Source organism: Mesorhizobium sp. BR1-1-4 (assembly GCF_020165375.1).
GTDB classification, from domain to species: domain Bacteria; phylum Pseudomonadota; class Alphaproteobacteria; order Rhizobiales; family Rhizobiaceae; genus Mesorhizobium; species Mesorhizobium australicum.
Genome location: NZ_JAIUIB010000004.1, coordinates 56,574 through 110,386, shown reverse-complemented (window position 1 = coordinate 110,386; position 53,813 = coordinate 56,574). Strand labels below are relative to the sequence as shown.

Genomic DNA, 53,813 nt, shown 5'->3' with positions numbered 1-53,813 from the left:
CGGCACGCGCGGCACACCGACGACGGACGCTCTTGCGCATGCCATTGACGCGCTGGAAGGCTCAGCCGGCACGATCGCGGTGCCGTCGGGCCTGGCGGCGGTGACCGTGCCGCTGCTCGCCTTCGTATCGGCGGGCGACCATCTGCTGATCGTCGATTCCGTCTATCATCCCACGAGAAACTTCGCCGACACGATGCTGAAGCGGCTCGGCGTCGAGGTCCAATATTATGCTCCCAATATCGGCGCCGGCATCGCGGCGTTGATCAAGCCGAACACCAGAGTGGTGTTCACCGAATCGCCGGCCTCCAACACGTTCGAGGTGCAGGACATCCCGGCGATCGCCAAGGCGGCGCACGCGGCCGGCGTCATCGTGATGATGGACAACACATGGGCGACGCCGCTCTATTTCCGGCCGCTCGACCATGGCGTCGACATCTCGATCCATGCGGCGACGAAATATCCGGCGGGCCATTCCGACGTGCTGCTCGGCACGGTCTCGGCCAATGAGGCCTGCTGGACGCAACTCTACGAGAGCTTTTGCACGCTTGGCTGCTGTGCTGGACCCGACGACGTCTACCAGGTGCTGCGCGGCCTGCGCACGATGGGTGTGCGGCTGGACCGTCACCAGCGCAGCGCACTCGCCATCGCCTCGTGGCTCGAAGGCGAAAAGGGCGTGGCGCGCGTGCTCCACCCTGCCCTTCCCAGCCATCCCGACCACGATCTCTGGAAGCGCGACTTCCGCGGTTCGAGCGGCATCTTTTCCATCGTGCTGGCCGGTGGTGGCCAGCAGGAGCAGCACGCTTTCCTCGACGCACTGCGGATCTTCGGTCTCGGCTACTCCTGGGGAGGCTATGAGAGCCTCGCGGTGCCGGTCTGGCTTGGCGACCGCGTCGTTGCGAAAGGCCCTTACGAAGGTCCGCTGATACGACTGCAGATCGGCCTCGAGGATATCGACGACTTGAAAGCCGACATCCGGCGCGGGCTTGCGGCAGCGGCGCGCGCGGGCTGACCTCAAACAGAGTCAGCAAAGGGCCGCAAGCCCTTGACGCTGATGACAAAGCGCGAGGCGCTGCCAGCACTCCGGCGAAGATCGGCGCGCAATATTATTCTCCTACGTCATGACTTTACGGATTTGTTTGACTTTCAAATCGGCGAATTCGGCTGCATTGCGTGCCGCACGCATCCTCGACAGATCCAGTCCTCGCAAAGTTTTCCAATGGCCTTTCGTCTTTTTGTCCCCATCCTCGCCGGCGCCACGCTGCGCGAACGCATCCTGGCGTGTATCGGCGCCACGATCGGCATCGCGCTGACGGGCGTGATCAGCGGGTTGGCGATGGGCGGCGGCCCGCATGTGGCCCTGCTGGTCGCGCCGATGGGCGCATCCGCCGTGCTTCTGTTCGCCGTACCGGCCAGCCCGTTGGCGCAACCCTGGTCGATCATCGGCGGAAATTCCATATCGGCGCTGGTCGGCGTGACCGTGGCGCATTTCATCCATGATCCGGTGATGGCCTCAGGGCTCGCGGTGGCGCTCGCCATCGCCGCGATGTCGTTCACGCGCTGTCTTCATCCGCCAGGCGGCGCCGCCGCGCTGACGGCGGTGCTCGGCGGCCCGGCCGTCATCAGCGCGGGCTTCCTGTTCCCGTTCGTGCCGGTGGCCTTGAATTCGACCATACTGGTGGCGCTTGGCTTCCTTTTCCACAAGCTGGCGCGGCGCAATTACCCGCATGTCGCGGCACCAGCCGCCAACAGCCACGGCACCGCCGATCCGCCGGCTCAGCAGCGCGTCGGTTTCCGGCCCGAGGATATCGACGCGGCGCTGACCACACTTGACGAGACCTTCGACATCGACCGCGACGACCTCGAACGGTTGCTGAGACAAGTCGAACTGCAGGCCATGGTGCGCTCGCACCGCACGCTGCTGTGCGAGGACATCATGTCGCGCGACGTGGTTTCGGTGTCCGAGCAAGCCACCGCCGACGAGGCGCGCCAGCAACTGATCGATCACAATATCCGTACCTTGCCGGTGGTCGACGCGGATGCCCGGCTGGTTGGCGCCGTTGGCCTGCGCGAGCTGACGAAAGCTACCGACACGGTGAAGAGCGTCATGGCAAAAGCCGGCACCGCCTCGCCCGAGACACCGGCGATGAGCCTGCTCCCAGTGCTGACCGACGGCCGCAGCCATGCCGTGGTCATCGTCGACGGCGAGCGGCATATTCTCGGCCTGATCACGCAGACCGACCTCTTGGCGGTGGCCGCACGCATGCAGCGGGCAGACAAGGGATTGGCGGCAGCCTAGAATAGGGAACCCGGATCCCTCTGGCCCGGGAACCTTTTGCCGGCAGGCGCATCCAATGTGCAGCATTTGCACGAGGAGATCCGGTCGCGATGAGCAAGCAGCCAATGCCCGCCACGGTGCCCGCGGTTGCCGAAAGCCTTTCCGGCGACATGCAGCTCGTCCACCGCGCGCTGACCCGTGACCCGGATGCATTTCGCGCCATCATGAAGGTATACAACCAGCGGCTCTACCGCATCGCGCGCGGCATTCTGCGCAACGACGCCGAAGCCGAGGACGTCGTCCAGGAGGCCTATGTCAGCGCCTTCGCCAGCCTGGCGGCGTTTCGCGGCCAATCCACGCTCGCCACCTGGCTGTCGCGCATCGTCATCAACGAAGCGCTCGGCCGCCTGCGCAAGAGACGTCGCACGGTGGAGATGCCTGCCGATCCGGAAGCGCGGATAATCAGGTTTCCCCTCAAATCCAACGACGATCCGGAGCGGACGATGGCGCAGCGGCAGATTCTCGCACTTGTCGAACGGGCGACCGACAGCCTGCCCGACATCTACCGCATGGTCTTCGTCGCCCGCGTCATCGAGGGCCTGAGCATGGAGGAAACCGCCGATTTGCTTGGCGTGCGGCCAGAGACCGTCAAGACGAGGCTGCACCGGGCGCGCGCCCTGTTGCGCAAGGCGCTGGACGATGAAATCGGCCCTGTGCTGCTCGATGCCTTCCCCTTCGCCGGTCGGCGCTGCGAGCGACTGACCCAGGCGGTGATGGGACGGCTGGGTTTCGAATGATGCCGTCCTGATTTTCCGGGAACGTTTCTCCCCGCCCCGCATCCAATGAGCGTCAACTGCAAATTCGAGCCCGGCGCCTCCGCGCGGCCGGGCCAAGGAGGATGCCATGTTCACCCGATATACCGTCGCCCTTGCCGCCCTGCTTCTCGTCGGCGCTGCCCCGGTCTCGCAAGCCGCCGACAAGCCGACCGACCCGCAGATCGCCCATATCGCCTATACAGCAGGCGTCCTCGACATCGAGGCGGCCAAGCAGGCGATCAAGAAGTCAAAGAGCAAGGAGGTCGTCGATTTCGCCAAGGACATGGAGCGCGACCACGAAGCGGTGAACAAGCAGGCGCTCGATCTCGTCAAGAAGCTCAAGGTGAAGCCCGAGGACAACGCTACCAGCCAGGCGCTGACGAAGGCGGCGAAGGAGGAACGTGCCAAGCTCGCCAAGCTGAAAGGGGCGGCCTTCGACAAGGCTTATATCGAAAACGAGGTCGCCTATCACAAGCAGGTCAATGGCGCGCTCGAAACCCTGCTCATACCGTCGGCCAGCAATGCCGAGTTGAAGAGCCTGCTCGAGACCGGCCTCAAGATCTTCCAGGGCCATGAGCAGCATGCCGAACACGTCGCCGGCATGCTGAAATGAAAACGGGCGCCTTGGATCATCTGGCGCTGCTGGTCGTGCTGGCGTTGGTATTCACAGCGCCGGCAGCGGCGGCAACCATCCAGGTCACCGTCGACAAGCTCGCCTTTTCGCCGGCCAGCGTCGATGCCAAGGTCGGCGACACGATCGAGTGGGTGAACAAGGATGTGATCGCCCACACGGCCACCGTGAAGGGCGGCTGGGAGGTGATAATCCCGCCGAAGAAGTCGGCAAGCATGACGCTGAAGACGGCGCAAACGGTCGACTATTTCTGCCGCTTCCACCCCAACATGAAAGGACGCTTGCTGGTGGCGCCGTGATCCAGGGCCGAGGAGGCTCGCCTTGCCTCCTCGGGCCGCGCGACATGCGTCCAGGACCCGTCGTGTCCAGGCCTGTGCCTGCTGATCCAGGCATCTAGCGCCTCGTGCAAATCGGCTGTCGGGGCCATACGGGCGAACTGCTCGGCCTCGACCAGCAAGCCTTCGGCGATGCTCAGATTGAGCCCTCGCGTTACCGCCGTGAGGATGCCCGCGGCTGCCAGTCCGGAGTGCCGAAGGATACGCCTGGCCAGATTGAACGCAGCCGGCATCAGATCGTCATGCGGGACCACCTGATTGACGAGGCCAAGGTCAAGAGCCCGCTGTGGCGGAAACCAGTCGCCGGTCAAAAGCAGTTCGAGCGCGCGCTTGCGCCCGGCGAGCCTGGGCAGGCGCTGCGTTCCGCCGAAAGTCGGCGGCATTGCCAGAGTGATCTCCGGCTTGGCGAACAGCGCGCGGTCGCTGGCAATTGCAAGCGGCACGGCTTCCGTGATTTCGCAGCCGCCGCCGAAGGCGAGGCCGTTGACGGCTGCGATGACAGGCTTGCGAAAGGCTTCCAGCCTTGCCGTCAGCCGCTGTCCCCGCATGACGAAGTCTCGCAGCGCCGTCTCGGCGCCCAGCGCCACGCTGGCCGAGAACTCCTCTATGTCGGCGCCCGCCGAGAAGGCCCGCTCGCCGGCGCCCGTCAGAATGACCGCGCGGATGCGGTCGTCGACTTCAATGTCATCGAGTGTCGCGAGCAGGCGATCGATCAGCGCATAGTTCAACGCGTTCAGCTTTTCCGGGCGGTTGAGGGAAAGGACGGCAACGCCTTCCCTGTTTTCGTTCAGGACAAGATCGGTCATCTGGCTTCCTCCAGCATGGTGATGAGATGGAAGGTTACGCCATTCGCGCCTTGTGTATATTCACTAGTCGGTATACTTAAACCCATGCCCGAAGCACAAAGTCCTACCCGCAAGCGCATTGTCGACGCAGCAACCAGGTTGTTTTACGCGGAGGGGATCGGCCGTGTCAGCGTCGATGCCGTCGCCGAGGAAGCGGGTCTCACGAAGCGGACGCTCTACTACCACTTCAAGAGCAAGGACGACCTCATCGCAGCCTATCTCGACGGCCGCGATCAGCCCAATCTGAAACGGATGGCCGGCTGGTTCGAGGCTGAACAAGGTGGTGTGGACAGCAAGGTCCAAGCCATCTTCGCCAACCTGGCCCGGGCCACGCGCCATCCGAAATGGAAGGGATGCGGCTTCCTGCGCACCGCCGCGGAGCTTGCCTCCATGCCAGGGCACCCGGCGGTCAAGGTCGGGGCGCGGCACAAAAGCAATTTCGAGACATGGCTGGCGGCAGAACTGTCCGGCCACCATATCGAGGGGCCGCGGGCGCTGGCGCGCGAGATCGTGCTGCTGATCGACGGCTGCTTTTCGATCATGCTCATCCATCGCAACCCCGACTACGTCGAAGCAGCCGGACGAGCCGCGGCCACGCTTGTCAGGGCGCGAATGTCGGGCAGCCAGGCCTAGGGCTACCCCCCGAACGCCAGCCATCCCGTACCGGCCAAGAGCGTAATCAACGTCAGCGGCAGGCCGACCTTGAAGAAGGCGCCGAAAGACAACGGCGTGCCTGCGGCCTTGGACTGCTCGGCGACGATCAGATTGGCGACCGAGCCGAGCAACGTGAAGTTACCGGCGAGCGTCGAGCTCATGGCCACGACCAGCCAGGCGCGCTCGGGGTTTTCCAGGCCGGGTATGAAAGGCCTGAGCGCCAGCACGGCCGGAACATTGCTCATGACGTTGGACAACACCGCGGTGAAACCCGAAAGCCTCCAGACATCGTCGAGCCCGATGTTCTTGGCCGAGGCGATCATCTCAGGTGTCAGCAGCGTCTTTTCCGCGCCGGCAACCACCACGAACAGTCCCGCGAACATGAACAGCAGCGGTCCGTCGATCTCGCGGTAGATGCGCGATGGCTTGATGGCGCGGGTCAGCAGCAGAATGGCGCCGCCAATGAGCGCCGCCTTGGCTACGGGAACACCAGCGAAGAAGGCGATCGCCAGTCCGATGCAGACGACCACCGCCTTCAGCACCTGGCCGCGATGCATGCGGCCGCGCGAGATGTGTGGCGTCAGTTCGCCGTTGCGGGTAAATTCGGCACGGTAGACGATGCGCACGATGACGATGACCGCGACAAGGCCGAACAAGGCGACCGGCGCGAGTGCCGCCGAAAAGGCCGGATAGGAAATGCCCGACAGCGCGCCGATGACCATGTTCTGCGGATTGCCCGTGATGGTGGCGACGCTGCCGCAGTTCGAAGCGGTGGCGGTGGCGATCAGATAGGGGATCGGATTGCGGTTGATAACGCGGGTAACATGGACGACGATTGGCGCCATGACCAGGCAGATGGCATCGTTGACCAGGAAGGCCGACAGCACGCCGGTGAGGAGCGTCACCATCACCAGCAGCATGAATGGTGCATGCGCGTGCTCGATGGCGATGGCGCCAAGACCGCGAAAGGCACCCGACACCTTCAGATGAGCCACGACGATCATCATGCCGAGCAGAAGCGTGATGGTGTCGAAATTTATGGCCCGGTAGGCATCCTCCATGCTGAGCGCGCCGATGGCGATCATGGCCGCGCCGCCAAGCAGCGCGATGCCTGCCCGGTCGAGCCGCAAGCCAGGTATCCGGCCGATTGCGACGCCGGCATAGGTCAAGATCAGGATCAGCAGTGCCGCGGCGCCCGTCAATGTCATCGGTAGAAGCCCTGCTCGATCTGTCTGCGCGCCGATGCCGGCCGCCCCGCGATTCACGTGATGCCAGCTTTAGCGCGATGTCGGGATCGATGCCAAACGGGGTACGTGGATTGCTGGCCGAGGGTGTCTGGAAAGCCGGACGGCGTGGCGCCGCTAACGCCGATAGAAGTCCAACCGCTGTTGCACCGCCCGCGGCGAAAACAGCTGCTCGACGGTTCGCCGCGCCTTCTGACCCACAGCCAACCGCAGTGCCGGGTCGGCTTTAAGCTCGGCCAGGATCCGTGCTGCCTGTTGCGTCGTTTCGAACAGGAAACCGTTTTCGCCATGCCTGATATGATCGGCGTAGCCGCCATGCGAATGGCAAACGACCGGCAGGCCGCAGGCCATCGCCTCGAACACCACACGGCCGAACGTCTCCACATGTGAGCCGGTGCGATAATAGAAGACGTCGAGCGTCGGCAGAAACTGTTCGGCGGCAAATTCACCCTGCGGCAGGAGCTCGAGTTGCGAATGCGGCGCAAGCCTGTCTTTGAGCGGCATGCCGCCCTGAATCCGCACCGCGTCGCCGTCGGCCAGCAATGCCTCATAGAGCGCCACATCGTCAGCATGATGCTTGTCCGCCGTATCGCGGCTCAGTCGCCCCACCGTGAACGGACCGTTTGGCCTTACCTGCCGTGGCGAGAAGCGCTCGATGTCGATGGGTGACGGATGCACGACGCCCTCGACCCGCAGCATGCGCTTCTGAAAGTCGGAGATCAGCACCAGTTCGGCACCGGGCCAACCCAGCAGGCGCGGCCTGTGGGTCGTCAGGGCGATGATCTTGGGATGAAAGGTGTTGAAGACATAGATCAGCCGGCGCGGTCGCGGGATCAGATAAGGCCACATCTTGTTGCGCCAATGCGCACCGAGAAAGACATAGGTGCCGCCAGCCGGCACATTGCGTGTTGCCGGCGAGACGCGGCGTATCGGAAATTCCTGCATCAGGTCTTCGGATACGCGCGACGAGGTCGCCCAGAGGCGCACCTGCGGTTCGGCGCTCAACAGCCGATACAACTCCAGGGTTTCGCGCTCACTGCCGCCAAACGGGTTCTGAAAGCCGTTGAATAAGTGGATCATGATCGCGGTGCTTACCGGCCCGGGGCGTTTGGCCATTCAATTCCCTGCATCCGCGGGCCGTGCCGTGCCCGCGAACCGCACGATCGAGGGACTCAAGAAGCAGGAGTGTTTCTGGCGATGCTCCATACATCACTTGCGCGGAGGAAGCACACAGACAGGTATGCGTCAAGGAAGCGGTCGTGCCAGCCGGCTGCGAGGCTGCCCTCAGTGGACGGTGGCGGCGCTGAGCGGAGACACTAGAGCGGCTTCCGCCGGATCGAAGCTGACCTGATCGCGTCCATTCGACTTGGCGGCATAAAGCCGTCTGTCGGCGGCGGAGAATATTGCCTCGTAGGTGGTCGGCCCGCTGAAGCTGGTGCCGCCGATGCTGACGGAAAGCGGACAGGACCGGCCATCCGGCGAAAAGTCCATTTCGCGTATCCGTCGGCGGATGCCTTCGGCAACCAGCCAGGATTGCGAGGGGTCGACGCCGGGAAGGAATACACCGAACTCCTCACCGCCGATCCGGCCGACGATATCGGTGCCACGCAGCTGGCCTTTGATCGCCTGCGCGATCAGTTTGAGCGCCTGGTCGCCGCAATCATGGCCGAGGCGGTCGTTGATCGACTTGAAGTGGTCGGCATCGATGATCAGCAGCGCGCCGGTACGGGTCTCTTCCTGCTTGCGGGTCTGTTCGAGATAGGCCTCGACCAGCATCGAGAAGGCGCCGCGGTTCAGCACCGCCGTCAGGCTGTCCGTCGCGGCAATGACGCTGAGGTCGCGCTGGGCTATCGCCAGTTGGCGGATCTTCCACATCAGGAAAAACAGAAACGAGCCGCCGAGCACCAAGGGCAGCAGAAGGTCGGTCAGCTTAGCGCGCCAGACAGACTCGGGCGAAAGATACGGGAAATTGAACGAATCGACGAAAAACGCCACGGCGATGAAGAATGCCGTGCCGGCGGCGGTGACGGCCATCACCCTGCCCCAGCTGGTGGGCGACAGGTCCAGCTTCATCCCTTTTCACTCCGTTAGCCGTCCCTACTATGACGTGCCAACGCAAACAAAATGATAAGACTTTCCTTTCAATTCGAGATCAGGTGACGACGAGACGAGATCAGGGGCCGGGCGCTGGAGCACGATCGCCCAACAGGCGGCCGTGCCCCAATGGAGGACGCGATTTGCTCACCGGATTTCGGACAAGGGAAATTCCGAAGTCAGCGGCTGGGCGCCGGCCCAACCGCTTCGGCGACGAAGGATGCCGCGATCAGGTCGTCGGCATCCAGTTGCAAGGAACCGTCGCCAGATCCCATGATGGCGGCCACCTTGTGAAAGGTTTTCATTTCATGGCCGGAAATTTCGGCGTCTTGCATTCGGGCCCTGAGATCGGCGATACGCCGCCCCAAGGCAGGGGACGTTCCAATTTCACGTTTCGACATAGCCTTGTTTCTCCTCCCCCAACCCGCGCTTGTTTTGCCCACCCGTTCGCTTGCCCGCATAGTGCCTTTTATGAGGCTCCACGAATACAAGGCCCCGAACGCGTAGTCTTGGCCAAGGTTCCAACAGGGCCGGATCACGAAATAATTCCAGAGCCCTGTGCGGGCCGAACTCTGTTCCGGCTTCCGGTAAGCGGCGTGGCAGCACTGGCAGGCAGGGGCAGGATCGCGCGACCGCGTGAGGTCATGTAACATAAGCCATCGAAATTATTGGCGATCCCGACAGGATTCGAACCTGTGACCATCGGCTTAGAAGGCCGGTGCTCTATCCAGCTGAGCTACGGGACCGTCGGCCGGCCAACGGCCGGCTGGATGCTTGGGCCTGCCGCCTTTCAGTGCGTCCAGGGCGTCCTGCGGTCATAGCGGAAATTCTCCGCATAGGAAATCTGGCGGCGCTTGGTCTCTTTCGGTTCCTCGACACGGAAGGCAAGCCCTTCCTTTTCCGCGTAGGCCACCGCTTCTTCGCGCGTGTCGAAGGTGAGCCGGATCTGGCTTCTCATGTCACCCGACGTGGTGTAGCCCATCAAGGGATCGATCTTCTTGCGCATCTCGGGGTCGAATTCCAGCACCCAATGGCCGGTCTTGGCCTTGCCGGACTGCATCGCGGTTTTGGCTGGGCTGAAAATGCGCGCGGACATGGCCACCTCTTTGTTGGCAAGGCGGCATCGCCGCCTCTTCGCCCGTCATTACTGCGCATTGGCAGCGGCGGCAAGGTTTTTGCACTTGCCATGTACCACCGAAATGAATAGGCAACAGACCGTTCGGAGTGTAGCGCAGGCTGGTAGCGCATCTGGTTTGGGACCAGAGGGTCGGGAGTTCGAATCTCTCCACTCCGACCATTTCTCATTTAAAATGCGACACCGATGACACCGAAGGGGTTTTGGCCCTTATCCGCGTGTCATTATTTCAGGCTCGCTTCCATCGCCATTGCCGGCTTAAGCTGGGGCAAACGGGGGGTGGCGGTGCTTGGGATAGATGCTTGGGTGTCGCTGTTCGGGCCGGCCTATTTCGCCTATGCGGGCGTGACGGTTCCGTTCATGGTGGCATGGGCGATCGCCTGTGCCGCCTTGGCGACGTGGAACAATCGCGAGAGCCGCAGGCACGGCAGGCTCGCACCTGGCATCGTCGCCTCCCGTTCGTGGGCAGCCAGCATCGGGATTTTTGTGCTGGTCGCGGCCTGCTATATTGCCGCGCACTCGGCCGTCTATCTGTTGGTCCGGCATTTCGTCAGAATGTGGCTGTGATTGGCCGCAAGCTCACCGGCCGGCAGTGCTACGTTGAGAGCACACCCTCTATATCGGTTTTCGAAAAATCGGCTCCGACATACAACAGCCGGCAAGCGTGCTCCTTCGCCACCTCGTAGGAGAAACAATCGCCGAAATTGAGCGCGGCCGGATGGCTGCCCTTGCCCCATCGCGCATAGGCTTCGGCGATACGCCGGGCCGAGGCCGGCGTTACCACCACCACCTCGAAACCAAGCCCGTCAATCGAGTTGGTCTATTTCAAGAGTTTCGACAATGCGGGGGTGGTCCGTGTCGTTGGGATGGATGTCCGCTGCGGCGGCACCCGCTCGACGCATTTTGAACGCAAGCTCGCCGGGCGAGAACCCCAAGCGCCTCATTCCCGGCGAGCCTACAACCTGATTTGGAACGCAATCAGGACCGGGGTCAGCCGGCAAGCTCACGCAGCAAGATGGATGCCAGTCTTGTTTCCCAAAATGGGACTCAGGTCGAGACGGAGGACCGCCGGAACCCTGAAGTCATCAAATCTCGAACTCGCCCTGCCCTTCGTCCATGGCATTGACGGTTTCGGCGGCCAATGCCCTGGTGATCGGCATCTTGCGCTCCAGGGCGGTACGATCCAGGCGCTCCACCACACGCATCGCGGTTGCCAGAGAACGCTCGATGCGCCGCACCAAATACTGCACGACATGCGGCTCGACCTCGACCTGGCGGTCGGCGAACAGCTTGGTGATGACACCGGCGAGCAGGAGATCATCGGGCTCATGGATCTCGACGGTCGCCGCAGCCTTGAGCCGCGATGCAAGATCGGGCAGCGATACACCCCAGGCCGAGGGAAAGCGGCGTGCGGTCAAAAGCAGCGTCGAGCCGGCGCCACGCACCGCATTGATGAGATGGAACAGGCCCAGTTCGTCGACCGCGCGTGCGTCGACATCATCGATCAGGGCCGGGCGGGCACCAAGATTTGCGATGCTGTCGCCAATGCGCCTGGCGTCGACAGTCACCGCCTTGGCGCGCGCACCCCAGATCGAGGCCAGATGCGTCTTGCCGGAGCCGGCTGGGCCCGCCAGCACGACCACCGGTGCTGGCCAATCCGGCCAGCGGTCGACCAGTGCGGCCGCCTGGTTGTTGGTACCGGAGACGACCAGCTCATCACGCGAGTAACCGGTGCCATGGCCGAGATCGAGCGGCAACTGGCGTGGCGGGTCGGTTCGCTGCGCGGTCACTTCAGCGACGCGGTTGCGAGCGGTGGCCGCCGCCGCGATCGGCTGGCAATGCCGGCGCGGGTTCTGTCGCATGGCCTTTGTAGAGCGGCGATTCGAGATAACGGGCGATGGCAAATCGCACCAGCACCGCAACCGCCGCCGAAGCCGGCACGGCAATCAAAAGGCCGACGAAGCCGAACAGAGCGCCGAAGGCGAACAGCGCGAACATCAGCCATACAGGATGCAGGCCGACGCTTTTGCCGACCAGCCTGGGCTGCAGGATGTTGCCTTCGATGAACTGGCCGATGAAGAAGACCACCGCAACCGCGACGATCATCGTCCAGTCAGGCCAGAACTGAACGAAGGCGACGCCGACGGCCAGCACCAGCCCGGTCAATGAGCCGACATAGGGGATGAAGGAGATCAGCCCGGCGAACAGGCCGATGAGGATGGCGAAGTTCAGCCCGGTCAGCGTAAGGCCGGTGGCGTACATGGCGCCCAGCACCAGGCAGAGCGTACCCTGGCCGCGCACGAAGCCAGCGGTGGCGGTGTTGACGTCGCGCGCGATGGCGCGGACCGTGGCGACGTTGTCGCGCGGCACCCAGCTGTCGATGACCGCTACCATGCGGTCCCAGTCGAGCAGCATGTAGAAGGTCACTACCGGCGTCACCACGAACAGGCTGACCACCGAGACCAGCGCCACGCCCGAACTCCAGATCGAAGTGAAAACCGTCGTGAGCAGGCCGAAACCGGAGGTCAGCAGTGAGTTCAACCCATCGCGTAAGCCATTGGCGTTGACGCCGAATTTCTGTTCCAGCCACTTCGGATCAAAGGAGGTGATCAGGCTCTGCAGCCGGGTCAGGTACTCCGGCAGCTTGCCGGCGAAATCGGCCATCTGTGTCGCCAGCACCGGAATGAGGATGACCAAGGCCAGCACCAGCACGATCAGGAATGTGATGAGGATGACCACCGTCGCCATGAAGCGGCTGAGGCCGAGCCGCTGCAGACGGTCGGCGACCGGATCGAGGAAATAGGCAAGCACCATGCCGGCGACGAAGGGCAGCAGGATGTCGCTGAAGACATAAAGGAAGAGCGCCAGGATCGCGGCACCCGCCAGCCAGAAGAATATCTGGCGCCGGAACGTGGCCGACGCCTCGGCCTCTGCCGCCGTCTCGCCTTCCGGCACGACGACACCCAGCTGGCCGTCGTCGGTCTTGCCCAGCGCCGCCGCCTTGCGGGCGGCCGGCTTGCGGGCAGGCTTGCCGTCGATGGGCTTGTCAGCCTGATTTACCGCCTTCGCCATAGCCGCTCATATGCCTCAGCCAAGCCACGAGATAGGCCGCGGCCGAAGCCACGGTCAAGACCCCGGACAGCAATATGAGGCCTGGCCGCAGAGGGTCGAGGTGCACGGCAAAGGCGAGTTCGCCCAGCACAACCGCCGCCAGCACGATCTGGACGGCGGTATTCGCCTTGGAGACCAGGAACGGTCTGATCTCGACCGGATGGGCCATCGCCGTGGACAACAGGACCGCGCAGACGATCAAGGCGTCACGCGACACCATGGTGACGACCAGCCACAGCGGCAACTGCCCGATGATGCCCATGACGACGAACACCGAAACCAGCAGCAGCTTGTCGGCGATCGGATCGAGATAGGCGCCGAACCTGGACTGCTGGTTGAAGCGGCGGGCGATGAAGCCGTCGACGCCGTCGGAAATGCCGGCAACGACGAAGCCGGCAAAGGCCCAGTCCCAACGCGCCTGCAGCATGGCCAACACCACGGCAGGCACCAGGACAACGCGCAGCATGGTGATCAGGTTGGGGATGGTCAACGCATTGTCCCGCCGTATTATGCGTTGAGATAGATGAGGGAGATGGAGGGCCGAGGCAAGGGAGAGCCGGCTGGCCAGCCGCAAGCACTGAGTGCGATGCCCCCGGCTATCCACGCTTTTGTCGGCCAAACGAAGCCCGGTTCGGCCGTTATCCTTGCGGACCGAAACCGTTCATGCGAAGAGCCCGCAAACGAGCAGGAACATTGCGATGAGCAAGCGCGAAACCGGCCAGCATAAAACGGGCCAGAACAAAACGGCCAAGCGCGGAAACGGGCTCACCTATGCGCAGGCGGGCGTCGATATCGATGCCGGCAACCTCATGGTCGAGAAGATCAAGCCGCTGGTGCGCGCGACGCGCAGGCCGGGCGCGGATGGCGAGATCGGCGGCTTCGGCGGCCTGTTCGATCTGAAAGCGGCCGGTTTCACCGATCCGGTGCTGGTAGCAGCCAATGACGGCGTCGGCACCAAGCTCAAGATCGCCATCGAGGCGGGAAAACACGACACGATCGGCATCGACCTTGTCGCCATGTGCGTCAACGACATCGTCGTGCAGGGCGCCGAACCGCTGTTCTTCCTCGACTATTTCGCCACCGGCAAACTCGATCCCGATCAGGGTGCCGCGATTGTCGGCGGCATCGCACAGGGCTGCCGTCAGGCCGGCTGCGCGCTGATCGGCGGCGAGACGGCGGAAATGCCGGGCATGTATCACGGCAAGGATTATGACCTTGCTGGCTTTGCCGTGGGTGCGGCCGAACGCGGCCAGCTCCTGCCCACCGACGACATCGTCGAGGGCGACGTGCTGCTCGGGCTGGCCTCTTCTGGCCTGCATTCGAATGGTTTCTCGCTGGTGCGCCGCATCGTCGCCGCCAGCGGTCTGGCGTGGAACGATCCAGCACCGTTCAACGACGAGGCGACGCTTGCCGAGGCACTGCTCGAACCCACCCGCATCTACGTCAAGTCGATCCTCAAGGCGATCCGCAACACGCATGGCATCAAGGCGCTGGCGCACATCACCGGCGGCGGTTTTCCGGAAAACATTCCGCGCGTGCTGCCCAAGGACTTTTCCGCCGAACTTGACCTCAATGCCATCGACGTGCCGCCGGTGTTTTCCTGGCTGGCCAAGACAGGCGGCGTGGCGCCGGAGGAGATGATGCGCACCTTCAATTGCGGCATCGGCATGATTTTGGCTGTCGCTTCCGGTCAGGCGGCGCAGGTCGCTGCCGTGCTGCAGGAAGCCGGCGAGACGGTGACGCCGATCGGCCGCATCGTGCCGCGCCGCGACGCCGGCGTCATCTATCGGGGCTCGATCGGCCTATGAGCACGCAGAGAAAACGCACCGTTGTCCTGATTTCGGGGCGCGGCTCCAACATGACCGCGCTGATCGCGGCGGCCAGCGATCCGGCCTTCCCGGCCGAGATTGCCGGCGTCATTTCCGACAAGGCGGACGCCGCCGGCCTCGGCATCGCCAGGGCACGCGGCATCGCCACCCAGGTCATTTCCCGCGCCGACCATGGCAGCAAGCAGGCGCATGACGCGGCGATCGACGCGGCACTTGCGGCCTTCAACGCCGACATCGTGGCGCTGGCCGGCTATATGCGCATCCTGACCCCCGGCTTTGTCCAGAAATGGCAGGGCCGCATGATCAACATCCACCCTGCCCTGCTGCCGGCCTTCAAGGGGCTCGACACCCATGCGCGCGCGTTGGCCGCCGGCATCCGCATCCATGGCTGCACGGTGCATTTCGTCACGTCCGAGATGGATGATGGCCCGATCATCGCGCAAGCGGCCGTGCCGGTGATGGTCGGCGACAATGCCGATACGCTGGCCGCGCGCGTGCTCAAGGCAGAGCACCAGCTCTACCCGCTGGCGCTTGGACTGGTCGCCGAAGGCAAGGCACGCATGGAGGCCGGGCATACGGTTCTTGCCCACTTCGCCGACGATGCCGACAACGGCACCTCGGTGGTGATGGCGCCCGATCCGCTGCGCGAGGAAGCCGACCTCGAGCACCTGGCGCGGATCACGCCCTGAGCGAGAGCGCAGCGATGAAACAGCTGCTCCTGCTGCGTCACTCCAAATCGAGTTGGGACGACCCTGACCTCGACGATTTCGACCGACCGCTGGCGGAACGTGGGTTGAAGGCGGCCCGGCTGATCGGCCGCGAGCTTGGAGCGCGCAACTGGCTGCCGGATCAGGCGCTGGTGTCGCCGGCGCTGCGCACCCGCGATACCTGGCGGCTGGTGGCGGCGGAACTGCCAGTGCATCCCCGGGTCGCGTTTGCCGAGGCGCTCTACGATGCCGCAGCGGCGGATATTCTGGGTCAGCTACGCAAAGCGGACCCTTCGACCAGCTGCCTGCTGGTTCTCGGCCACAATCCGGGCCTTGAGGAGCTGGCAAAACAGCTTGCCGGACCGGGATCGGAGGCGAAGGCGCGCAAGAGGCTCGAGGAAAAGTTTCCGACAGCAGCCCTCGCGCGCTTCGTCCTTGAAGACGATTGGTCCGGGGTGTCGGCCGCCAGGCTGACACATTGCCTGCGGCCGAAGGATCTGAGCTAGAAGTCTAATGTCCGCGGGTGCGGCAGATCAGACCCGCCGCAGCCGCGACATCAGTTACCCCAGATGCCCTGGCCAGGCTCGGGCCAGTCGGTGGCTGGCTTCATCTTGGTGTCGGCGGTCTTGTGTTTGATCATATCCGTGTCGTTGACGGCGCCCGTGGCGGCGTGATCCACGCCGGCGACCGGGGCGACCGGCTGGTTGGCATTGTCGGAGCCATAGTGGTCGCTGCCGGCGAATGCACCCCCGGCTGCGACAAGGATAGCGGCGGTAGCGAGAGCAAGTCTGTTCATTTCAATCTCCTGTTCATCCGTTGGGCGGCGTCTTGGGAGGACGGTTCCGCTGAGGAGAAGACCACAAGCAGCCTGGTTTTATTCCTGGACGTGAGATGTTTTGCCTACTGAGAAGATCGGCGGCCTTCGGTCTGACCTCATTCAAAACAAGAGCGGCGGGCCAGACCCACCGCTCTTTGTCGTCAAGCCAGGCGAGGCCGGCGTGGATCAGTTGCCCCAGTTGCCCTGGCCGGGATCAGGCTGATTGGAATCGGGCGTCAGCTTGAAACCGCGGTGTTCGACCGGTTTGCGGATCGAAGCCGTATAGCTGTGGTCGATTTTACCCGCGGGCGCGGTGACCGCCGGCTGATTGACATTGTCAGAGCCATAATTGTCGCTGCCGGCGAAGGCGCCGCCCGTGGCAACGAGAATGGCGGCGGCGGTAAGTGCGATCCTGTTCATTTCTTTACTCCGATAGGTCTGGTCTGTCCGTCAAGTGGCGTGCCTTTGGGAGGAATTTCGCGTCGCTCGGACCAGCTGAAAGTGGGTTTTTCGTTCGTCGGCTTCCAATCACGAAGATGTTCCTTCACGGCCCGATTTCGCACCTCAAGGCTGGATCCCGGATTTCGGCAGAAGTGTTTTCATCAACATTATCAGCCGCTTGTTGCGCAACTCACGGAGCATTACGCTTTGTTTCGCCGAGGCGGCGTTCGCCGGGCGCTCACGGCGCGTCAACATTAATTGAACCAATTGGTTCGATCCGTGACCGGCGCGCTGGCCGGCACTTGTTCGACGGCTATCCGGCACGACTGAACCCGACTGGCTCGCCTGATTCCATTTGTCACAAAAAACAAGAGCGGCGGGCCAGGCCCACCGCTCTTTGTAGTCACGCGATGCAAGAAGGGATTAGCGGCCCCAGATGCCCTGGCCCGACTGGGCCGGAACGTTGGCATTGGCATCGGCCTGCGCCTTGTCCGCCTTCAGGATCGAACCGGTGTGGAAGGTGTCGACGTTGGAGGTCGACTGGCTGGCAACCGGCTGGTTGGCGTTGTCGGAACCGTAGTTGTCGCTGCCGGCAAAAGCGGTGCCAGTGGCAACGAGGATGGCAGCGGCGGTGAGTCCGATCTTGGTCATTTCAAGTACTCCTGAATTCAAAGTTGGATGGATTGGCAGTCGCGATTAGCGGCCGAAGAGGTTGCGGTCAGCGCCCTGCGGAGCCTGGACCGACGCGGCCGTCGACTTCGAGGTCGAAGCAGTGACCGAATGGTCGACAGCGGCGGCAGGCTGGTTGGCGTTGGCCGAGCCATAATTGTCGCTGCCGGCAAAAGCAGTGCCCGTGGCAACGAGGATGGCGGCGGCGGTAAGAGCGATCTTGGTCATTTTATTTACTCCAGAATTTCTTTGTTCTGTCCGTCTAGTGGCGTGCCCTTGGGAGGATTTCGCGTCGCTCGGACCACCTCCAGATGGGGAAGGCCCTTTGGAATTACCAGTCGCGTCGGCTTTGCAGTATTTCATCATATTATGGACAATGCATATTGCATTGCAGCATTTTTAGCCTGAATTCTCAAACGTTTTCAGTAGATTAGCGTTTCTACCGCAGACGCAAACCCCGACCGATTCGTGCCTACTGTTCACTGTTTGCGATACGATCCGTCAACTAGAACCGAACCGTTCGGTTCGATTTTACATCTCAAACGAGGCATCTTGCCCCCGAAAAACCATCGCCGGCCGCAGCCAAGCCGCATTTGCCTTGCGTTGCGATCGATACTATCGATCATCCGGGTTCCGATTGCCGAATGGGATCGTCGATCGAGCCTTGGTGGCCGTTGAGACCGAAGTGGATGCTGGAACGGCAATAGACATGCGATTGCTGCTTGTGGAGGACAATCGCGAACTGGCGGACTGGCTAGGCAAGACCTTGCGCCAGGCGAATTATGTCGTCGACATCGTCCATGACGGCGAGGATGTCGAGCACGCGCTTGCCGCCGGCGACCACGCGCTTGTCATTCTCGACCTTGCGTTGCCCCGCATGGGCGGACTGGAAGTGCTGCGCATGCTGCGAGCCCGCGGCAACCGGGTGCCGGTGATCGTACTGACCGCCAATGCCAGCCTCGATGGCCGGGTCAAAGGCCTCAACGAAGGCGCCGACGATTATCTGGCGAAGCCCTTCCAGGTAGAGGAACTCGAAGCGCGCATCCGCGTCCAACTGCGCCGCGCCAATGACCGGACGGCACCGGTCGTTGCCTGCGGCGACCTCATCTTCGACACCAACACCAGGCTGTTTTCGCTCGGCGGTGAAACACTGGCCCTGACACCACGCGAACATGCCGTGCTTGAACAATTGATGATCAAGGCGGGACGTACGGTAAGCAAGGCCGCCCTGTCGGCGGCGATCTACGATTTCGAGACCGACGCCGATCCAAGCGCCATCGAGATCTATGTGCACCGTGTGCGCAAGAAGCTCGAGGGGTCGCGGGTCCAGATCACCACTTTGCGTGGCCTCGGCTATCTCTTGCGCCATGAGGACCTGGCGCCATGATGATTTGGCGCTATGAAGACTAACAGCCTGCGCCTGCAATTGCTGGCCTGGGTCGTGCTCCCCCTGGCCGGGCTTGCGACCATCAATCTGTGGACCAGCCAGCGCAACGCTCTGGCGACCGCCGATCTGGTCACCGACCGCATGCTGGTCGGCTCGGCCCGCGCCATCGCCGAGCAGGTCGCCATGGCCGATGGCGTACTCGATGCTACCATCCCGCCGGCGGCGATCGAGATGTTCGATACCGGCGATCGCGACAGCGTCTACTATCGCGTCGAGACCGCCGGAGGACGGTTGCTGACCGGTTACCCCGATTTGCCGCAAGCGCCGCGGCATGCGAGCGTCGAGGCGAGCTATCGCGATCATATGTTGCGGCTCTTGACGCTCAGCCACGCGGTGATCGGCGCCGGCGGCGATTCCCCCATAACGGTCACCGTGGGCATAACGCTCTCCGGGCATGATGCGATGGTGAAGCGGCTGTGGTTCAGCGCCTTCGTCCAGCAACTGGCGCTGGTGGCGATCGCCGGCGTGTTCGTGCTGCTTGGCCTGCGCCGTGGCCTGGCGCCATTGATGAGCCTGCGCGACGCGGTGCGTTCGCCAAGCCGAAGCGACCTCGATCCGGTTGACGTGCCGGGCGCGCAGAGCGAAATCCGGCCTCTGATAGAGGCGCTCAACGCCTACATGGAACGGGTGCGCGCGCAGATGGGAGCGCAGCGCCGTTTCATCGCCAATGCCGCACATCAATTGCGCACGCCGCTGGCGCTGCTATCGACGCAGGCAAGCTATGCGCTACGCGAAACCGCCACCGATGCGCGCCAGGAAGCGCTGGTGGCGCTGCAGGCCAGCTCCGGCAAGCTGGCGCGGCTGGCCGAACAATTGCTCACCCTGTCGCGTGCCGAGCCTGGCAGCCGGCGGCCACGCGCCGATCGCATCGACCTGACAGAAGCCGCCCGCCATGTACTGGAAACGCAGGCGCCCGCGGCGATCGCCCGCAAGATCGATCTCGGGCTGGAGGAAACAGGGCCGGTTGCAGTCATTGGCGACGGCACCATGCTCCGCGAGATGATCGTCAATCTTGTCGACAACGCGCTGCGTTACTCGACGGCAAGCGCCAGCGTGACGGTGAAGCTGGCCGCCATCGACAGCGAAGCCGTGTTGACGGTAGCCGATGACGGACCCGGCATCCCGGCCGAAGAGCGGGATCACGTGTTCGAGCGCTTTTATCGCATCGCCGGTTCGACCGAGGAAGGCAGCGGCCTGGGCCTCGCCATCGTGCGCGAGGTTGTCGAGAATGCCGGCGGCCGCGTCACCCTCGGGGATGGCGCGGCCGGCGGTCTGGTGGTCGAGGTCAGGTTGCCCCTGGCCTGAACCGACCCGCACCAAGCGCGGGCTCGTACTGTCCTCGGAACAAAATCAGGTGCCCTGCTCGTTGAACGGCGCCGGCCGCCACTTGACGACATAGTTCTCGAAGCGGGTGATGATGAATTCCACCGCCAGCGCCATAGCCGCCAGGATGATCATGGCGGCGAAGACGCCATTGGCGTTGAAGGCGCCCTGCGCGGTCGAGATCAGCAGGCCCATGCCTTGCTTGGCGCCGAGGAATTCGCCGACCACGGCGCCGACCAAGGCAAAGCCGAAGCTGACATGCAGGCTGGCCAGGATCCAGCTCATCGCCGACGGGATAATGACGGTGCGGGTGATCTGGAACGGCGAGGCACCGAGGATCTGGGCGTTGGCGATCATCGCCCTGTCGGCCTCGCGAACCCCCTGGAAGGCGTTGGCGAAAACGACGAAGAACACCATCACTACGGCGAGCGCCACTTTCGAGGCCATGCCGAGGCCGAGCGCGATGATGAAGACAGAGCCGAGCACGACGCGCGGCACGGAATTGGCGACCTTGATGTAGATCGAAAAGACATCGGCCAGCAGCCGGTTGCGGCCGAGAATGATGCCGGCGGCGATGCCGCCCAGTGCGCCGATGGCGAAGCCGAGGAAGGTTTCCTCCAGCGTCACATAGATCTGCAGCCAGAGCGGTCCCTGCGAGGTGCCCTCGGTGATCCAGGACCAGATCTGTTCCCAGATGCCCGAGGGGCTGGCGAAGAAGAACGGGTCGATGATGTTATAGTCGGCGCCGAGTTCCCACAGGCCAAGGAACGCAACGAGGATAGCAAGGCGCAGGCCGATGACCAAAGCATGGCGGCGGCGCAGCCGGGCCCTCGCCCGGGCCTCGGCAACGGCAATGGAGGCATCGCGGACGGCGGCATGGGAAGCGGTGGGAGAGATAGCGGTCATGTTGGTGTCTCCTCTCAATGCCCGCTCTGCAAGGTGCGGCTCTGGCCGAGCTGCACTTCTTCGCGCAGGTCGTTCCAGATCACCTTGGCGATCTCGACGAATTTCGGGTCGTAACGGATGTCGGCCATGACACGCGGACGCGGCAGGTCGATGCGGTAGACGCTCTTGACCGTTCCCGGCCCGGCGGTGAGCACATAGACCTTGTCGGCCAGCGCCACCGCCTCCTCCAGATCGTGGGTGACGAAGACGACGGAGGATTTCTGTTCCGACCACAGGCCGAGCAATTCGTCCTGCATGGCCGTGCGCGTCTGCATGTCGAGCGCACTGAACGGCTCGTCCATAAGCAGAATCTTCGGCTGGTTGATGAAGGTCTGGGCAAGGGCGACGCGCTTGCGCATGCCGCCCGAAAGCTGGTGCGGATAATGTTTTTCGAAGCGGCCGAGGCCGACGCGGGCGATCCAGTCGCGGGCCCGATCATAGGCCTGCGCCTTGGGGATCCCGCGATAAAGCGGACCGGCGGCGACATTGTCGATGACGCTTCGCCAGGGAAAAAGCGCATCGGCCTGGAAGACGAAACCGATGTCGCGGCTGATATCGGTGACCGGTTTGCCCATGACGCGGACATGACCTGTGGTCGGCCGCAGCAGGCCGGTGACGAGGTTGAGCGTCGTCGACTTGCCGCAGCCGGTCGGCCCGACGACGCAGGCGAATTCGCCACGCGCCACCGTCATGGTGAAGTCGCGGATCGCCGTCATCATATGGCCGTCGGGCGTGACGAAGCGTAGCGTCACATCATCGATAGCGATCGCGGCATCGGCCGGCGGCGCGGCCTGAGACAACTTCTCAGCCGCCATCGTTTGCACTTGCATGGCATACTCCTGTGGCGATGATGCGAGAATGCCTGCGGCCAAAACTTGTGGTCGCCATCTCTCGACATCGGTAGGCGCGCCGCTGCCAAATCGATTCAGGCCAGCGGCGCAACTTGTTGTTCCTCAAGAGCGAACCGGTAACCCGCCTCGCCTGCCTGCCTACTTGGCGGCGTCGACGAATTCCGTCGTGAAGGTTTTCGACAGGTCGATCTGCTTGCCCTGCAGGCTCTTGGAGAAGGTCGACAGAACTTTCAGCACCGTCTCCGGGCCATCGGCCGGCATGCGTCCGTCGGGCGTGAACATCGCCTTGCCGCCGGCGAGCCCCTGGATATAGAGATCCTTGTTGCCGGCGTAATAGTCCTTCGGCATCTTGTCGGCGATCTCCTCGGCCGAATGGCCGGCGATGAACTTCATCGTCTTGACGAAGGCATTGGCGAGCTTCTGTGCTTCGTCCTTGTGGCCTTCGACCCAGGAAGACTGGACGTAGAAGGATGCCGCAGGATAGTCGCCGCCCAGCGCTTCCTTGGTCTTTTCGGGCGTGCGCATGTCGACCAGGACACTGGCCTCGCCGGTCTTGAGCAATTTCGCGATGGTCGGCTCCGTGGTCATGCCGGCCTGAATTTGGTCCTGCTTGACGGCGGCGATGAAGGTGTTGCCGGCGCCTACCGGCAGCAGCGTGTAATCACCCGGCTTCAGGCCGCTGCGGACGGCAAGATATTGGGTCAGGAAATCGGTCGACGACCCAAGCCCAGTGACGCCCAGCGTGGCGCCCTTGAAGTCGGCCGGCGACTTGATCTCCGGGTGCTTGGCGGAGACCAGTTCGACCTCGCCAGGGGCCTGGCTGAACTGGACGATCGACTCGATGTATTTGCCCTTTGACTGTAGGTCGACAGTGTGGTCATAAAAGCCGACAACGCCCTGCACGGCGCCGGCCAGCAATTCATTCTCGGCCTCGACGCCGGCTCGCGAGTTGATCAGTTCGACGTCGAGCCCCTCATCCTTGAAGTAGCCGAGCTGCTGGGTGAGCACGGCCGGCAGGTAAATCTGCTTTTCCATGCCGCCGACAATGATGGTGATCTTGTCCGCGGCGCACGCCGCGGTCGCGCCCGTGCCGACAATGGCGAGCGTCAGCGCCGCCGAACGCAAGATGCACTTCGAGATCAAACCGGTCATGTAACTTCCTCCACCTGGGCGGCGCGCCATCCAGGCTGCGCCGCATTCCTCCTGCCGGCCACTCCCGCACCGGTCACGCGGCGAACGCCGCAATGAATCAATTGCATGCCCAAGCTTTCAGCTGGCTTTCAGCCACTTTAGCAACCGGGGAATGAAAACAGCCAGGATTTGCTGGTTACGATGCGCCAAAACCCAATACGTCGCGCATGTCGTATTCGCCGGGAGCGCGGCCCGCCACCCACAATGCCGCGGCGATGGCGCCGCGTGCAAACATGATGCGGTCACCAGCCGAATGCGCCAAGGTGACGGTCTCGCCTTCCGTGCAGAAGCTGACGCTGTGCTCACCAATGATGGCGCCGCCCCGCGCCACCGCGAAGCCTATCTCGCCCGCCGGCCGCGCGCCGGTGACGCCATCGCGGACGCGCCTCGCAACCGTCTCCAGCCCGATTTCGCGTCCGCCGGCAACAGCCTGCCCCAGCATCAGCGCCGTGCCCGAAGGCGCGTCGATCTTGTGGCGATGATGAGCCTCGAAAATCTCCGCATCCCAGTCATCGGGGTCGAGCGCCCGCGCTGCCTGTTCGACCAATCCGACCAGCATGTTGAGCCCGAGCGAGAAGCTGCCGGAGCGCACGATGGCAATGGTTTTCGCGGCATGGGCGATGGTGGCCATCTCGGCGGCCTCGAAGCCTGTCGAGCCAATCACCAGGGCTGGCCCGCCCCTTCCGGCACACAATCTGGCCAGTTCCGCGGAGGCGGCCGGCGTGGTGAAGTCGACGACCACGTCAGCCATGGCAATTGCCTCGTCGCCGCTCACCAGCCCATCGCCGACACTGCCTGGACGGTGAAAGCAGCCGGCGAGCGCCAGACGCGCATCGGCCCGCACCGCATCCGCCATCTGGCGACCCATGCGGCCGAGAGCGCCTGATATGGCGATCCTGATCGGCGGCTGCGGCATCGGCTTCCTGCTATTTCCACATGCCGCGCATGCGCGCGCCGATGTCGACGCGCACCTCCGGCCGAGGCGCTCTGCCCTGCGCCGCTTGCGCGGCCGGCCACGAAAGCTGCTGGAACGCGGCGAGGATGGAGGCCGGAATGAAACGGGTGCGCGAGGCGTAGACATGGCGGTCGCCGCGTGCCGCCTGGCCATGCGGAAAGAAGCGCTGGGGCATGACGAGGTTGAGATTGTCCTTGGCCCGTGTCATCGCCACGTAGAGCAGCCGTCGCTCCTCCTCGATATCTTCCTTGGTGCCGACACCGAGATCGGCCGGAATGCAGCCATCGACCGTGTTCAGCACGAAGACGTTCTTCCACTCCTGGCCCTTGGCCGAGTGGATGGTCGACAGGATCAAATAGTCCTCGTCGCGGTGCGGAGGGCCGGCCTGGTCGCTGGTTGCGTCCGGCGGATCGAGCGTCAGCTCGGTCAGGAAGCGTTCGCGCGAAGCATAGCCCAAGCCGATTTGCTCGAGTTGCAGCAGGTCGGCGCGGCGCGTGATCGCATCCTCGTGGATGCGCTCCAGATGCGGTTCGTACCACAGCCTGACCTGTTCGAGATCGGCCGGCCATTTGGCGCCGGCGCGCAAGCCGGAATAGAGCGAGACGAAGCCGGGCCAGTCGTCGGCGGCGCGCTGCGGCGGACGCCAGCCGGCCAGTCCCATCGCCTCGTCCAGCGCCGATGTCATGGCCTCGACGACCTGCGCGGCCGCGGAAGGGCCAATGCCGGGAAGAAGCTGCAGCACGCGAAAGCCGGCGACACGATCGCGCGGATTTTCGGCAAAGCGCAGTACCGCCAGCACGTCCTTGACATGCGCGGCATCGAGGAATTTCAGGCCACCGAACTTGACGAAAGGGATGTTGCGCCGCGTCAGCTCGATCTCCAGCGGCCCGCTGTGGTGCGAGGCGCGAAACAGCACCGCCTGCGACTTCAGCGCGGTACCGGCCTCGCGCTCGGCAAGGATGGTGTCGCAGACGAAGTTCGCTTGTTCGACCTCGTCGCGCACGGTCACAAGTCTCGGTTTGTCGGCGGATTTGCGTTCCGACCACAGGTTCTTGGTGAAGCGCTCCGAGGCTTCGCCGATAACCGCGTTGGCGGCCGCCAGAATGGTCTCGGTCGAGCGATAATTGCGCTCCAGCATCACCACATCGGCGGTCCGCGCGAACTGTCTAGGGAAGTCGAGGATGTTGCGCACTTCGGCGGCCCGGAACGAATAGATCGACTGCGCGTCGTCACCGACGACCGTCAGCCCGGCGCCGTCGGGCTTGAGTGCCATCAGGATCGAGGCCTGCAGCCGGTTGGTGTCCTGGTATTCGTCGACCAGCACATGGTCGAACCGTCCGCCCAGATGCGTGGCGATTTCAGGCTCGGCGGTCATCTGCGCCCAGTAGAGCAGCAAATCGTCGTAATCGAGCACATTCTGCGCCTGCTTGGCCTCCACGTAACCGGCAAACAATTGCTTGAGCTGCTCGGCCCAGCCGGCGCACCAGGGGAAGGCGGACCCCAGGACCTCACCCAGCGGCGCCTGCGCGTTGACGGCGCGCGAATAGATGGCAAGGCAGGTGCCTTTGGTCGGAAAGCGCGCTTCCGTCCTGGAGAAACCGAGTTCGTGGCGCACGAGATTCATCAGATCGGCGGAATCCTCGCGATCATGGATGGTGAAGGCCGGATCGAGGCCGATCTCCAGCGCATAGTCCCGCAGCAGCCGCGCGCCGATACCATGAAAAGTGCCGGCCCAGGTCAGTGCGTCCGTGATCACTGCGGCGTCGCGGCCGAGCACTTCGCCGGCGATGCGCTCGACACGTCTCGCCATTTCGGATGCGGCGCGCCGCGAAAACGTCATCAGCAGGATGCGGCGCGGGTCGGCTCCCTTGACGATCAAGTGGGCGACGCGGTGCGCCAGCGTGTTGGTCTTGCCGGAGCCGGCGCCGGCGATAACCAGCAGCGGGCCTGCAATCTTGCCGTCGCCATGTTCGACGGCCTGGCGTTGGGCGTCGTTCAGCCGGGCGAGATAAGCCGGCTGGCCGGTCTGTTCCAAAAACGTCGAATCATGGGCGGCGAGGTTCATCGCCCATCAAGCATCGTTTCCGCTTTGTTCGCAACAGAGAAGCAGCTCCGCCAATACAGCGGGAGCAATCAGCGTTTCGGGTCAACGCCCATCGACGCCGACTGCCGGCGTAGCGCCTCGCGGTCGTTTGCGGGCGCTGGCAGCAAGAGCGGATCGACACTGTCGGGAACCTCGTCGATCATCTTGCGGGCGAGACGGTAAGTGACAAAGGCCAGCGTGCCAACCAGAAGCAAACGGATCATGCGGCGGTCCTCCTTCGCTGGGTCAACCTGAGGCAGGGGATTTTGTTCCCTCGGCGCAATCGTGCAACCAAACCGACACCGCCTCGTTCTGCGGGTGGAGGAAGTAGCCATGAAAAAGCTGGGACTGATCCTCGCGCTGGTGACTTTGGCTTTCTCGGCCTGCGACAACAAATTGCCGCCGACAAAGGCGACTGGGGCCGATCAAGATCTCGCCATTCCTGTCGTGAACAATGGCATTGCCAGCCAGTGAATGGAGCATTGCGCAAAAACGATTGCGGGATCTTCACCGCATTGCCGCGATGCATTCCTCGAGACGCTCGAGGCGGAACTTGGCATTGCGCAGCTCGTGGCCTGCGTCCTGGCGCAGCTGTCGTGTCTGCGCCGAGGCGGCGGTCAAGTCTCGTTCGAGTTGAGCGATGCGGGCGCGCACCCGCCGCGCTTCGTCCTGACGCACCGCCTTTATCCAGCTCCGCCCGCGCATCTATGAACCGCAGCATCCAAAAGCGTGCCACAGCCATGACAGTAAAACCCCTAACTTCCGCCGAGCGCGAGCGTTCTAACTTTAACGAAATCTAATTTAGCATGCGGGAGAGAAGGCCGGCGCCGCTTGGGAGGTAATCTGATAGCGCCGGCCAGGCGGATATCAGGTCCGCCGCGTGAGCGAGGCTAGCTGAGTCTTGCCGTAGCGTCATGCCAGATCAAGGATTTCGGCCTTTCCCCGGCGTTTTCCCCCGCTAAATGCCGCGAAAATCCCCCCGGGGGTTCAGGTCCCAAGCCGCTGCCTGGCGATGGCGGCATGGAAACTGGCGCCGAACAACAGCCCGTCGTCGTTGAAGTCGTAACTGGAATTGTGAAGCGGTGCCGAGGCCTCGCCGTTGCCGAGGAAGACGAAGCAGCCCGGCACGTGGTCGAGGAAGCGGGCGAAATCCTCCGACGCCGTCATCGGCTCGCGGGCGACCGCGATATTGCCGCGTTCGAAAACAGTCCCGGCGGCGGCAAAGGCCGCGTCGACCAGTTCGGCATCGTTGCGCAAAGGCACGAATTCCCTGGTGTAGTTGACCTCGGCGGCAACGTTGTAAGCGGTAGCGATGCCTTCGGCGATGATGCGCATCTGGCATTCGATCTTGGCGCTCACCTCGGGGCGGAAGCTGCGCGCGTCGCCAAGGATGCGGGCGATGCCCGGCAGTGCGTTGCGGGTGCCATCGGTGATCAGTTCGGTCACCGAAACCACGGAGATGTCGGCCGGGCTCAGCCGGCGCGAGACGATGGTCTGCAGGTTGGTAACCAGCGCACAGGCGGCGACCAGCGTTTCCTGACCCGAATGCGGCCGCGCAGCGTGACCGCCCAATCCCCTGAGCACGATCTCGAAGACGTCTTCGGCCGACATGACCGGGCCGGCACGGGTCTCGAAATGTCCGACCGGCAAGCCCGGCATGTTGTGCAGGCCAAAGATCTCGTCGAAGGGAAAGCGCTGCATCAGGCCATCGTCGAGCATCGCCAACGCGCCTTTTCCCCATTCCTCCGCCGGCTGGAAGATGAAGCGCACGGTGCCGTCGAAACCGCCCTCCCCGGCCATGAGCTTGGCCGCACCGAGCAGCATCGCCGTGTGGCCGTCATGGCCGCAGGCATGCATGATTCCGGGATTGCCGGAGCGGTATGGCGCGGTTGATTGCTCTGATATGCGCAGAGCATCCATGTCGGCCCGCAGCGCGATCGCGCGGTTGCCGCTGCCGCGCTTCAAAGTCCCGACGACGCCGGTGCCGCCGACACCCTCGGCGACATCGTCCAGTCCGAATTCGCGCAGCTTGGCGGCGACGAAGGCCGCGGTGCGCTCCTCCTCGAAGCCGAATTCAGGGTGCGCGTGCAGATCATGCCGCCATTCGGTCATCTCCAGCTTCAGCACATCACGATCGATTTCAGCCATCGCCTGATACCTCCTGATCCGCAAGCTGGGCAACGATATCAAGCAGGATGTTGGCGCCGGCGACAAGCTCGGCATCGGCGGTATGTTCGCGCGGATTGTGGCTGATGCCACCGGCGCTCGGCACGAAAATCATCGCCGCGGGCGCGAGGCGCGCCATCATCTGCGCATCGTGGCCGGCGCCCGAGGTCATGCGCTTGGACGCGTACCCGCGCTTCTTCGCGGCAGCTTCGATCAATTCGACAATGCTTATATCGAAGATCACCGGCTCGAAGCGGGCCAGCCGCTCGACCGAGATCGCGACGCCACCATCGGCGGCCAGGTTCTCAAGAAACGCGGCGAGTGCGGCTTCCTCGGCTTGCAGGCGATGCTCGAAAGGGTCGCGCAGGTCGACGGTGAAGACGGCGCGCGAGGGAATGACATTGATGGCGTTTGGCTCGAAACGCATCGTTCCGACCGTTGCAACGGTCGGCGTGTTCGAGGCTTTGGCGCGGTCGTGCAGGAACGTGACGACACGCGCGGCCGCATGCCCGGCGTCATTGCGCATCGACATCGGCGTGGTGCCGGCGTGGTTGGCGACGCCGTCTATGGTGATGCGCTGCCAGGAGATGCCTTGCAGGTTTTCCACAGCACCGATCGGCACGCCTTCGCGTTCCAGAACCGGGCCTTGCTCGATATGCAATTCGAGATAGACATGCGGCTTGAGGAAGCCAGGCTCCTCGTCGCCGGCATAGCCGATGCGGGCCAGTTCCTTTCCCAGCACGCTGCCGTCGGTGCCGACGGCAGCCAGCGCCTCGTCGATCCCGACACCGCCGGCATGGACCAGTGAACCCATCATGTCGGGGGAATAGCGAACCCCTTCCTCGTTGGTGAAGGCGGCGACAGCGAGCGGTCGCGACGGGACAAGATCCGACGCCTTCAGCGTCTCGATCACCTCCAGCCCGGCGAGCACGCCGTAGCAGCCGTCATAGATGCCGGCATCGATGACGGTGTCGATATGCGAGCCGACGAGGATCGGCGCATGGCCGGCATTCGCCGGCGCCTGCCAGACGCCGAAGATATTTCCCATGCGATCGATGGCGACTTCGAGACCGGCCTCGCGCAGCCAGCCGACGAAGCGGTCGCGACCCAGCCTGTCGGCGTCGGAGGCGGCCAGCCGCACCAATCTGCCCTCGCCATCACGACCGATGCCGCCGAGCTCGCGGATGCGGCCAAGCAGCCTTTGTGCGTCGATCGAGGTCATGGCATCGATCAAGGTCATGGCGTCGCTCCAGAAAGCACCTTGCCGGCAAGCACATCCGCCGGATTCATGCCGACGAGTTCGGCATAGCGGCGGGGATCTGTCGCGCCTTCGGTGTTGACGACTAGGACGCGCGAACTGGCGTCGAGGCCAAGCTCGGCCTTGTGATCGGTCATCGCCCGGATCAGCCCGGCAAGGCCGACCCCGCCGCTTTCACCGGCGACGATGGCCGGATCGTTGCCGGCCGGGCGTGCCAGCCGCCGCATCGCGGCGATGGCTTCGTCCTCGTCGACGGTCATGAAGGCATCGGCGACGCGTGCCAGCACGCGCCAGGCGACCGGCGAGGCCTCGTAGCATTCGAGCATCGCCATGACTGTCGCCTCGCCATGCGCGATCTTGACCGGATGCCCGGCCTTGGCGGCGCCGAAAACGCAGGCGGCACGGGCGGGTTCCACCACCGTGAAAACCGGCCTGGCTTCGCCAAGCACGATGGCGAGATGGCCGGCGACCGCCGCCGCGATGCCGCCGACGCCGGCCTGCACGAAGACATGGGTCGGCGGTTCGGAGACCTGGCCCAGCGCCTCGCGCACGATCGCGGTGTAGCCCTGCATGACGAGGCCCGGAATGCGTTCGTAGCCCGGCCATGAGGTATCGGAAACCACCGTCCAGCCCTTCTCCGCGGCGACGCGCGCCGCCTGCCTGACCGAATCGTCGTAATTGCCGTCGACGCGGATCATCTCCGCCCCATAGCGGGCGATGGCCGCGACGCGCCCGTCGCTGACGCCGGCATGGACAAAGATCGCTGCCTTTGCGCCGACAAGCTCGGCGCCTTGCGCGACGGAGCGGCCATGATTGCCGTCGGTAGCGCAAGCAACCGTCATGGTCGCCGCGACCGACCGGACTTCGGGCCGATCGAGATCGCCGACATCGACGGAGCGGCCGAGCCGCTTGCTTGCCTCCTCCAGGACCAGGCGGAAGACCGCATAGGCGCCGCCCAGCGCCTTGAAGCTGCCTAGGCCGAGGCGAAAGCCCTCATCCTTGACATGCAAGGTGCCGAGACCGAGTTCGCCAGCCAACGCCGGCAGGGCGTGCAGCGGCGTCGCCAAGTGATTGTCACGGCGGGCAAGGAAACGCTCGACAGTGTCCGCCCCGGCGATGCCGAGGGTTTCGGCATCGGCCTCGTCCAGCGGCTGGCGGTGCAAGGCATGGCGATTGGGCAGGAACATTGGCGGTCTCTCTTTGGGTCATCCAAGACAAGATATTGCAAACCATGCGCAAAAAGCGCCGTAATATGGCTCTCGAAATGCAAGTTTGTTTCGTCAGGAGAGCAATGTCTCAGTCGCCAGCCTCACTCGACAGTTTCGATCTCGCCATCCTCGCCATCCTGCAGCGGGACAACACGACGCCGCAACGGCTGATCGGCGAGGCGGTGAACTTGTCGGCGCCGGCCGTGCAGCGCCGCATCAAGCGCATGGAGCAGACCGGCGTCATTGCCGGCAATGTCGCCATTGTCGAGCCGGCGGCCGTCGGCCAGCCGATCACCATCTTCGTCGAGGTGGAGCTCGAGAGCGAACGCACCGAACTGATCGACGAGACCAAGCGGCAATTCTCGGCGGAGTCGCAAGTACAGCAATGCTATTATGTCACCGGCGAGGCCGACTTTATCCTCGTCATCACCGTGGCCGACATGGGCGCCTACGAGGCGCTGACGCGAAAACTGTTCTTCGGCAGCAACAATGTGCGGAAGTTCCGCACCTTCGTCGCCATGGACCGCGTCAAGGTCGGGTTGACGGTGCCCCTGCCTGGATGAGCCGGTGCACCCTTGCCACGTTTCTGACATTCTGGATCGCCAATTGGAGGGGGAGGCGCGCATGGACGAAACCACGAAAGTCGCGATCATCGGTGCCGGGCCGGCGGGCCTGGCGGTTGCCGCATGTCTTCGCCAGGCCGGGCAGGATTTCGTCATGCTTGAGAAGGAGCAGCAGGCCGCGCCAGCCTGGCGGCGTCACTATGACCGTGTGCATCTGCATACGACCAAGCGTTACTCCTCGCTGCCCTTCGTTCCCTTCCCAAGGGATTATCCGCGCTATGTGCCGCGCCACCTCGTGGTCGAGTATCTCGACGCCTATGCAAAAGGCTTCGCCCTGGAGCCCCGCTTCGGCGAAACGGTGCGAGCGGTCGCCAGGGATGGCCGCGGTTGGCGGGTGGAATCGACCTCCGGCGCCTTACGCGCTTCGCATGTGGTGATCGCGTCCGGCTACAATGCCGAACCCTTGCTGCCCAGATTTGCCGGCATCGACGCCTTCAAGGGCAAGACGCTGCACAGCGCCGACTATCGCAACGCCGCGCCTTTTGCCGGCCAATCGGTGCTGGTCGTCGGCATGGGCAATACCGGCGCGGAGATTGCGCTCGATCTGGTGGAAGGCGGCGCCCGACCGACGATCTCGGTGCGCGGCGGCGTTCACATCGTCCCGCGCGAACTGTTCGGCGTGCCGATCCAGATGGTCGGCATGGCGACGCGGCTCGGGCCGCAGCGCATCAACGACGCGCTGTTCCCCGTCATCCTCGATCTGGTGCTGGGAGGCTGGAGAAGTTTGGGCTCAGACGGCCGAAGCAGGGACTGCTGCAGCAGATCGCCCTTGCGTCGCGCATTCCGGTGATCGATGTCGGCACCATCGGCAAGATCCGGGAAGGTGCGATCAAGGTGGCGCCCGACATCGCCGAAATCTCGGAACGGGGCGCCCGTTTTGCGGACGGCAAGCACGGCGAATTCGACGCCATCCTCTTCGCCACCGGCTACCGGCCAGGCTATGCCAGGTTCCTCGAACCCGGCGTGGAGCCCGGCCCCAGCGGCGTCAATGCCCGAGCTTCGGATCTCGGCCTTTATCTGGTCGGCTTTCACAACGCGGTCACCGGGCTGTTGCGCGAAATCGGCATCGAGGCCCAGGCGGTCGCCGATGACATCCGCCAACGGCAAAACAGGAAAAAGGTGGCCGAAACCCTGCCGGTGTGATCCCAGGCGCGCCCTCAATCCACCGCGGGCGATGTCCTGAGCATCATGCCGGCGATCTCCTTCGTCAGTTTGGCGGCGACAAGCGCCGTCATGTTGGAGAGGTCCTGGCTCGGATTGTATTCAACGATATCAGCGGCAACGATCGGCTGGTTGATGCCTTGAATCAGGTTGATGACCTGCCGCGTCGACAGGCCGCCGGGCTCGCGGTGAGAGACACCGGGCGCAAAGGCTGGATCGAGCCCGTCGAGATCCATCGAGATATAAACCGGAGTCTTGAGATCAAGCGTCAGGCTTGCGCCGAAATGCGCGGCCTCCACGACCTCGACGCCAAAGCGCTTGAACTGATCGCGGTGATGGTCGTTCACGGCGCGCAGGCCGATCTGGATCAGCCGGTCGGCTAGCCGTTCCTCCATGATGCGCGCGAAGGGCGAGGTGTGCGAACGCGGATTGTCACCGTAGGCATGATAGATGTCGGGGTGGGCATCGATATGCACGATCGTCAGGCTCGGGTGGCGACGGCGCACCGCGCGCAGCACCGGCCAGGTGATCGCGTGGTCGCCGCCCAGGCTGATCAGCGGGTGGCCTGCCTCCAGGGCGCGACCGACTTCGCTTTCGATGCGCTGCCAGGGATCGCCCGGTTTGTCGAAGTCGATGTCGCCATGATCGATGAAGCGGCCGGTCAGGTCGAAGCCGGTCTCGCTCCATGAGGAGTAAGCATCGCTGGTGAGTTCGCGCCTGATGAGCGGCGGCGCCTTGGCCGCACCCTGGAGATAGGATGAATTCTCGTCATGCGGTATTCCCAGAAGCGAAATCGCGCCAGCCATCGACACTCTCCCATTGCGACGGACGAATTGACATCAGGCGCAATCGATAATCGCGGCCGCTATGCACTCAGCTCTTGCGCCCGGCGCAGCCAGACCTTGTTGTCGTGAAAGGCAGCGCCGCCATAGGGTGCGGGGGCGTCGGCGCCGGTCAGTACATTGATGCCCTCGCCGCGCTCATGCGCGCTGTTCGGCCAGATACCTTCGGCGATCACGACGCCGCGCTTGATGCCGCCGAACAGTCTGGCGTGCAGCACCACCTCGCCGCGCATGTTGCCGATCTCGACACGGTCGCCCTCGGCCAGCCCCAGAGCCGCCGCGTCCTCGGGATGCAGCAGGAGTTCCGGGCGGACCTCCTTGGCCTTCGACACCGGTGTTTCGGAAAAGGTCGAGTTGAGGAAGTTGCGCGCCGGCGAGGTCGTCAGCCGGAACGGATGGGCTTCGTCAGCCACCTCGATCAGGTCGACATGATCAGGAAATTCGGGCAATCGCGCCACCGGGCCGAACAGGCCCATGCTCTTCGGCGGCCGGTTGGGAGCCGCCTGGCCGGTCCAGTCGGCGCGAAAACGGAATTTGCCATCCGCATGGCCAAAGCCCCGGATGAAATGCGCCGTGTCGAAATCCGGCTGCAGATCAATCCACTTCTGCTCTTCCAAGCTGGCGAAGCTGCCCAACCCGCGCTTGCCGAGGATGATGTCGATATGCTGCTGCTCGGTCAGCCCGAAGCCCGGCCTGTCGGCGACACCAAGGCGCTCGGCCAGCTGCTCGATGACGAAATGGTTGGTGCGCGGCCCTTCCGGCGGTTCGATCAGCTTGGGGCCGAGCGTGATGTGCTGGTTGCCGCCGCCCTTGTAGATATCGTCATGCTCGACGAACATCGTCGCCGGCAGCACGACGTCGGCCAGCTTGGCCGTGTCGGTCATGAACTGCTCGTGCACGCAGGTGAACAAATCGTCTCGCAAAAATCCCTGCTTCACCAGCCGCTGCTCGGGCGCGACATTCACCGGATTGGTGTTCTGGATCAGCATCGCCGTCACCGGCGGCCCGCCATAAAGCGCGTCACTGGCGCCGGTCAGCACCGGGCCGATGCGCGAATGGTCGAGATAGCGGATCGAGGGATCGCGCATGCGCGTGCCCTCGAGCACCTCCTGGTTGAGTTTGAAGATGCCGGAATTGGAATGGAAGGCGCCGCCGCCCTCATACTGCCAGGCGCCGGTGACGGCGGCGATGCAGGACGCGGCATGCATGTTGACGGCGCCGTTGCGCTGGCGGGCAAAGCCGTAGCCGAGGCGAAAATAGGTCTTTTTCGTCGTGCCGACGAGGCGCGCGAAGGTCTCGATCTCGGCGACCGTCAAACCAGTAATATCGGCCGCCCATTCCGGCGTGCGGGTAACGAGATGCGCCTCCAGGCCTTTCGGATCGTCCGTGTATTTCTGCAGATAGGCGCGGTCGGCCAGGCCTTCGCGAAACAGGACATGCATGACCGCACAAGCGAGCGCGCCGTCGGTGCCGGGCTTCAGGACCAGACCAATGTCGGCCTGCTTCATCGTCGCATTCTCATAGACGTCGATGACCACGATCTTCGCGCCGCGTTCCTTGCGCGCCTTGATGGCGTGGGTCATCACATTGACCTGCGTGACCACGGCGTTGGTGCCCCAGATCACCACGCAGTCGGATTTCGCCATCTCCCGCGGGTCCGGTCCGCGCAGCGCGCCTGCCCCCATCATCCAGCCGGTCCAGGCGAGATTGGTGCAGATCGAGCCGAAGAAGCCCGAGTACTTTTTCGCGTGGCGCAACCTCTCGATGCCGTCGCGCTGCACCAGCCCCATCGTGCCGGCATAGTAATAGGGCCAGACCGTCTCGGAGCCGTACTTCGCTTCGGCCGCGTCGAATTTCTCGGCGACGAGGTCGAGAGCGGCCTCCCAGCTAGATTCCTGCCAGACGCCCTCGCCCTTGGCGCCCTTGCGCACCAGCGGCTTCAGCAGACGATCGGGATGATGGACGCGGTCGGCATAGCGGGCGACCTTGGCGCAGACGACGCCCGATGTGTAGCTGTTGGCCTTGGCGCCATGGACCCGGCCGATGCGGTTGCCGTCGAGCAATTCGACCTCGAGAGCACAGGTCGACGGGCAATCATGCGGACAGGCCGAATGGCCGATGCGGAGGTTGGCGTGCTGGTTCATGGGAGCAAGCTACCCGTTTATAACGGTCAGGTGTAGGGCCAGATGGCACCTTCCCTTCTCCCCTTGCTGAGAAGGTGGATCGGCGCAATAGCGCCGAGACGTCGAGGGGTGTTCCAGCGGAGTGAGACGCTGGCGTTTCCAGGCATACCCTTCATCCGACCTCGCTTCGCGAGGCCACCTTCTCCCAGGGGGAGAAGGTGAAGCGCTCACCCTACTCCGCCGTGCCTTCCTCATATTCGGCCGACATGGTCAGCCATTTTTCCTCGTGGCCTGCCAGCGTCTGCGCAAGCTGCGAGCGCTCCTTGGCGAGCCGCGTCGCGGTCGAAGGATCCTTTTCATAGACCGCCGGATTGGACAGCTCGTCCTCAATGCCGTCGATGCGTTTGCGGATGCGATCCATCAGCGCCTCGGTGGCGCGGATTTCCTTGGCCAGCGGTTCGAAGGCGGCGCGGCGTGCGGCCGCGTCGCGGCGACGGTCGGCTTTTGACGCCTTGTCCGCTTCGCGCTTGCCACGGCGGTCGCTGGAGACGCCGGTGACCAGCGTCTTGTAGTCCTCCAGGTCGCCGTCATAGGGATTGACCGCACCGTCCTTGACCAGCCACAGCCGGTCGGCGGTCGCTTCCAGCAGATGGCGGTCGTGCGAAATCAGGATAACGGCGCCGGGAAATTCGTTCAGCGCATGGATCAGCGATTCGCGGCTGTCGATGTCGAGATGGTTGGTCGGTTCGTCGAGGATGAACAGGTTCGGGCCCTCGAAGGCAGACAGGCCCATCAGAAGGCGCGCCTTCTCGCCACCGGACAGGTCCTTGGCGGGCGTATTCATTTTCTCGGTCGTGAGGCCGAACTGGGCAACGCGGCCGCGCACTTTCGATTCCGGCGCCTCCGGCATCAGCCGGCGGACGTGCTCATAGGCATTCTCCTCAGGACGCAGATCGTCGAGCTGGTGCTGGGCGAAGATCGCCACCTTCAAACCCGGCGCCACCGTCATGGTGCCGGTTTCCTGCTTCAGGCGACCCGACAGAAGTTTGGCGAAGGTCGACTTGCCGTTGCCATTGGCACCGAGCAGCGCGATGCGGTCGTCGGCATCGATACGCAGCGTCATCTTCTTCAGGATCGGCTGACCCTCGGTGTAGCCGACATTGACGTTGTTCAGCGCCACGATCGGCGAGGCCACGGTCTTCACAGGCTCGGGGAAAGAGAACGGCCGTACCGTGTCGTTGACGATGGCCGAGATCGGCTTCATCTTTTCCAACGCCTTGATGCGCGACTGTGCCTGCCTTGCCTTGGAGGCCTTTGCGCGAAAACGCTCGACGAAGGATTCCATGTGCTTGCGGGCGGCCTCCTGCTTAACCCGGCCCTTTTCCTGCAATTCCTTCTGCTCGGTATACTGGCGCTCGAACTGGTCGTAGCCGCCGCGCCAGAACGTCAGCTTCTTCTGGTCGAGATGAACGATCGAATTGACGGCACGGTTGAGCAGATCTCGGTCGTGCGAAATCAGAAGCACCGTGTGCGGATACTTTGAAACATAGTTCTCAAGCCACAACGTCCCTTCAAGGTCGAGATAGTTGGTCGGCTCGTCGAGCAACAGAAGGTCGGGCTCCGAAAACAGCACGGCGGCCAACGCAACGCGCATGCGCCAGCCGCCGGAGAAGGACGAGGCCGGACGGCGCTGCGCGGCGTCGTCGAAGCCTAGGCCGGCCAGGATGGTGGCCGCGCGAGACTCGGCCGAATGGGCGTCGATATCGGCCAGCCGCATGTGGATGTCGGCGATGCGGTGCGGATCGGTGGCGGTCTTTTCCTCTTCGAGGAGCGCGGAACGTTCGAGGTCGGCCTTGAGCACGATCTCGATCAGCGGGTCCTCGGTGCCGGGCGCTTCCTGCGCCACCTGACCGATCCGCGTATTCTTCGGCAGGCTGATCGAACCCGTCTCGGAGGGGAAATCGCCTGTTATGGCCTTGAACAGCGTCGTCTTGCCGGTCCCGTTGCGGCCGACAAGACCGGCCTTGGTGCCGGCCGGCAGGGTGAGCGAGGCGTGGTCGAGAAGCAGGCGCCCCGCCATGCGGAGCGAGAGGTCGTTGATGATAAGCATGGCCGCGCTTTTGCACCGGACATCAACGCTTCGCAAGACCTTGCGGGCCAGTTGGCCGCACAAGGCCTGGAAACGGCGCCCACAACCGCGCCGTCAGAGCCGCGACAGCGCCCGCCGTGCAGTCGGCAAGGCCTCAGGCAGCCGCCTTGCCGCGCTTTGTCGTCTTGGCCACGACTGCCGGCGCAGCGGCCGGCTTGCGGCCAAGTCCCGTCGACTTCGCCAACGCCGACCGGGTCGCGGAGTAATTCGGCGCGACCATCGGGTAGTCCGGCGGCAAGCCCCATTTGGCGCGATAGTCGTCAGGGCTCAAGCCGTAGTCCGTCCTGAGATGTCGCTTGAGCGACTTGAACTTCTTTCCGTCCTCCAGGCAGATGATGTAGTCGGGAAACACCGACCTTTTCGGATTTACGGCCGGAACAAGGCTCGGGCTTTCCACGACAGCCGCACCAGCCAGCTTTCGGACCGAGGCGCTGACGCTGGCAATCAAGTCAGGCAGGCCCGAAGCCGGGAGCGGATTGTTGCCTACATAAGCCGAGACAATATCGGCGGTTAGCTCGATAACGATCTTATCCTCGATATTTGACAATTCTTTCACCCTATTTGCGACAAAGTCGTCTACCCCAGTGAAGACTTTTGTCGATGTATCTCTTCAACCGTGCCCCCAACGGACCCGCCAAGTCCCAAAACGAATCAAGACTTGGCGCCAACTACTTTTATGGGAAATCGACCTCGTGCAAATTAGAAAATCTAATACTTGGATACGGCAGACTTGGTTGAACGGCTGTCAGCCAATATCTCAAGAATACGCTTCCAGCGGGCACAACGCCCGAAATCCTTCTGCTCGATCGCCTTTTCGGCCTTCATCGCGGCGTAAAGTGGTGCCTCGGCGCCAAATTCCTTGATCAGCCAATGCGCTTCCTGCCTGGCGAGACGTTCATTGTCGTCAAACATAATTTTCCGCCTCCGAACGTTCCAGTCCGACCGCGATGCAACTGCCTATGACAAGGACGGCTCCGGCAATGGCTGTCGTCGTCAACCGTTCGCCGGACAAGGTCAGCAGCAGTGTCGAAGCGATCGGCGTGAGATAGGCAATGACAGCCACCTTCCCGCTGCCCCCCAGTTTCAGGGCCCGCGACCAGAAGTAATAACCAAGCCCCATAGGGCCGGCACCGAGATAGAGCCCGAGGGCCAGATCCACGCCGGTGGGCCAGGCTACGCCTTCGCGAACGGACCATATAAGCGTCAAGGCGACGCCAACCAGCGACGATGGCAGCAACAGGCGGTCCGGCGAAGTGGCGAGCCGTCCCACCATCACCGAATAGAAAGCCATGCACAGCGCGGAGCCGAATGCGCACAGATAGCCGGCGAGATCACCCTGAAACCAGGTGCGGTCGCGGCCTCCCGAAATCACCAGCGCGACGCCGACGAACCCAAGGGCCGCTGCAAGGCCCAGCAAAGCCGGACGCCGGGGATTTTCGAAGGCGATCACGACCGCGGCAACCATCAAGGGCCAGGTGAAGGCCACGAGATTGGCTTCGATCACCGGCATCGAGGCGAAGGCGATATATTGCAGCACCATGGTGCCGACCAGACCGATGAAGCCGACCGCGAGCGGCACCAGCGCGGTGCTCGCCGTGATTGCCGTGGCTTTCTCCCGGCTCATCAACCGGATGGCCGCGAAGACCAGCGCGGCCCCTGCAAATTGCAGGAACTGCACCTGCGACACCGGGTGACTGGCCAGCAGGGATTTGCCCACCAGCGCATTTGTCGACCACAACGCCACCGCGCCGGTGGCGAAGACCAGCGCGGACATCGAGCCTGATCCATGCCGAAAGAAGCGCCATGGGGCTCTATCTCTGCGTTCGACCATGATCCTGTCCGAAAACCGGCTCCCTTTCCGGATCATGGATCGTTACCATGAATCCCTGGCCCCACCCGGAACCGGTGCTTCGGCCGGGGCCGGCATCGGATGTTCCGCCTCGAACCGGCGATAGGCCGGCAGCTGATTGGTCCACACGTCCTCGGCCAGTTCATTGACCCATTCGCGGTCGTGATCGTTGTCGGCGGCAAGGTAAAACATCCTGTTGTCGTCGACATAGGGCTTGGCCACGGAGCGCTGGTTGAGCACCAGGGTGACGCGTTCGCCGAACTGGATCGGCGCCGTGCGGTGCAGGACGCCAAGGAACTGCCCGAGCGTCGCATATCTCATCTTGTGATCGATGCGCATGATACGGTTGCGCGGAATCTCGCGGCCGGATTCGAGAATGGCGCGGCCGGTCTCGGAATCATCGCAATAGATTTCGAGATGGCCGCCGACCAGCGGATCGCTGATCGACAGCGGAATGAGTTCGGTGACCGGAACGCCGTCGCAATGCCATTCGACGGCGCCATCCCTGGGATTCATGAAGGTGACGGTCGAACCGACGATCGACAGCGGATAGGGTTCCAGCTTCGTCCCCATCATGTCGGACAGTCGCTCCAGGCGCAACTTGTCGTTCAGCAACTCCTTGATTTCAGGTATGAAACGGTCGGCGCCGGTGATGAAGGTCAGATCGAGATGCTTGTGCACGGCATGGCTGGCCTTGAGCTTCAGGGCGGCCTCCTCGATCGCGGCAAGCAGTACCGGATCATAGCCATGCAGATACTGCGCAACGCCGAAGCTCGACACCTTCCAGGCGGTTTCGTGGCCGATAATGGCCTCGCGGCTCATCGCATAGCGCAATTCGGGTATCGTATGTGCGTTCATTGTACTTCTCCAAGTGGGGGCAAACACTTGGCTAACAGTCGATTAAATTAGCTCCCCCTGTAAAATTAGGAATGCTAGTGCTACCGTAAGCCAAGCTTAAGGTCGAAACCGTGCGTCTGCTCAGTCAGGTCAACCTCAATTCGCTGAAAATCGTGGAGAGTGCTGCGAGGCACGGCAATTTCACGCGTGCCGGAGAAGAACAGTTCATCACCGCATCGGCGGTCAGCCAGCGCGTCAAGAGCCTGGAGGACCAGCTGCGTTTCAAGATTTTTCAGCGCGGCGGCAATGCGGTGTCGCTGACACCGGAGGGCGAGACCTATGTCTCGCGCGTTCGCGAGGCGCTGGAGCGTATCGTCGCCGCCAGCATGGAAGCGACAGGGCAATCACAGGAACATGTGCTGAAAATATCCGTGCTGCCGACATTTGCCGCGCGCTGGCTGTTTCCGCGCCTGCCGCTGTTCCAGCAGCAACATCCCGATATCGTGATGCGGGTTTCGACCTCGTACGCGACGCATGAGTTCACGACTTCCGAATTCGATCTGGAAATCCGCTATGGCGACGGCCATTTCAACGGACTGCCGTCCGACCTGCTGTTTCGGGAAGACCTGACCCCGGTATGCAACCGCAAATTGTTCCATGAGGTTCTCGGCGACAAGCCGGTATCAAAGGTGACGCCGGACGACCTCAAGCACTTCACGCTGCTGCATTCCGACACCTGCACACAGAACTGGCAATCCTGGCTTGGTTTCGCCGGGGCCAGTTTTGTGCTCAGCGAGACCAAAAGCATCTATTTCGACTCTTGCATGATGTCCTACGAGGCGGCCAATGCCGGAATGGGTTTTGCGGTCGCCAACCGTGCCTATATGGCCAGCGACATCCGCGCCGAGAGGCTGGTCGCTCCCTTTGCCGTCCACCATCCGAACACGGCCGGCTGGTATTTCGTCTCGCCCCACAAGAGCCTTGCCGCGCGCAAGGTGCTGCGGTTCAAGCAATGGGTGATGGCGGAAGCGGCTCTGACACAGAGCCAATTGGATGGCGAAGTCACCGGCCTGGCTTCCGCGGCTGTGTGAAAATGCGGAGATGGTCCGCGCCAACCGCTTGCCCTCGCCTCTAGAAAGAACAAGTTGGATCAGGCGAAAGCCCTGCCCTCCTCGGTGCGCTGGAAATGCGCCAGATCGAGCGGCACCGACGGGCGACCCAGGACCGTCAGGATCATATGCGCCTGGCCGCGGTGATGGGTCTGGTGGTTGAAGACATGAGCCAGCGCGGGCGCCAGGCGTTGCGAGACGGTGCGCATGTCCGATACGGTCATATAGGTGAAACGACCCGACAGCGCCTTGTCGCTCAAGCCGCCGAGCCAGTCGATAATCCGCCGGTCCTCGGCCTCGCGCGCTGTCCTCAGGACAGGCAAGGCCCGGTGCAATATAGCGTCCAATGTCGTCGGCGCGGCGCCTTCGCCGGTGAAGCGCTTCATCCAGATGCGATCGGCGGCGAGCAGGTGGTTGAGCGTGCCCATCAGCGAGCCGAAAAAGACGCCGACGTCGCGATTGAATTCCTCGTCGTTGAGATCGTCGGCGGCATCGTAGATGCGGCCATTGGCCCATTGATTGTATGCCGCAAACATCATGAAGTGCTGTTTCATTTTTTCCCGCCGGTCCGTTTCGGGTGTCGGGAGCGATACCTAGACTGCAAAGGAACCCGCGCCAATGACCATTCTGCTTTACGAACTCGTCGGGCGTGACGAGGGCCGCCCGTTCAGTCCACATTGCTGGAAGGCAACAATGGCGCTGGCCCACAAGGGGCTCGATATCTCGACCGCGCCGACGCGTTTTCTCGAAGTGCCCGCCGTTGAGGGCGGCGTTTCGAAAACCGTTCCGGTGATCCGCGACGGCGACAAGGTCGTCACCGATTCCTTTGCCATCGCGCTCTATCTCGAAGAGGCCTATCCGGATCGGCCTAGCCTGTTTGGCGGCGAAGGCGGCAAGGCGATGGCGCGCTTCATCGAGCGCTGGTCGCAATCGACCATCCACCCTTACGTCACCACGGCGGCGCTCGTCGACCTTCATGCCATGCAAGACGAACAGAATGGCTCGTATTTCCGCCAGAGCCGGGAGCAGCGCTTCGGCAAGCGGCTGGAGGACGTCGTCGCCGCACGCGACGCCGGCCTGGCAACCTTCCGGGCGGCACTGGAGCCGCTGCGCTCCATGTTGAGCTACCAGCCATTCATCGGCGGCGCCTCGCCGCTATTTGCCGACTATATCGTCTTCGGCGCATTGCAATGGGCGCGCATCGCATCGCCGTACAAGTTGCTCGAAGACAGCGACGTGGTGGCGCAGTGGTTCACCCGCTGCCTCGACCTGCATGGCGGGCTTGGACGAAAGGTTGCGGCGGCGGCGTGACGCCGCAAAGGCCTTCTATCCGCAGGGCAGCTCGAGCCCGTCAGCCTGTTGCGAAAATCAGGGGCCGAACAGCTGACCTTACTTCGCCGCCTTACTTCGCCGCCTTACTTGGCCGCCTTCTTTGGCTTGCTGGCTTTCGGCTTGCTGGCTTTGGCGACGAGCTTTTCTTGCTTGGGCGCGGCTTTTGCCTTGCTGGCGCCAGGTGCCTTCTTGGCCGGCTTCTTGCCCACCGTCGGCTTCCCCGCGTCCTCCCGGTCGACGTCGGCCGCCGCCTGGTGCCAATGGCGTTCGTGCTGACCGGCCGGGTGCCCTTCTTCCTGCCAGATCTGATGTGCACGGTTGCGAATGCGCTCCTGACGATCGTCTGTCATGGTCATGTTGTCTCCATTCGGGCCGACTTCAGCGCGGCGCCGACCGGGCGACTATAGCAAGCAAACCGTTGCTGTGCAGCCGTCTGATGCCGACGGCCGACGGGATCAGCCACGGAAATACCGACCATTCCGGCCCTGCGCTGTCGCTCCGGGCGTTCGTCGTCCGGAAAGTCAAACAATTGGCTTTCCGAACGCTTGGCGGACCACGCCTCACCCGGCTCCTCACCCTCTCCTCACCCCTCTCCTCTGCCCTCTTGGCAATCAGCCGGGCGGCTTGTATAGAGCCCGCCACTCTCAATTCGAATTCAGACAAGGACGACCCATGGCGCTCGAACGCACTTTTTCCATGATCAAGCCGGACGCGACGCGGCGCAATCTCACCGGCGCCATCACCAGGATGCTGGAAGAGGCCGGCCTGCGCGTTATCGCCTCGCGCCGGGTGTGGATGAGCCGCCGCGAGGCGGAGGGCTTCTACGCCGTCCACAAGGACCGCCCGTTCTTCGGCGAGCTGGTGGACTCCATGTCCTCGGGCCCGACCATCGTGCAGGTGCTGGAAGGTGAGAACGCCATCGCCAGGAACCGCGAAGTGATGGGCGCCACCAATCCGGCCAACGCTGCCGAAGACACCATCCGCAAGGTGCATGCGCTCTCGATCGGTGAGAATTCGGTGCACGGCTCGGATGCGCCGGAAACGGCCGCGCAGGAGATCAAGTACTGGTTCTCGGATACCGAGATCGTCGGCTGAGCCGACACTGCACATTCCAGGCGAGAAGGCCGGTGTTTCGCCGGCCTTTTTCTTTGCTGGCGCTCAACTCTCGCGCACGAATCGCAGCACATCGGCATGCAGCCGATCCATATGGGTGTACATGAGGCCATGCGGCGCGCCCTCGTAAATGAGGAAACGGCAGTCCGGAATGAGCCTAGCGGACGGAATGCCCGTCAGCTCGATGGGCGCCGAGCGGTCGCGGTTGCCATGGACGAGCAAGGTCGGCACGGTATTATTCGGATGGCGGCCGCTTCCAGCGCTGGGCTGCCTGGGCATCGGTTTCCTTGGCCTCGACCCAGCCGCCCTCGGAGCCGTCGGTGCGATGTTCCTTCTTCCAGAAGGGTGCACCAGACTTGAGGTAGTCCATCAGGAAGTCCGCCGCCTCGAACGCCGCCTGGCGATGCGCCGAAGCGGCTACCACCAGCACGATGTTCTCTCCCGGCGCGATCTTGCCATGGCGATGGATGACGGTGAGACCTTGCAGCGGCCAGCGCTCGCTGGCTTCGGTTGCGATGCGGCCGATCTCGGCTTCAGCCATGCCCGGATAGTGCTCGAGTTCGAGTGCCGAGAGCGCGCCCTGCTCGTCGCGGCACAGGCCTGAGAAGGTGACCACCGCGCCAATGTCGACGCGGCCTTGCGTCAGTGCGGCGATCTCGGCGGCGACGTCGAAATCCTGGCGCTGAATGCGCACGGTCGCTGCCAGGACGCCTGGCATGACTGTCAGCCCCCGGTCATCGGCGGGAACAGCGCGATTTCGCGCGCGCCCAATATCTTCTCGCGGTGGTCGACATGTTCCTGGTCGATGGCAACGCGGATCACGTCGGGATACTGCAACGCGTGTTCGTAGCCTTCGCCGCGCGACCGCAGCCAGCGCAAGAGGTCGGCGACCGTCTCTATGCCGGCCGGCAGTTCGACATCTTCTTCCGGCATGCCGATCCGTTCGCGAACCCAGGCAAAGTAGATGAGACGGGTCGTCATCTCACTCGTCCATGATGTGCTTGAGGCCGGCGCGGAAATAGTCGTAGCCGGTGTAGAGCGTCACGAGGGCCGCGATCCACAGCAGCACGAGACCGGTCTGCGTTGTCAGCGGGAAGACCTTGTCGCCGGCCGGCCCCGCCAGCAGGAAAGCGATGGCGACCATCTGAATGGTGGTCTTCCACTTGGCGAGCTGCGTCACCGGCACCGAGACCTTGAGTGCCGCCAGATATTCGCGCAGGCCAGAAACCAGGATTTCGCGGCACAGGATGATGATGGCCGCCCACAGCGACCAGCCGGCGATGCCGGCATGGCGGTCGGTGTCGGCCGCAAGCAGCAAGAGGCACGTGGCGACCAGCAGCTTGTCGGCGATCGGATCGAGCATCTTGCCGATGTTGGAGGTCTGCTGCCAGGCACGCGCAAAATAGCCGTCGAAATAATCGGTAACGGACGCCAGCAGGAAAATGACCAGCGCCGACCAGCGAGCGAAGTCGCTCGATTTCAGATGGCCTTCGAGAAAAAAACACAACACGACCAGCGGCACCGCGACGATACGGGCGTAGGTCAGTATATTAGGCAGGTTGAACGCGCGCTGGGCCATGTCTGGTGGACTCTTTCTGCCTGCGTACTCAAATCAGAAGCTGTTGTAGGGGGTCAACAGGCCAGATTCGACTGGCCAGCTGAAAGTGGCGGATTTTTTCAACTTTCGTGGAAATGATTGTAGACCAATTTGGCGACCTGCTCGGAAATGCCGTCGACTTTTCTCAGATCCTCGATCGCGGCGCGGCTGACCGCCTTGGCGGTTCCGAATGCCAGCAGCAGGGCGCGCTTGCGGCCGGGGCCGATGCCGGCGATTTCATCGAGCGGGCTCTTGACCATCTCCTTCTTGCGGCGGGCCCGGTGCGAGCCGATGGCGAAGCGGTGGACCTCGTCGCGCAGCCGCTGGACGAAATAGAGCACGGGGTCGCGAACCGGCAATGAAAACGAGTCCCTGCCCCTGACGAAAAAACGCTCGCGGCCGGCATCGCGGTCCTGCCCCTTGGCGATGCCGATGGCGACGACCCGGTCCTCGATGCCGAGATCCGACAGGATCTTGCGCACCGCCGTCATCTGGCCCTGGCCGCCATCGATCAGGATGACGTCCGGCCATGCCGGGAAGCTGCCGGAAATGTCGTCCTCGATATCATCGCCCGCCTCGGCCGCCATCGCCTCGCCCGCTGCCGCATCCTCAGCCACGGCGACATCGCCATGCTCCTTGAGCAGCCGCGAAAAACGCCGCTCCATCACTTCGCGCATCATGCCGAAATCGTCGCCTGGCGTGATCTCGGTCGAGCGGATGTTGAATTTTCTGTACTGGTTTTTCACAAAGCCTTCCGGGCCGGCGACGACCATGGCGCCGACCGCGTTGGTGCCCATGATGTGCGAATTGTCGTAAACCTCGATGCGCACCGGCGGCTTGGCGAGGCCGAAGGTCTCGGCGAAACCGGCAAGCAACCGCGCTTGCGTCGAGGTTTCGGACAGCCGACGGCCGAGTGCCTCACGCGCATTCTGCAGGGCGTTGTCGGTCAGGTCCTTCTTCTCGCCGCGCTGCGGCACGGAAATCGCCACCTTGCGGCCGGCGCGGGTCGAGAGCGCCTCGGCCAGCAGTTCCTGGTCCTCGACGGTCTGCGACAAGAGAATGGCACGCGGTGTCGGCTTGTCGTCATAGAACTGCGCCAGGAACGAGCCCAGCACTTCCGATCCCTCCAGCGCCGGATCGGCCTTCGGGAAATAGGCACGGTTGCCCCAGTTCTGGCCGGTGCGGAAGAAAAACACCTGGATGCAGACCTGGCCGCCTTCCTGGTGGATGGCGAACACATCGGCCTCGTCGACGGTCGCCGGGTTGATGCCCTGATGGCTTTGCACGTGCGACAGGGCCGCCAGTCGGTCGCGATAGATGGCGGCGCGCTCGAAATCGAGGTCTTGCGAAGCCTGCTGCATGGCGGCCGAAATCTCGGTCTTCACCTTCTGGCTGCGGCCGGACAAAAAGTCCTTCGCTTCGGCGACCAACTCGGCATAACCCTCATGCGAAATTTCGCCGGTGCACGGACCCGCGCAGCGCTTGATCTGGTAGAGCAGGCATGGCCGCGTGCGGTTCTCGTAGAAAGAATTGGTGCAGCTTCTGAGCAGGAAGGCGCGCTGCAGGGAATTGATGGTGCGGCCGACGGCACCGGCCGAGGCAAAGGGGCCGAAATAGTCGCCCTTGCGCGACCGCGCGCCGCGATGCTTGTAAATGCCGGGCGAGACATGGTCGCCGGTCAAAAGGATATACGGGAACGACTTGTCGTCCCGCATCAGCACATTGAATCGCGGCCGCAAACGCTTGATGAGATTGGCTTCGAGCAGCAGCGCCTCGATCTCGGTGCGGGTGACGACGAATTCCATCGTCGACGTCTCGCGCACCATGCGGCCGATGCGGTTGGTGTGGAATCTGCCTTGCGCGTAGTTGGTGACACGCTTCTTCAGGCTGCGCGCCTTGCCGACGTAGAGCACGTCGCCGGCGGCGTTCATCATCCGGTAGACGCCGGGCGCATTGGGCAGCCGCTTGACCAGTGTCTGAATCACCTCGGCGCCGACCATGCCTTCGGCGTCGCCTGCATGCGGCGTCCAGTCGATGGCCGTGAAGGCGACATCCGGGCCAACCGGTTCGACGATCTCCTCCAGTGCCTCGTCCTCGAGGTCGATTTCGGGAGGAAGATCATCAGCGCCGCCGCGCGCCTTGTTCTTGTGATCCAAAGGACTCATTCCGCCATGCCTGTCACATCGGGCGTCTGCCATGCAAGATGCTGGCCGCCGTCGAGCGCGATCATCTGACCGGTGACCGAGCGCGCCTGCCAGAGATAGCGGATGGTGGCGCCGAATTCCGGCAATTCCGGGCCGCGCCTCAGAATGAGGCCAGCGACCTGCGCGTCAAAATCCGAATCGTCCTGGCGCACGTTCTTCAGCGTCGGGCCTGGCCCGATCGCATTGACGCGGATGCGCGGCCCGAGCGCCTGGGCCAACATCTGCGTCTGCGTCCACAATGCCGATTTCGATAGCCCGTAGGAAAAATAGCGCGGCGTCGGCCGCCAGACGCGCTGGTCGATGATGTTGACGATCAGCCCGTCCTGCCCTTCCGGCAAGGAACGGGCGAAGTTCTGCGCCAACAGCGCCGGGGTTTTCAGGTGAATGGCAAAATGGCGGTCCCAGGCGCGCCAGTCGAAATCCTCGACGGAATCATCGACGAAGAGCGAAGCATTGTTGACCAGCAGCGAGATTGGGCCCAGCGCGGCCTCCGCCTGGCCGACAAGGTCGCCGACGGCATCCATGTCGGTCAGGTCGGCCGCAACCACGGCGGCACGCCCGCCCGACCGGTTGATCCCCGCGGCCAGCGCATCCGCCGCATCGTGCGAGCGATTGGAATGGATGGCGACCGCAAAGCCATGGCTGGCAAGGTCCTCGACAATCGCCTTGCCGATCCGTTTCGCCCCACCGGTCACCAGCGCCACGGCAGTGGCTTTGCTCATATGTGTCAATCCTCAATTTCGGCCCGAAAACGCGACGCCGGCGAAATATGGCCCGGCATGCGTTAAACGGCGTTCGCACCTGGGGCAACATTGTGGCGAAGTGCCCAGTTCGACGTGCCGGGCCCTCTTGGACTCGCAACCGCCGGACCGCAATATAGGTCGCTGGAGTCCTTGCACCAAGCCGCGTGCAGCGCAGCACGAACTTGCTGCTGACATTTCGCTGTTGCGAAGATGCAACGTCAAGGTTCTGCCTCATTCGCGCCGGGGAATGACCCAAGTTCAGGTTCGGTTCAGCCGCATTTTGACACGACATTTGGAACCGACGAACGCCAGATCCGTTTCACCCCCCGGACGGGTCGATGGCGATCGTGAGAAACAAGCCTGTGTCCTGTGGCTTAAGGAGTAAAGAACAATGCAAGCCAATCTCAAATTCGCACGGCCGCTGGCTGTTGCGCTCGGGCTCTTCGCCCTCGGTGGTACCGCTTATGCCGCGGACGTCGTTTCGGAAGAGCCGCCGGCACCCGCTCCGGTTGCCGAACTTCCGGTCGCCTCGTGGGCCGGTCCCTATGCCGGTATCAACCTTGGCTACGGCTTCGGCGGCAAGACCAAGGAAAAGGATTTCGGCGTTTCGACCGATACCAAGGGTTTTGTCGGCAGTGTCTTCGGCGGCTATCAGTGGCAGCAGGAGAACTTCGTGTACGGCGGTGAAGCCGAGCTCGGCTACAACGGCGTCAAGGGTGACGACAACGGCATCCACTCCAAGGGCGGCATCGAAGGCTCGCTGCGTGCCCGTCTCGGCTACGCCGTGACCCCGGAAATCCTGCTCTATGGCACCGGCGGTCTCGCCGGCAGAAGCCTGAAGGTGGAAGACTCGGTCATTCCTGCCAGCGACACCGCAACCATGCTCGGCTGGACCGCTGGCGTCGGCACCGACATCAAGCTGACCGACAATGTCTTCGGCCGCGTCGAGTATCGCTACACCGACTTCGGCAGCAAGAGCTTCGACGGTATCGGCAAGGTCAAGGCGACGGACAACCGCGTCACCTTCGGCCTCGGTATGAAGTTCTAAGTCGTTCAAGCCACGACACGAAAAGCCGGGCCTCGCGCCCGGCTTTTTTTGTGCCGGTCGCTCAGGCCGGAACCGCGGACTTCAGCTCTGGGAATTTTTCGTCGAAACGCGCCGCCCAGCGGATCAACCGGCCGCGCCCCTTCTCCCACCGACCGCCAAAGCGGAGCGAGAGATAGCCGAGGGAGGCACGCAATGCCAACTGACCGGCCGTGATCTTCTTCGGCAGCTTTGGCGGATTGGCGTTGAGCAGATCGAGTGCCGCCGTGATCTTCGCCCACTGCCGATCGAGCCAGGGCTGATAGACCATCTCTTCAGGCCGGGTGCGGTGTTCGTAGACCATCGACAGCGCGCAATCGCAGATACCGTCGGCCAGCGCCTCCAGCACTTCCGCTTCCAGACGCTTGTCGGGATTGCGTGGAAACAAGGCGTTCTTCGAAATTCGGTTGAGGTGCTGGGTGATGGCGCGGCTGTCGTGAACCGAACGGCCATCGTCGAGCACCAGCACCGGGATCTTGCCGAGCGGATTGGCGCCGATCAGTTCGGCCGGCCTGTCCTCGGTCTTGACCGGCACCTCATCGAGGGCGATCCCGGCATAGGCCGCTGCCATCCTTACCTTGGAGCTATAGGGAGAGGCGGACGCGTAGAGCAGCTTCGGCATGATCGGTTTCCTGTTTGCAAACATCCAGTGTTGACCGCAGGACTGTCGCGATCAATTGCCAGAGTGCAAAAAAAACAGCGGCCAGAAACCGGCTGCGGTTTCCGCCCTGGCATCACGACAAGCCTGATGCCGGTACTCTGGAAAGTATCAGCAGGCCACGACAAAAAGTCGCCCGATTCGAACGTGCTCCCACACTTCTCTGGCACCCACGCTTCGCAGGCGCTAAGCGTCACGCCGATACATTCGCCAACCACCGCGAGGAGCAAAAAAGTTGGGCGAGCGAGGCAGCCAACCGGCGCCTCGCTTTGCTTGCCCCTCGGCCCCTTCCCGACGCTCAGCCCAGAGGGCTGAACCCGTTGCCGAACATGCTCCGATCCAGAGCGTCAGAGCGTCCTTGCCGGATCCCGAAGGACACGCGACGCCCCAACGATCCGTCTACTTCTTGGCCGGAGCCTTCGCCTTCGCAGGCGCTGCCTTTGCCTTCGGCGCTGGGGCTTTCTTCACCGCCGGCTTGGTCGCGGCGGCGGCTGCTTTGGCAGCTGGCTTGGCCGCCGGCTTCTTGGCCGGTGCCGCTTTTGCTGCCGGCCTCGCCGCGGCTTTCGCGGGAGCCGCCTTCTTGGCAGCGGGTTTGGTTGTGGGTTTGGCCGCCGCCTTGGCAGCAGGCTTCTTGGCCGGCGCCGCTTTCGCCGCCGGCTTCGCCGCCGCTTTCGCGGGCGCCGCCTTCTTCACTGCCGGCTTCGCGACAGCCTTGGCCGCCGCCGGTTTCTTGGCCGGTGCCTTCGCCGCCGGCTTTGCCGCCGCCTTGGCAGGCGCTGCTTTCTTCACTGCTGTTGCGGCCTTCGCCGCGACTGCTTTTGCGGGTGCTTTCTTTGCCGGTGCCTTGGATGCCGGCGCTTTAGATGACTGCTTAGCCATGTCATGCCCCTTCACGTTATGCCGATGGCCGTGAATGACCCCGGCGCGCAATGCATATCTGACTCGCGTCTCGCTAGCCAGCGAAGCAATGGTATGATTTTCTCAACTTAAATTTTAGTTGCGATCCACACACAATCACACTCATCATCGCAAAAATCCGCTGCTGATCTTCTGACGCCGCCAGCAAATCGATACCGGCGTTCCCGATGCGATCTCGCCATCAAGATCCGAAGATTAGCGAGCGGCTTCACGCGTGATCCTTGGCCGTGAACATCATAACCCGCCGCGTCATCGAAGCGATCATCTTTTGCAGGCGCGCGGTTCGCGCGGATCACGAGCGCGATGCGACGGTCGATCTGAAGATCACCTTGTCAAGCATGGCTTGAGCACCGGCTTTCCGATTGACAGAATACTCTGTAGAACAGAGTATTCTGCATGAGATGCGATTGCGCCGTCGGTTTCGGCCATACAGAAGCAAATGGCACCGCAAAATCGCCAAGCCATATGGCGACAACCCAAGGCTTTGCCGCATTGGAGCCTGTTGATGAGCGCCGATGACATTATCCACCAGAGTACACGGCTCAGGATCATGGCCGTCCTGAACACGCTGGAAAGGCGCGAGACCCTGGAGTTCGTCCAGTTGAAAGCCATGATCGAAGTCACCGACGGCAATCTCGGAGCACATCTCGATACGCTGGCCAGAGCTGGCTATGTCGATATTGAAAAGCTTTTCGTCGGACGCCGGCCGCAGACACGGATCAGGGTCACGACGGCCGGGCGGCGGGCCTTTCGCGGTCACATTGCCTTTCTTCGCAAGATCATCGATCAGGCAGAGGCAACGCGTCGCAGAAAATAGCAAAGCGACGAGCCTTGGTTCACCGCCTCACGGTACGGCGAGCCGCCGGTCGACAGTTCGACGGCGGCGGAATTGCCGCGTGTTTCGACAAGCAGCGCGTTGTGATCACGGCTGATAGCCGCGACAGATGGCGCCGAGCGCGACGACGGCGCAGGCGCCGACCCGCCGGGGCGTCAGCGTCTCGCCTGCGCCCCCTTCAGGCCGCAGGCGCGAAAAAGATCGGAAGGAGACGAGGCGCGTTCAGCGCAGGACGCGGCAACGGCCGTTATATACCATCCAGCGATCGAAGCCCGAGACGCAGAATTCGACATTGTCGCCGATCGAGGCAAAGCCCTGGCCTTCCTCGATCAAATAGAAGATCGACCGGTCCCGGCCATCCGACAGGCTGACGGTTGCCCGGCAATAGTGACGGCCGATCGGCCATTCCTCGCTCGCCTGCTGGTAGCGGTGCTGGCGAATGTCGCGAAAATCGGTGATAGCGACGTCGGGCAGATGGGGCACGTGATGCACCTGGTAGGAGAACCGATGCGTGATCTTGCTCAGCACCCATGTCTCGCCACAGATGCTGCCATCGTCCTCAGTATAGACGCCGAGGTCGGCCGCCTGGACCGCCCGAGTGACACCGAGAGGCGCGGCAAGGGGCATGCAGAGCGAAATCAGGGCAGCAAGTGCGGATTTGGCGAAGCGAGTCATGGCAGCCTCTCAAGGTCGATTACGCGCACTGTGCGGATTCGCTCGGCGGCGGTCAAGCGGTTGCCGAAACAATGGTTTCCAGAAACCGGCGCCGGGCAGTTGCTGTAAGCAGCAACCCGCAGGTAACGGCTAAGTTCCCCACGGGCTGATCGTGCGGTCGTAAGGAACGCGGCGATCGAAACGGGCTATTCCGGCGGCGGGACCTGCTCGCCGGCCAGCCATTCCAGCGACCAGTGGGCCGGCTTGCCCACGGCGAGCAATTTGTGCAGTGCCGGCAGCATGGTTCGCAGTTCGCCTTCCAGCGTGAAGGGCGGATTGACCACCACCATGCCGGTGCCATCGAGGCTGGGATCGGAAGAGGCTGGCCTGATCTCGAATTCTATGTCGAGGATTTTCGAGATGCCGGATTGCTTCAGCGCTTTCCTGAAGGCGATCACCGCCTTGCGGTCCTTGATCGGATACCACAGCGCGTAGATGCCACTGGGCCAGCGCCTGTGCGCCTTCACCAGCCCGTCGACGAGGCGGCCGAACTCACCCTCTTCCTCGAAGGATGGATCGATGAGCACCAGGCCGCGCTTTTCCTTCGGCGGCAGGTGCGCTCCGAGGGCAAGCCAGCCGTCCAGTTCCATCACCTTTGTCTGAAAATCGCCGGCGAACTCCGTCTTCAGCCTGGCGGCGTCTTTCGGGTGCAGCTCGATCGCCGACAACCGGTCCTGCTTGCGCAGGAGATTGCGCGCGAGCAGCGGCGAGCCCGGATATTTCTTTACGCCGCCCTCCGGATTGAGCGAGCGCACCGCCGCCAGATAAGGCGCCAGCAGGGCCGCCGCCTTCGCATCGAACGCGGCATCTATCAGCCTGCCGATGCCGCCCTGCCACTCGCCTGTCTTGTGCGCTTCGAGTGACGACAGATCGTAGCGGCCAATGCCGGCATG

The 53,813-nt window shown here is 63.3% G+C and carries 63 protein-coding genes, 2 tRNA genes and 1 pseudogene (2 of these 66 cut by a window edge); 22 read left to right on the top strand and 44 right to left on the bottom strand.

Annotated elements, in window-relative coordinates; all coding sequences use genetic code 11:
• The 5 genes from LB571_RS09690 to LB571_RS09670 all read left to right on the top strand — a co-directional run.
• Positions 1-1,009 carry the 3' portion of a cystathionine beta-lyase gene (locus LB571_RS09690; protein WP_015318417.1) on the top strand. The gene continues 179 nt to the left of window position 1, outside the view, so the window shows 1,009 of its 1,188 coding nt (coding positions 180-1,188); its start codon lies off the left edge, out of view; the stop codon is at positions 1,007-1,009.
• A 207-nt stretch (positions 1,010-1,216) separates the two neighbouring features.
• On the top strand, positions 1,217-2,296 hold the full coding sequence (locus LB571_RS09685) for an HPP family protein (RefSeq protein ID WP_015318418.1): 1,080 nt from the start codon (positions 1,217-1,219) through the stop codon (positions 2,294-2,296).
• Between the two features lie 89 nt (positions 2,297-2,385).
• Positions 2,386-3,072 (top strand): RNA polymerase sigma factor, encoded by a 687-nt coding sequence (locus LB571_RS09680; RefSeq protein WP_015318419.1) that lies wholly within the window; start codon positions 2,386-2,388, stop codon positions 3,070-3,072.
• Between the two features lie 106 nt (positions 3,073-3,178).
• Positions 3,179-3,703 (top strand): DUF4142 domain-containing protein, encoded by a 525-nt coding sequence (locus LB571_RS09675; protein WP_015318420.1) that lies wholly within the window; start codon positions 3,179-3,181, stop codon positions 3,701-3,703.
• Positions 3,700-4,020 carry a cupredoxin family copper-binding protein gene (locus LB571_RS09670; protein WP_224594042.1) on the top strand — a complete coding sequence of 107 codons (321 nt, stop codon included), beginning with the start codon at positions 3,700-3,702 and terminating at the stop codon, positions 4,018-4,020. Before LB571_RS09675 ends, LB571_RS09670 begins: the two co-directional genes overlap by 4 nt.
• On the opposite strand, the gene LB571_RS09665 is transcribed toward LB571_RS09670, so the two are convergent.
• Positions 3,966-4,862 (bottom strand): crotonase/enoyl-CoA hydratase family protein, encoded by an 897-nt coding sequence (locus LB571_RS09665; protein WP_224594039.1) that lies wholly within the window; start codon positions 4,860-4,862, stop codon positions 3,966-3,968. The two genes, LB571_RS09670 and LB571_RS09665, sit on opposite strands and share 55 nt — an antisense overlap.
• Positions 4,863-4,946: 84 nt before the next feature.
• Between LB571_RS09665 and LB571_RS09660 the strand changes: the two genes are divergently transcribed.
• On the top strand, positions 4,947-5,534 hold the full coding sequence (locus LB571_RS09660; RefSeq protein ID WP_015318423.1) for a TetR/AcrR family transcriptional regulator: 588 nt from the start codon (positions 4,947-4,949) through the stop codon (positions 5,532-5,534).
• 2 nt (positions 5,535-5,536) lie between these two features.
• On the opposite strand, the gene LB571_RS09655 is transcribed toward LB571_RS09660, so the two are convergent.
• The 6 genes from LB571_RS09655 to LB571_RS09630 all read right to left on the bottom strand — a co-directional run bounded on the left by LB571_RS09655 (position 5,537) and on the right by LB571_RS09630 (position 9,989).
• Complete coding sequence (locus LB571_RS09655; protein ID WP_224594036.1) at positions 5,537-6,763, bottom strand: anion transporter; 1,227 nt, start codon at positions 6,761-6,763, stop codon at positions 5,537-5,539.
• A gap of 153 nt (positions 6,764-6,916) precedes the next feature.
• On the bottom strand, positions 6,917-7,915 hold the full coding sequence (locus LB571_RS09650) for a glycosyltransferase family 4 protein (RefSeq protein ID WP_224525529.1): 999 nt from the start codon (positions 7,913-7,915) through the stop codon (positions 6,917-6,919).
• Between the two features lie 168 nt (positions 7,916-8,083).
• A complete protein-coding gene (locus tag LB571_RS09645; protein WP_140664753.1) occupies positions 8,084-8,872 on the bottom strand; it encodes a GGDEF domain-containing protein in 789 nt (262 codons plus the stop codon).
• A 200-nt stretch (positions 8,873-9,072) separates the two neighbouring features.
• Positions 9,073-9,294, bottom strand: coding sequence for a hypothetical protein (locus tag LB571_RS09640; RefSeq protein ID WP_015318427.1), 222 nt, complete (start codon positions 9,292-9,294; stop codon positions 9,073-9,075).
• Positions 9,295-9,562: 268 nt separating this feature from the next.
• A tRNA-Arg gene (locus tag LB571_RS09635) sits at positions 9,563-9,639 on the bottom strand.
• A 44-nt stretch (positions 9,640-9,683) separates the two neighbouring features.
• The gene (locus LB571_RS09630; protein WP_015318428.1) at positions 9,684-9,989 is read right to left on the bottom strand and encodes an ETC complex I subunit; all 306 of its coding nucleotides are present in this window, start codon (positions 9,987-9,989) and stop codon (positions 9,684-9,686) included.
• Between the two features lie 124 nt (positions 9,990-10,113).
• On the opposite strand from LB571_RS09630, the gene LB571_RS09625 reads away from it, so the two are divergent.
• Positions 10,114-10,190 (top strand) — tRNA-Pro (locus tag LB571_RS09625).
• 24 nt (positions 10,191-10,214) lie between these two features.
• The gene (locus LB571_RS09620; RefSeq protein WP_224594032.1) at positions 10,215-10,595 is read left to right on the top strand and encodes a hypothetical protein; all 381 of its coding nucleotides are present in this window, start codon (positions 10,215-10,217) and stop codon (positions 10,593-10,595) included.
• Between the two features lie 28 nt (positions 10,596-10,623).
• Here the strand turns inward: LB571_RS09620 and LB571_RS09615 are convergent.
• The 4 genes and pseudogenes from LB571_RS09615 to LB571_RS09600 all read right to left on the bottom strand — a co-directional run.
• A pseudogene (locus tag LB571_RS09615) lies at positions 10,624-10,839 on the bottom strand (PIN domain-containing protein); the annotation flags it as partial.
• A 274-nt stretch (positions 10,840-11,113) separates the two neighbouring features.
• Positions 11,114-11,818, bottom strand: a complete 705-nt coding sequence (gene hdaA / locus LB571_RS09610; RefSeq protein WP_140617264.1) for a DnaA regulatory inactivator HdaA — start codon at positions 11,816-11,818, stop codon at positions 11,114-11,116.
• A gap of 1 nt (position 11,819) precedes the next feature.
• Positions 11,820-13,100, bottom strand: coding sequence for an AI-2E family transporter (locus LB571_RS09605; RefSeq protein WP_224594028.1), 1,281 nt, complete (start codon positions 13,098-13,100; stop codon positions 11,820-11,822).
• Positions 13,075-13,629, bottom strand: a complete 555-nt coding sequence (locus LB571_RS09600; protein ID WP_224594016.1) for a CDP-alcohol phosphatidyltransferase family protein — start codon at positions 13,627-13,629, stop codon at positions 13,075-13,077. Before LB571_RS09600 ends, LB571_RS09605 begins: the two co-directional genes overlap by 26 nt.
• A gap of 208 nt (positions 13,630-13,837) precedes the next feature.
• Between LB571_RS09600 and purM the strand changes: the two genes are divergently transcribed.
• The 3 genes from purM to LB571_RS09585 are packed head-to-tail and all read left to right on the top strand — an operon-like array spanning position 13,838 to position 16,181.
• Positions 13,838-14,947, top strand: coding sequence for a phosphoribosylformylglycinamidine cyclo-ligase (gene purM, locus LB571_RS09595; protein WP_140617178.1), 1,110 nt, complete (start codon positions 13,838-13,840; stop codon positions 14,945-14,947).
• Entirely contained in the window at positions 14,944-15,657 is a 714-nt protein-coding gene (purN, locus tag LB571_RS09590; protein WP_140878562.1) for a phosphoribosylglycinamide formyltransferase, read from the top strand. The genes purM and purN overlap by 4 nt, the downstream gene beginning before the upstream one ends.
• Before the next feature lie 14 nt (positions 15,658-15,671).
• Entirely contained in the window at positions 15,672-16,181 is a 510-nt protein-coding gene (locus tag LB571_RS09585; protein ID WP_224594014.1) for a SixA phosphatase family protein, read from the top strand.
• Positions 16,182-16,231: 50 nt separating this feature from the next.
• On the opposite strand, the gene LB571_RS09580 is transcribed toward LB571_RS09585, so the two are convergent.
• The 4 genes from LB571_RS09580 to LB571_RS09565 form a co-directional block, all read right to left on the bottom strand.
• Positions 16,232-16,471, bottom strand: coding sequence for a DUF680 domain-containing protein (locus LB571_RS09580; RefSeq protein WP_015318438.1), 240 nt, complete (start codon positions 16,469-16,471; stop codon positions 16,232-16,234).
• A gap of 207 nt (positions 16,472-16,678) precedes the next feature.
• On the bottom strand, positions 16,679-16,912 hold the full coding sequence (locus LB571_RS09575; protein ID WP_015318439.1) for a DUF680 domain-containing protein: 234 nt from the start codon (positions 16,910-16,912) through the stop codon (positions 16,679-16,681).
• 444 nt (positions 16,913-17,356) lie between these two features.
• Positions 17,357-17,584: a DUF680 domain-containing protein gene (locus LB571_RS09570; RefSeq protein WP_224594010.1), complete on the bottom strand. Its 228-nt coding sequence runs from the start codon at positions 17,582-17,584 to the stop codon at positions 17,357-17,359.
• 45 nt (positions 17,585-17,629) lie between these two features.
• Positions 17,630-17,830 (bottom strand): DUF680 domain-containing protein, encoded by a 201-nt coding sequence (locus tag LB571_RS09565; RefSeq protein WP_224594007.1) that lies wholly within the window; start codon positions 17,828-17,830, stop codon positions 17,630-17,632.
• 481 nt (positions 17,831-18,311) lie between these two features.
• Here LB571_RS09565 and LB571_RS09560 point away from each other — a divergent pair, with 481 nt between their 5' ends.
• Positions 18,312-18,989, top strand: coding sequence for a response regulator (locus LB571_RS09560; protein ID WP_140617181.1), 678 nt, complete (start codon positions 18,312-18,314; stop codon positions 18,987-18,989).
• 12 nt (positions 18,990-19,001) lie between these two features.
• A complete protein-coding gene (locus tag LB571_RS09555) occupies positions 19,002-20,354 on the top strand; it encodes a sensor histidine kinase (protein WP_224594003.1) in 1,353 nt (450 codons plus the stop codon).
• 45 nt (positions 20,355-20,399) lie between these two features.
• Here the strand turns inward: LB571_RS09555 and LB571_RS09550 are convergent, their stop codons facing one another.
• The 6 genes from LB571_RS09550 to LB571_RS09525 all read right to left on the bottom strand — a co-directional run bounded on the left by LB571_RS09550 (position 20,400) and on the right by LB571_RS09525 (position 26,621).
• Positions 20,400-21,278 (bottom strand): ABC transporter permease, encoded by an 879-nt coding sequence (locus tag LB571_RS09550; protein WP_224594000.1) that lies wholly within the window; start codon positions 21,276-21,278, stop codon positions 20,400-20,402.
• 14 nt (positions 21,279-21,292) lie between these two features.
• Positions 21,293-22,147: an ABC transporter ATP-binding protein gene (locus LB571_RS09545; protein ID WP_015318445.1), complete on the bottom strand. Its 855-nt coding sequence runs from the start codon at positions 22,145-22,147 to the stop codon at positions 21,293-21,295.
• A 159-nt stretch (positions 22,148-22,306) separates the two neighbouring features.
• Positions 22,307-23,320 carry an ABC transporter substrate-binding protein gene (locus LB571_RS09540; protein WP_015318446.1) on the bottom strand — a complete coding sequence of 338 codons (1,014 nt, stop codon included), beginning with the start codon at positions 23,318-23,320 and terminating at the stop codon, positions 22,307-22,309.
• A 175-nt stretch (positions 23,321-23,495) separates the two neighbouring features.
• The gene (gene dapB / locus LB571_RS09535; RefSeq protein ID WP_224593997.1) at positions 23,496-24,275 is read right to left on the bottom strand and encodes a 4-hydroxy-tetrahydrodipicolinate reductase; all 780 of its coding nucleotides are present in this window, start codon (positions 24,273-24,275) and stop codon (positions 23,496-23,498) included.
• Positions 24,276-24,285: 10 nt separating this feature from the next.
• Positions 24,286-26,379 carry an ATP-dependent helicase gene (locus tag LB571_RS09530; protein ID WP_140878568.1) on the bottom strand — a complete coding sequence of 698 codons (2,094 nt, stop codon included), beginning with the start codon at positions 26,377-26,379 and terminating at the stop codon, positions 24,286-24,288.
• A gap of 68 nt (positions 26,380-26,447) precedes the next feature.
• Entirely contained in the window at positions 26,448-26,621 is a 174-nt protein-coding gene (locus tag LB571_RS09525; RefSeq protein ID WP_015318449.1) for a hypothetical protein, read from the bottom strand.
• Between the two features lie 109 nt (positions 26,622-26,730).
• On the opposite strand from LB571_RS09525, the gene LB571_RS09520 reads away from it, so the two are divergent.
• Positions 26,731-26,871 (top strand): hypothetical protein, encoded by a 141-nt coding sequence (locus tag LB571_RS09520; protein ID WP_015318450.1) that lies wholly within the window; start codon positions 26,731-26,733, stop codon positions 26,869-26,871.
• A gap of 33 nt (positions 26,872-26,904) precedes the next feature.
• Here the strand turns inward: LB571_RS09520 and LB571_RS09515 are convergent, their stop codons facing one another.
• From LB571_RS09515 to LB571_RS09500, 4 genes are all read right to left on the bottom strand, one after another.
• The gene (locus LB571_RS09515; RefSeq protein WP_224525574.1) at positions 26,905-27,075 is read right to left on the bottom strand and encodes a hypothetical protein; all 171 of its coding nucleotides are present in this window, start codon (positions 27,073-27,075) and stop codon (positions 26,905-26,907) included.
• 309 nt (positions 27,076-27,384) lie between these two features.
• Complete coding sequence (locus tag LB571_RS09510) at positions 27,385-28,545, bottom strand: M20 aminoacylase family protein (RefSeq protein ID WP_015318452.1); 1,161 nt, start codon at positions 28,543-28,545, stop codon at positions 27,385-27,387.
• Positions 28,538-29,785, bottom strand: a complete 1,248-nt coding sequence (locus tag LB571_RS09505; RefSeq protein WP_224594605.1) for a Zn-dependent hydrolase — start codon at positions 29,783-29,785, stop codon at positions 28,538-28,540. Before LB571_RS09505 ends, LB571_RS09510 begins: the two co-directional genes overlap by 8 nt.
• A gap of 14 nt (positions 29,786-29,799) precedes the next feature.
• Complete coding sequence (locus LB571_RS09500; RefSeq protein ID WP_224593994.1) at positions 29,800-31,008, bottom strand: diaminopropionate ammonia-lyase; 1,209 nt, start codon at positions 31,006-31,008, stop codon at positions 29,800-29,802.
• Positions 31,009-31,112: 104 nt separating this feature from the next.
• Between LB571_RS09500 and LB571_RS09495 the strand changes: the two genes are divergently transcribed.
• The 3 genes from LB571_RS09495 to LB571_RS28955 all read left to right on the top strand — a co-directional run bounded on the left by LB571_RS09495 (position 31,113) and on the right by LB571_RS28955 (position 32,795).
• Positions 31,113-31,592: an Lrp/AsnC family transcriptional regulator gene (locus tag LB571_RS09495; RefSeq protein WP_224593991.1), complete on the top strand. Its 480-nt coding sequence runs from the start codon at positions 31,113-31,115 to the stop codon at positions 31,590-31,592.
• Between the two features lie 61 nt (positions 31,593-31,653).
• Positions 31,654-32,442, top strand: coding sequence for a flavin-containing monooxygenase (locus tag LB571_RS09490; RefSeq protein ID WP_411961372.1), 789 nt, complete (start codon positions 31,654-31,656; stop codon positions 32,440-32,442).
• Positions 32,439-32,795 carry a hypothetical protein gene (locus LB571_RS28955; RefSeq protein ID WP_411961373.1) on the top strand — a complete coding sequence of 119 codons (357 nt, stop codon included), beginning with the start codon at positions 32,439-32,441 and terminating at the stop codon, positions 32,793-32,795. The genes LB571_RS09490 and LB571_RS28955 overlap by 4 nt, the downstream gene beginning before the upstream one ends.
• A gap of 14 nt (positions 32,796-32,809) precedes the next feature.
• Here the strand turns inward: LB571_RS28955 and speB are convergent, their stop codons facing one another.
• The 7 genes from speB to LB571_RS09455 form a co-directional block, all read right to left on the bottom strand.
• A complete protein-coding gene (gene speB / locus LB571_RS09485; protein WP_140717882.1) occupies positions 32,810-33,619 on the bottom strand; it encodes an agmatinase in 810 nt (269 codons plus the stop codon).
• 59 nt (positions 33,620-33,678) lie between these two features.
• Positions 33,679-35,799 (bottom strand): molybdopterin-dependent oxidoreductase, encoded by a 2,121-nt coding sequence (locus LB571_RS09480; protein ID WP_140823710.1) that lies wholly within the window; start codon positions 35,797-35,799, stop codon positions 33,679-33,681.
• Positions 35,800-36,010: 211 nt separating this feature from the next.
• On the bottom strand, positions 36,011-37,888 hold the full coding sequence (locus LB571_RS09475) for an ABC-F family ATP-binding cassette domain-containing protein (RefSeq protein WP_140617193.1): 1,878 nt from the start codon (positions 37,886-37,888) through the stop codon (positions 36,011-36,013).
• Between the two features lie 133 nt (positions 37,889-38,021).
• Positions 38,022-38,474, bottom strand: a complete 453-nt coding sequence (locus tag LB571_RS09470) for a MucR family transcriptional regulator (RefSeq protein ID WP_015318459.1) — start codon at positions 38,472-38,474, stop codon at positions 38,022-38,024.
• Between the two features lie 161 nt (positions 38,475-38,635).
• On the bottom strand, positions 38,636-38,839 hold the full coding sequence (locus tag LB571_RS09465; RefSeq protein WP_015318460.1) for a hypothetical protein: 204 nt from the start codon (positions 38,837-38,839) through the stop codon (positions 38,636-38,638).
• On the bottom strand, positions 38,832-39,758 hold the full coding sequence (locus LB571_RS09460; protein WP_318012386.1) for a DMT family transporter: 927 nt from the start codon (positions 39,756-39,758) through the stop codon (positions 38,832-38,834). Before LB571_RS09460 ends, LB571_RS09465 begins: the two co-directional genes overlap by 8 nt.
• A 42-nt stretch (positions 39,759-39,800) precedes the next feature.
• Entirely contained in the window at positions 39,801-40,634 is an 834-nt protein-coding gene (locus LB571_RS09455; RefSeq protein ID WP_181177931.1) for a hypothetical protein, read from the bottom strand.
• 110 nt (positions 40,635-40,744) lie between these two features.
• Between LB571_RS09455 and LB571_RS09450 the strand changes: the two genes are divergently transcribed.
• Entirely contained in the window at positions 40,745-41,704 is a 960-nt protein-coding gene (locus LB571_RS09450) for a LysR substrate-binding domain-containing protein (RefSeq protein ID WP_015318463.1), read from the top strand.
• 59 nt (positions 41,705-41,763) lie between these two features.
• Here the strand turns inward: LB571_RS09450 and LB571_RS09445 are convergent, their stop codons facing one another.
• Positions 41,764-42,276, bottom strand: a complete 513-nt coding sequence (locus tag LB571_RS09445; protein ID WP_140717887.1) for a DinB family protein — start codon at positions 42,274-42,276, stop codon at positions 41,764-41,766.
• A 64-nt stretch (positions 42,277-42,340) separates the two neighbouring features.
• Between LB571_RS09445 and LB571_RS09440 the strand changes: the two genes are divergently transcribed.
• Positions 42,341-43,033, top strand: a complete 693-nt coding sequence (locus tag LB571_RS09440) for a glutathione S-transferase family protein (protein ID WP_224593973.1) — start codon at positions 42,341-42,343, stop codon at positions 43,031-43,033.
• Positions 43,034-43,137: 104 nt separating this feature from the next.
• Here the strand turns inward: LB571_RS09440 and LB571_RS09435 are convergent, their stop codons facing one another.
• Positions 43,138-43,410: a DUF2934 domain-containing protein gene (locus tag LB571_RS09435; RefSeq protein ID WP_140617197.1), complete on the bottom strand. Its 273-nt coding sequence runs from the start codon at positions 43,408-43,410 to the stop codon at positions 43,138-43,140.
• 316 nt (positions 43,411-43,726) lie between these two features.
• Here LB571_RS09435 and ndk point away from each other — a divergent pair, with 316 nt between their 5' ends.
• Positions 43,727-44,149 (top strand): nucleoside-diphosphate kinase, encoded by a 423-nt coding sequence (ndk, locus tag LB571_RS09430; RefSeq protein ID WP_140790586.1) that lies wholly within the window; start codon positions 43,727-43,729, stop codon positions 44,147-44,149.
• Between the two features lie 63 nt (positions 44,150-44,212).
• Here the strand turns inward: ndk and LB571_RS09425 are convergent, their stop codons facing one another.
• From LB571_RS09425 to LB571_RS09400, 6 genes are all read right to left on the bottom strand, one after another.
• Positions 44,213-44,398, bottom strand: a complete 186-nt coding sequence (locus tag LB571_RS09425; protein WP_140617199.1) for an alpha/beta fold hydrolase — start codon at positions 44,396-44,398, stop codon at positions 44,213-44,215.
• Between the two features lie 4 nt (positions 44,399-44,402).
• Positions 44,403-44,885: a molybdenum cofactor biosynthesis protein MoaE gene (locus LB571_RS09420; protein WP_224593971.1), complete on the bottom strand. Its 483-nt coding sequence runs from the start codon at positions 44,883-44,885 to the stop codon at positions 44,403-44,405.
• Positions 44,886-44,890: 5 nt separating this feature from the next.
• On the bottom strand, positions 44,891-45,148 hold the full coding sequence (moaD, locus tag LB571_RS09415; protein WP_224593968.1) for a molybdopterin converting factor subunit 1: 258 nt from the start codon (positions 45,146-45,148) through the stop codon (positions 44,891-44,893).
• A gap of 1 nt (position 45,149) precedes the next feature.
• A complete protein-coding gene (pgsA, locus tag LB571_RS09410) occupies positions 45,150-45,746 on the bottom strand; it encodes a CDP-diacylglycerol--glycerol-3-phosphate 3-phosphatidyltransferase (RefSeq protein ID WP_023773423.1) in 597 nt (198 codons plus the stop codon).
• A gap of 98 nt (positions 45,747-45,844) precedes the next feature.
• The gene (gene uvrC, locus LB571_RS09405; protein WP_224584664.1) at positions 45,845-47,929 is read right to left on the bottom strand and encodes an excinuclease ABC subunit UvrC; all 2,085 of its coding nucleotides are present in this window, start codon (positions 47,927-47,929) and stop codon (positions 45,845-45,847) included.
• Complete coding sequence (locus LB571_RS09400; protein ID WP_224593963.1) at positions 47,926-48,690, bottom strand: SDR family oxidoreductase; 765 nt, start codon at positions 48,688-48,690, stop codon at positions 47,926-47,928. The genes uvrC and LB571_RS09400 overlap by 4 nt, the downstream gene beginning before the upstream one ends.
• 412 nt (positions 48,691-49,102) lie before the next feature.
• Here LB571_RS09400 and LB571_RS09395 point away from each other — a divergent pair, with 412 nt between their 5' ends.
• On the top strand, positions 49,103-49,759 hold the full coding sequence (locus LB571_RS09395; RefSeq protein WP_140717897.1) for an outer membrane protein: 657 nt from the start codon (positions 49,103-49,105) through the stop codon (positions 49,757-49,759).
• A gap of 61 nt (positions 49,760-49,820) precedes the next feature.
• Here the strand turns inward: LB571_RS09395 and LB571_RS09390 are convergent, their stop codons facing one another.
• Together LB571_RS09390 and LB571_RS09385 are read right to left on the bottom strand one after the other, a co-directional pair.
• The gene (locus LB571_RS09390) at positions 49,821-50,417 is read right to left on the bottom strand and encodes a glutathione S-transferase family protein (protein WP_224593961.1); all 597 of its coding nucleotides are present in this window, start codon (positions 50,415-50,417) and stop codon (positions 49,821-49,823) included.
• Positions 50,418-50,852: 435 nt separating this feature from the next.
• Positions 50,853-51,242, bottom strand: a complete 390-nt coding sequence (locus tag LB571_RS09385) for a hypothetical protein (protein WP_224593958.1) — start codon at positions 51,240-51,242, stop codon at positions 50,853-50,855.
• 634 nt (positions 51,243-51,876) lie between these two features.
• Between LB571_RS09385 and LB571_RS09380 the strand changes: the two genes are divergently transcribed.
• The gene (locus LB571_RS09380; RefSeq protein ID WP_140726323.1) at positions 51,877-52,188 is read left to right on the top strand and encodes a transcriptional regulator; all 312 of its coding nucleotides are present in this window, start codon (positions 51,877-51,879) and stop codon (positions 52,186-52,188) included.
• 240 nt (positions 52,189-52,428) lie between these two features.
• Here LB571_RS09380 and LB571_RS09375 read toward each other — a convergent pair whose 3' ends face one another.
• Both LB571_RS09375 and LB571_RS09370 read right to left on the bottom strand, forming a co-directional pair.
• Positions 52,429-52,881 carry a hypothetical protein gene (locus LB571_RS09375; protein WP_224593955.1) on the bottom strand — a complete coding sequence of 151 codons (453 nt, stop codon included), beginning with the start codon at positions 52,879-52,881 and terminating at the stop codon, positions 52,429-52,431.
• 185 nt (positions 52,882-53,066) lie between these two features.
• Positions 53,067-53,813 carry the 3' portion of a 23S rRNA (adenine(2030)-N(6))-methyltransferase RlmJ gene (locus LB571_RS09370; RefSeq protein WP_224593952.1) on the bottom strand. 120 nt of this gene lie beyond the right edge of the window, so only the last 747 of its 867 coding nucleotides appear in the window; its start codon lies beyond the right edge, outside the window; its stop codon occupies positions 53,067-53,069.

Bases quoted from the DNA above. Each gene is read 5' to 3' on its own strand.
- uvrC (WP_224584664.1), bottom strand. From the start codon at position 47,929: ATGAGTCCTTTGGATCACAAGAACAAGGCGCGCGGCGGCGCTGATGAT.
- LB571_RS09490 (WP_411961372.1), top strand. From the start codon at position 31,654: ATGGACGAAACCACGAAAGTCGCGATCATCGGTGCCGGGCCGGCGGGC.
- LB571_RS09620 (WP_224594032.1), top strand. From the start codon at position 10,215: ATGACACCGAAGGGGTTTTGGCCCTTATCCGCGTGTCATTATTTCAGG.
- LB571_RS09660 (WP_015318423.1), top strand. From the start codon at position 4,947: ATGCCCGAAGCACAAAGTCCTACCCGCAAGCGCATTGTCGACGCAGCA.
- LB571_RS09445 (WP_140717887.1), bottom strand. From the start codon at position 42,276: ATGAAACAGCACTTCATGATGTTTGCGGCATACAATCAATGGGCCAAT.
- LB571_RS09650 (WP_224525529.1), bottom strand. From the start codon at position 7,915: ATGGCCAAACGCCCCGGGCCGGTAAGCACCGCGATCATGATCCACTTA.
- LB571_RS09530 (WP_140878568.1), bottom strand. From the start codon at position 26,379: ATGAACCTCGCCGCCCATGATTCGACGTTTTTGGAACAGACCGGCCAG.
- LB571_RS09440 (WP_224593973.1), top strand. From the start codon at position 42,341: ATGACCATTCTGCTTTACGAACTCGTCGGGCGTGACGAGGGCCGCCCG.
- LB571_RS09505 (WP_224594605.1), bottom strand. From the start codon at position 29,785: ATGACCTCGATCGACGCACAAAGGCTGCTTGGCCGCATCCGCGAGCTC.
- LB571_RS09655 (WP_224594036.1), bottom strand. From the start codon at position 6,763: ATGACATTGACGGGCGCCGCGGCACTGCTGATCCTGATCTTGACCTAT.
- ndk (WP_140790586.1), top strand. From the start codon at position 43,727: ATGGCGCTCGAACGCACTTTTTCCATGATCAAGCCGGACGCGACGCGG.
- LB571_RS09545 (WP_015318445.1), bottom strand. From the start codon at position 22,147: ATGCAAGTGCAAACGATGGCGGCTGAGAAGTTGTCTCAGGCCGCGCCG.
- LB571_RS09395 (WP_140717897.1), top strand. From the start codon at position 49,103: ATGCAAGCCAATCTCAAATTCGCACGGCCGCTGGCTGTTGCGCTCGGG.
- LB571_RS09585 (WP_224594014.1), top strand. From the start codon at position 15,672: ATGAAACAGCTGCTCCTGCTGCGTCACTCCAAATCGAGTTGGGACGAC.
- LB571_RS09500 (WP_224593994.1), bottom strand. From the start codon at position 31,008: ATGTTCCTGCCCAATCGCCATGCCTTGCACCGCCAGCCGCTGGACGAG.
- purM (WP_140617178.1), top strand. From the start codon at position 13,838: ATGAGCAAGCGCGAAACCGGCCAGCATAAAACGGGCCAGAACAAAACG.
- LB571_RS09380 (WP_140726323.1), top strand. From the start codon at position 51,877: ATGAGCGCCGATGACATTATCCACCAGAGTACACGGCTCAGGATCATG.
- LB571_RS09420 (WP_224593971.1), bottom strand. From the start codon at position 44,885: ATGCCAGGCGTCCTGGCAGCGACCGTGCGCATTCAGCGCCAGGATTTC.
- LB571_RS09565 (WP_224594007.1), bottom strand. From the start codon at position 17,830: ATGACCAAGATCGCTCTTACCGCCGCCGCCATCCTCGTTGCCACGGGC.
- moaD (WP_224593968.1), bottom strand. From the start codon at position 45,148: ATGACGACCCGTCTCATCTACTTTGCCTGGGTTCGCGAACGGATCGGC.
- speB (WP_140717882.1), bottom strand. From the start codon at position 33,619: ATGGCTGGCGCGATTTCGCTTCTGGGAATACCGCATGACGAGAATTCA.
- LB571_RS09550 (WP_224594000.1), bottom strand. From the start codon at position 21,278: ATGACCGCTATCTCTCCCACCGCTTCCCATGCCGCCGTCCGCGATGCC.
- LB571_RS09475 (WP_140617193.1), bottom strand. From the start codon at position 37,888: ATGCTTATCATCAACGACCTCTCGCTCCGCATGGCGGGGCGCCTGCTT.
- LB571_RS09480 (WP_140823710.1), bottom strand. From the start codon at position 35,799: ATGAACCAGCACGCCAACCTCCGCATCGGCCATTCGGCCTGTCCGCAT.
- LB571_RS09570 (WP_224594010.1), bottom strand. From the start codon at position 17,584: ATGACCAAGATCGGACTCACCGCCGCTGCCATCCTCGTTGCCACTGGC.
- purN (WP_140878562.1), top strand. From the start codon at position 14,944: ATGAGCACGCAGAGAAAACGCACCGTTGTCCTGATTTCGGGGCGCGGC.
- LB571_RS09375 (WP_224593955.1), bottom strand. From the start codon at position 52,881: ATGACTCGCTTCGCCAAATCCGCACTTGCTGCCCTGATTTCGCTCTGC.
- LB571_RS09455 (WP_181177931.1), bottom strand. From the start codon at position 40,634: ATGAACGCACATACGATACCCGAATTGCGCTATGCGATGAGCCGCGAG.
- LB571_RS09630 (WP_015318428.1), bottom strand. From the start codon at position 9,989: ATGTCCGCGCGCATTTTCAGCCCAGCCAAAACCGCGATGCAGTCCGGC.
- LB571_RS09665 (WP_224594039.1), bottom strand. From the start codon at position 4,862: ATGACCGATCTTGTCCTGAACGAAAACAGGGAAGGCGTTGCCGTCCTT.
- LB571_RS09510 (WP_015318452.1), bottom strand. From the start codon at position 28,545: ATGGCTGAAATCGATCGTGATGTGCTGAAGCTGGAGATGACCGAATGG.
- LB571_RS09670 (WP_224594042.1), top strand. From the start codon at position 3,700: ATGAAAACGGGCGCCTTGGATCATCTGGCGCTGCTGGTCGTGCTGGCG.
- LB571_RS09685 (WP_015318418.1), top strand. From the start codon at position 1,217: ATGGCCTTTCGTCTTTTTGTCCCCATCCTCGCCGGCGCCACGCTGCGC.
- LB571_RS09390 (WP_224593961.1), bottom strand. From the start codon at position 50,417: ATGCCGAAGCTGCTCTACGCGTCCGCCTCTCCCTATAGCTCCAAGGTA.
- LB571_RS09575 (WP_015318439.1), bottom strand. From the start codon at position 16,912: ATGAACAGGATCGCACTTACCGCCGCCGCCATTCTCGTTGCCACGGGC.
- LB571_RS09680 (WP_015318419.1), top strand. From the start codon at position 2,386: ATGAGCAAGCAGCCAATGCCCGCCACGGTGCCCGCGGTTGCCGAAAGC.
- LB571_RS09605 (WP_224594028.1), bottom strand. From the start codon at position 13,100: ATGGCGAAGGCGGTAAATCAGGCTGACAAGCCCATCGACGGCAAGCCT.
- LB571_RS09460 (WP_318012386.1), bottom strand. From the start codon at position 39,758: ATGGTCGAACGCAGAGATAGAGCCCCATGGCGCTTCTTTCGGCATGGA.
- dapB (WP_224593997.1), bottom strand. From the start codon at position 24,275: ATGCCGCAGCCGCCGATCAGGATCGCCATATCAGGCGCTCTCGGCCGC.
- LB571_RS09400 (WP_224593963.1), bottom strand. From the start codon at position 48,690: ATGAGCAAAGCCACTGCCGTGGCGCTGGTGACCGGTGGGGCGAAACGG.
- LB571_RS09580 (WP_015318438.1), bottom strand. From the start codon at position 16,471: ATGAACAGACTTGCTCTCGCTACCGCCGCTATCCTTGTCGCAGCCGGG.
- LB571_RS09560 (WP_140617181.1), top strand. From the start codon at position 18,312: ATGCGATTGCTGCTTGTGGAGGACAATCGCGAACTGGCGGACTGGCTA.
- pgsA (WP_023773423.1), bottom strand. From the start codon at position 45,746: ATGGCCCAGCGCGCGTTCAACCTGCCTAATATACTGACCTACGCCCGT.
- LB571_RS09540 (WP_015318446.1), bottom strand. From the start codon at position 23,320: ATGACCGGTTTGATCTCGAAGTGCATCTTGCGTTCGGCGGCGCTGACG.
- LB571_RS09495 (WP_224593991.1), top strand. From the start codon at position 31,113: ATGTCTCAGTCGCCAGCCTCACTCGACAGTTTCGATCTCGCCATCCTC.
- LB571_RS09525 (WP_015318449.1), bottom strand. From the start codon at position 26,621: ATGATCCGTTTGCTTCTGGTTGGCACGCTGGCCTTTGTCACTTACCGT.
- LB571_RS09520 (WP_015318450.1), top strand. From the start codon at position 26,731: ATGAAAAAGCTGGGACTGATCCTCGCGCTGGTGACTTTGGCTTTCTCG.
- LB571_RS09645 (WP_140664753.1), bottom strand. From the start codon at position 8,872: ATGAAGCTGGACCTGTCGCCCACCAGCTGGGGCAGGGTGATGGCCGTC.
- LB571_RS09640 (WP_015318427.1), bottom strand. From the start codon at position 9,294: ATGTCGAAACGTGAAATTGGAACGTCCCCTGCCTTGGGGCGGCGTATC.
- LB571_RS09675 (WP_015318420.1), top strand. From the start codon at position 3,179: ATGTTCACCCGATATACCGTCGCCCTTGCCGCCCTGCTTCTCGTCGGC.
- LB571_RS09555 (WP_224594003.1), top strand. From the start codon at position 19,002: ATGAAGACTAACAGCCTGCGCCTGCAATTGCTGGCCTGGGTCGTGCTC.
- LB571_RS09465 (WP_015318460.1), bottom strand. From the start codon at position 38,839: ATGTTTGACGACAATGAACGTCTCGCCAGGCAGGAAGCGCATTGGCTG.
- LB571_RS09435 (WP_140617197.1), bottom strand. From the start codon at position 43,410: ATGACCATGACAGACGATCGTCAGGAGCGCATTCGCAACCGTGCACAT.